We start from the raw sequence: 57,041 nt of genomic DNA on the forward strand, positions 1-57,041 counted from the left end.
GATCCAGCAGTGTTGCGAAGGATTCGTAGACGGCCTGCTTGCCACCGTTGGTCACCAACACCTGGGCCGGGTCCACGGCGTAGCCGGAATCGCGCAGGGTCTTCGCCGCAATGGCGCTGCGCAATTCAGGGAGTCCGGCGGCAGGGGAATACCGGTGGTACTTGGGCTGACGGGCGGCAGCAATGGCCGCCTCAACAATGTACTCGGGGGTGGGGAAGTCCGGCTCGCCGGCGCCAAACCCAATGACGGGGCGGCCAGCGGCCTTCAATGCCTTGGCTTTGGCATCCACTGCAAGGGTGGCGGATTCGGCAATAGCGGCGATCCGTGCGGAAACACGGCGCCCGGAGGCGTTCTCAGCTGTCAAGTCGGCAGACATCATGATTCTTTCTTCGGTGGGAGACCCAAAATACTTTCATCGTCAGTGTCTACTTTAGGGGCATCGGGCACCCAGTTCGACGAACCGGCTTAAGAATGCGTAGAATGGGTAACCGGTGTTGAACCACCATGATGGTTCACGCCTTGGAGCCGGTTTGGAAAGACCGCTTCAAAGCTGTAAGTTATTCATGGCAATTAGCAAGGAATGGATGTTTGCCCGCGGACGCCCACATGGGTCCGGCGGATGAATCTCAAAGGGTAGTGGCGCAATTGGTAGCGCAGCGGTCTCCAAAACCGCAGGTTGCAGGTTCGAGTCCTGTCTGCCCTGCGCATGGTCGTAGCGGTTTTTACACTGTTATACGTGTAGAAACCCTCGTCTGAGCGAATGTTTGCACATCACACGGTCCGGATAGCCGGATTAGCGTGTATTCCAACTAATGATGAGTGAGGCACTGGTGACCGAAACTGCGGCAAGCAGCTCCAAGGGCCCTGTGAAGAAGGCTACAAAGCCCGGCAAGCCCGGAATCTTTAGCCGGATTGCCCTCTTCCTCCGCCAGGTAATCGGCGAGCTGAAGAAGGTCGTCACCCCCACTCGTAAAGAGTTGATCAACTACACCGGTGTTGTGTTGGTATTCGTTGTCATCGTGATGGCTATTGTTACCGTCTTGGATCTGGGCTTCGGTCAAGCCGTGCTTTGGGTCTTTGGTGGAAACGTAAACATCGAGCAGTAAGAAGCTCAACTTGGCCGACCCCGCCGAATCATTTGGCACGGGGTCGGTTTGAGCCATTTAAGAAACGCACAAGGAAAGCAGGAAATTCGTGTCTGAGCTGGAGCCCGAGGCTACATACAGTGAGCAGGACCAGGACACTGTGGTTGCTGATGCTGCCATCAATGCCGACCTTGATGCCGTTGATGACGCAGCTGAAACGCAAGCAGCTGTTGTAGAAGCCGACGTCACCGAAGAGCCGGCGGCAGATGCCGAGCCCGAGGTTGATCCGGCCGAAGAATTCAAGGCCAAGCTGCGCCGCCAAGAGGGTGACTGGTACGTCATCCACTCCTACGCTGGTTACGAAAACCGCGTCAAGGTCAATCTTGAGTCCCGCAGCCTGTCGCTGAACATGGAAGATTACATCTTCGAAGTCCAGGTCCCCATGGAAGAAGTCGTGGAGATCAAGAACGCAACCCGCAAGGTTGTCAACCGCGTTCGCATCCCCGGCTACGTATTGGTCCGCATGGATCTGACGGATGCCTCCTGGGGCGTTGTTCGCCACACCCCGGGCGTCACAGGCTTCGTGGGCAACGCCCACAACCCTGTTCCGTTGCGCCTGGATGAGGTCTTCTCCATGCTTGCCCCGATCTTCCAGGAGCAGCAGGCTGAAGAGTCCGGCGTTCCGCTGCGTCACGATCCCGTTGACGCCGAGATCGACTTTGAGGTTGGCGAGGCCGTCATCGTCAAGGACGGTCCCTTCGAAGGCCTGTCGGCCTCGATCTCCGAGATCAAGCCCGAATCAGCGCACCTAGTGGTTTTGGTTTCGATCTTCGAGCGCGAAACCCCCGTCACGCTTGCATTCAACCAGGTCACCAAGATCTAGTTGCCCACAATTTTCGTTTCGCAGGTTCATAGCTTTGCTCCTGTGAAACGTTCGGCCGGACGCCATTCGGCCACCCACCTTGGACGCGCTCCGTCGTCCTAGGAAAAGATATTGAGAGAAGGACCCTACATTGGCTCCCAAGAAAAAGGTCACCGGCCTTATCAAGCTGCAGATCCAGGCAGGCGCCGCTAACCCGGCACCGCCCATCGGTCCGGCACTTGGTCAGCACGGCGTCAACATCATGGAATTCTGCAAGGCGTACAACGCTGCAACGGAATCCCAGCGCGGAAACGTTATCCCGGTTGAAATCACGGTTTACGAAGACCGTTCATTCACCTTCATCACCAAGACCCCGCCGGCTGCCGAGCTCATCAAGAAGGCTGCAGGCATTGCAAAGGGTTCAGGTACACCTCACACAGTCAAGGTTGCTCAGCTGACCAAGGCTCAGGTTACCGAGATTGCAACCCAGAAGATGGTTGACCTCAACGCCACCAGCATTGAAGGCGCCGAGAAGATCATCGCCGGTACCGCCCGTTCCATGGGTGTCACCGTCGAAGCTTAAGTCTTCCCAGACTTTCGCTTTTCGCCCATTCGGGCACATATAAACATTAAGAACGACGCCGTACAGCTCACCTCAGGCGAGTTGGCGACGTACGTAGTGGCAGGGCCCGCGCGGTCCTAACGACCACAACTGCACAAGGAGAAACGCAGCATGGCAAAGCGCAGTAAAGCATATGAGGCAGCCGTAGCCAAGATCGATGCAGACAATGTCTACGCACCGTTCGACGCTATCAAGCTCGCCAAGGACACCAACCCGTCCAAGTTCGACGCTACCGTTGAGGTTGCCTTCCGCTTGGGTGTAGACCCTCGCAAGGCTGACCAGATGATCCGTGGCACGGTTAACCTGCCCCACGGTACCGGTAAGACTGCTCGCGTCCTGGTTTTCGCAACCGGTGAGCGTGCCGAGGCTGCTATCGCAGCCGGCGCCGAATTCGTTGGCACCGACGACCTGATCGAAAAGATCCAGGGCGGCTGGACCGACTTCGACGCAGCCGTTGCTACACCTGACCTCATGGGTAAGGTTGGCCGTTTGGGTAAGGTTCTTGGTCCTCGTAACCTCATGCCGAACCCGAAGACCGGTACGGTAACGAACGATGTTGCCAAGGCTGTTAACGACATCAAGGGTGGAAAGATCGACTTCCGCGTCGACAAGCACTCCAACCTTCACTTCATCATCGGCAAGGTTTCCTTCGACGCCGTCAAGCTGGCCGAGAACTACGCAGCTGCACTGGAAGAGGTGCTTCGTTTGAAGCCGTCCGCTTCCAAGGGCCGCTACCTGCAGAAGGCCACCGTCTCCACGACGTTCGGCCCCGGCATCCCGGTAGATCCTCAGGCAACCAAGGTTGTCATCGAGGCGTAAGTCTTAGATGTTCAAAGGAAAGGGCCGGTGTAGCGTAGAGCTACACTGGCCCTTTCTTTGTAGGCTGGGATGATGAGGTTGCGCCCGCATCCACGGGACACCGGCCAAAGAGGAGCAATCGCATGGTTCTGAGCATTCGCACAGCAGTCGCCGCCGATGCGCCGGAGCTGGCAACCTTGGCCGGCATTACGTTTCCCTTGGCCTGCCCGCCAGGTAGCCCGTTGGAGGAGATAGAGACGTTCGTCGCAGAGCACCTCAGCGCCCAAGCCTTCAACCAGTATCTGGCGGATCCGCTGCGGAAGCTGTTCGTGGCACAAGAGACTTCAAGCAGCGGTGCGCAACGCCTGCTGGCGTACACCATGCTGGTGGACGCCCCGCCGCAGGACGCTGATGTTGCGGCAGTGGTGGCCGCACAGGATTCGGCTGAATTGAGCAAGTGCTACGCACACCCTGACACCCACGGGAGCGGCCTGAGCGCCAGGATCATGGTGGCCAGCCTTGACTGGGCGCGGGAGCTGGGCAGGGGACAGGTCTGGTTGGGGGTCAACCAAGAAAACCTGCGCGCGCAGGGCTTTTACACAAAACACGGGTTCACCATTGCGGGGACCAAGAGCTTCAGGCTCGGGAACAGGGTCGAGCATGACTACGTCATGGTGCGCCCAACAGGCATGACAACAACGGGGTAGAGCCAAGATGACAGAGATAACTATCGAGCAGCTGCGGGTGCCTGACACCCTCGACGGCGATGCGGCAGCGGAGTTCCTGCAAGCGGTGGAAGTATCCCGCAAGGTGCGGGTCAACACCTGGGGCAACGACGAGCTGGCCTACACCGCCGAGGAACTCTTCCAGCTGTGCCATGACCCCTACGAGTGGTACGTGGTGCTGGTGGTCCGCCTGAACGGTGAGATTGTGGGCCGCGCCGGCATTGCCCTGCCCCTGGACGACAACACCGATCTGGCCCACGTGACCTTGGATGTGCTTCCCGCCGCCGGGGGTCGTGGCCTGGGCCGGAAGCTCCTCGAGGCAGCCGAACTCTTCGTCAAGGGCGAGAACCGGCGCATTGTTGTGGTGGAAACCAACCATCCCGCAGCCGATCTTCGTGCGGAGGCGCCCGAGCACGTGGCTGCCACCCGCGACGGCAGCCTCATGCCCCTGAGCAGCCGCGAGGCCATGTTTGCGCACAACGCCGGCTACGTCCTGGAGCAGGTGGAGCAATTCGGCGCCTGCGCACTGCCGCTGCCGCCAGCACTTGGCGCTCGTTTAAAGGACGGCGCCATTGCCGCGCACAGTTCGGCCTACGCCGTGCACCAGTGGCTGGACACCTGCCCGGAGCAGTGGGCCCAGGACATTGTGCGTCTGGAACAAAGCATCAGCAACGACGACGGCGCCCCGGAGGCATGGGATGTTGCGAAACTGCGTGAGGCTGAGGAACTTTCCACCTTGACGGGGCGCCACACGCTGGTGAGCGCTGCAGAATGCCTGGAAACCGGAAAGCTGATTGCCTTCACCTCAATTTCGGTGCTGAAACACCGCGACGATGTTGCCTTCCAGGATGACACGGTGGTGGAGGTGGAGCACCGGGGAAAGGATGTTGGCCTGCTCATCAAGGTGGAGAATATGGAACAGCTCATGCGGGAGTTTCCGCAAGTCTCAACCATCTATACCTGGAACTCGCCGGACAACTCCTACATGCTCACAGTCAATGCCCAGCTTGGCTTTATTGGCGCAGGTGTTACAGGGCAATGGCGCAAGGACTTTGACGCCATCGACTAGCGCGGCTGCGCAGTGGTGGCCACCAGTTGTGTGGCAGTCCCCACGTGCCGCCGATTTGGACTCCATATGGGGTTTCCTGTAGTCTTTTGGAACCAAAGACCGTCGGTCGATGACAATCACCCCCAGCCGTCAGATGCACCATGCGTCTGTATGAGTCGGAACAAGGCAGATTGAAATCCGAAAAGTCCTTCAAGAGGACGACCAGCGCAGGTGCACAAAGCTTATTTGGAAGTGTTGAACCGCGGCGAAAGCCCCCGGATCCGCTTCAGACTAACGCCCCGTACATCTGTGCGGGGCGTTTTCTTTTCGCCGCTAACCTGCTTGCAGGCCACCGGCAAGGACACGTACAGGCCGGCATTAATTCCCGGAAGGAGTGTTATGGCAACGCCAACAAAGGTGGCCGCAGTTGCTGAAATCACACAGGATTTCAACGAATCAACTGCAGCAGTCCTAACCGAATACCGTGGGCTCACCGTTGCTCAGCTCAAGGAGCTGCGCGTTTCTCTCGGCCAGGACACCAAGTTCGCGGTCGTAAAGAACACCCTGACTGCCATTGCGGCCAAGGAAGCTGGTGTTGACGCTTTCGAGGGTCAGCTGAGCGGCCCCACCGCCATTGCATTCATCAAGGGTGACGCTGTTGCAGCAGCAAAGAGCCTGACGGATTTTGCAAAAGCCAACAAGCAGCTGATCATCAAGACCGGCGTCTTCGAAGGCAAAGCTCTCAACGCTTCCGAGGTTGCCGCACTGGCCGCCCTGGAATCCCGCGAGCTGCAGCTGGCCAAGGTTGCTGGCATCCTCAAGGCTCCGATGGCAGCCGCTGCACGCACGCTTGAAGCATTGCGCTTGAAGCTTGCCGAAGGCGCTCCCGCCGAAGAGGCTCCGGCCGCCGAAGAAGCTCCCGAGGCTGCTGAAGCGCCGGTTGCTGAAGAGGCTCCCGCCGCAGAAGCTGAGACCACCGAGGCTTAGTCCCCACGCCCTCCCAAGATGCCGCTGACGCGACATCCTGGGACCCTCGGGCGCGTGGGCCCAGCACTGGGGGTTTGTCCCCTGTAGTTTTCCCTAAATCCATGAGGACTTAGGTTTTAGATTCGGCCCTCGGGCCAAGTACACAGAAGGAGCGCCAACCATGGCTAAGCTCACCAACGACGAGCTCATTGCAGCTTTCAAGGAACTGACCATCATCGAGCTCTCCGAGTTCGTCAAGCAGTTCGAAGAGACCTTCGAAGTTACCGCTGCTGCTGTTGCAGTTGCTGGTCCGGCCGGCGGCGCAGCTGAAGAAGCTGAAGAGCAGACCGAATTCGACGTAGTCCTCGAAGCCGCTGGCGACAAGAAGATTGCTGTTATCAAGGAAGTTCGCGCGATCACTTCTTTGGGTCTGAAGGAAGCCAAGGAGGTCGTTGACTCGGCTCCCAAGGCTGTTCTCGAAGGCGTCACCAAGGAAGCTGCAGAGAAGGCCAAGGAAGCTCTCGAAGCTGCCGGCGCCACGGTTACCGTCAAGTAATCACCTCGCACTTCTTAAAGTTGCCCCACACCGTTGCGGTGTGGGGCTTCTTTGCGTCCGGTGGTCGAGCCTGTCGAGACCCGGCGCCGGCCACCTAATAGTTGGCCTATGCGCAGCGGAAGTACCTGCGCAGGCGCATAAACTCAGGTGACTTTGCGTCTGCGCAGGCGTAGGAGCCTGCATTGCGCCCCTGTCACTGCTGCGCCGGGCTGGCACCTACCCGTGCGCATACGCAAAGTTCACTTGGGCTATGCGCCCGCCAAATCGCCAGCACTGCGCATGCGTGCAAATCCAGCGCTGCTAAACGTTATTCGGGCGTTGAAATGTCTGCCACTGTGGCGTCGAAGGCGCTGATGAGGGCGTCGGCGTCCACGAACATGCTGTAGCCGTGCTCGCCCGCGCCCATGGCCACGCGGCGCCCTTGGACGCCAGCATCCACGAAGACGGGCCACGGAGTGGTGCTGCCTAGGGGAGTGATGGTGCCGCGTTCGTAACCCGTGGCGGCCAGGGCAACCTCGGCTTGTGGCATTTGGAGCTTGTTGACCCCCACGGCGGCGCGCAGTTTGGGCCAGGAGATGGCGCGGCCGCCCGGAACAAGGGCAAAGAGGAATGTGCCGTCACTGCGTTTGACCACCAATGACTTCACAATGTCAGAAGGTTCAATACCCATCAGCGCCGCCGCCTCAGCGAGCGAATTTGCCGCGGGCCGGGCAAAAATTTCCACGGCCAGCCCGCGCTCTGCGGCATCCGCGGACACCCGCGCATGGCCCCCAGGAGCAGCCGTACTCACTCGGCGTCCCGGAACAAGAGCAGGGCCTCACCCTGGCCGCCGCCACCGCAGAGGGAAACAGCCGCTTTGCCGGATCCGCGCCGGCTCAGTTCCAGTGCTGCGTGCAGGGCAAGCCGGGCACCTGATGCGCCGATGGGGTGGCCCAGGGCGATGGCGCCGCCGTGGATATTGCACTTGTCCAGGGGAATGCCAAGATCCTGCAGCGACTGGACGGCAACCGAACCGAAGGCTTCGTTGATCTCAATGAAGTCAAGGTCGGCAACGCTCCACCCGGCGGTGTTCAGGGCCTTGTGGATGGCGTTGGAGGGTTGGGAATGCAGCGAATTGTCCGGTCCCGCCACTTGGCCGGGGGAGCCCACCACCGCCAGCCACGCAAGGCCGTGTTCCTCCGCATAGGAACGCGAGCAAAGCACCAGGGCGCTGGCGCCGTCGGAAAGGGGGGAGGAGTTACCTGCCGTGATGGCGCCGTCGGCCGTGAAGGCGGGGCGCAATCCGGCCAAGGTCTCCACGGTCGTTTGCGCGCGGATACCCTCGTCCTGGGTCAGGACCAGCGGATCCCCTTTTCGCTGGGGCACTGTGACAGGGACTATCTCGGCGTCAAAAACGCCCGACGCCGACGCCGCTGCGGCACGCTGATGCGATGCCGCCGCAACCTGATCCTGGGCGGTCCGGCTGATGTTCAGGCGGATGTTGCCCCGCTCGGTGGAAAGACCCATGGAGTCGGCGTCGAAGGCGTCCGTCAGGCCATCATGGGCGGCCACATCCAAAGCCTGGATGGCGCCGTACGTCCAGCCCTGCCGCGAGCCGGGGAGAATGTGCGGGGCCCGCGTCATGGACTCCTGGCCACCGGCCACCACCACAGTGGCCTCACCGCTGCGGATCAGGCGCGCGGCGTCGATCACGGCCGTCAGCCCCGACAGGCACACCTTGTTGATGGTCACGGCCGGAACGTTCCAGCCGATCCCGGCACCCACGGCGCTTTGCCGTGCCGGGTTCTGCCCCGCACCGGCCTGCAGGACCTGGCCCATCACCACAAAATCAACAGCGCCCACGGCTACACCGGAGTTGGCCAGGGCGCCAGCCATGGCCTTTGCGCCAAGTTCGACGGCGGTGAAGGGCGCCAATTGCCCGTTGAGCCGGCCCTGCGGGGTGCGCGCTCCTGCAAGAATTACCACATCGTTTGCTTGTGCCGTCATGGCTGCCGCGCTCCTTGAACCTAGTGCCGTGCGGCTCCTCGTTGAGCCATACGTATCCTGCATAGAATCTAACAGCACAGCGTTGCCGGAAATTTCGTGAGCGGCCAACCAGCGTTCGTGAGCAGCCAGAAAGAGTGAGCAAGAATGCTCCGCAAGTGAGTGTTGCGCCACTATTTTTGGCAAAAGGTCCGCAGAAACCCGCCCATTTTGGCTGCTGGAATATCAATACTTGCGTATTTTTGTTGCGTGGGGTAGACACGCGAGCCACTTTACCTGTAATGTAGTTCTTTGCGTATCCCTCTTAACCTTCAGCCTTCATATAGCGGTGGGCTTTGCTTCGGACAAGAGACTTTGGACCACGCGAATCAGTGGCTGACTAGAGCAGCAATTGATGCGTGTTGGATCAACTCTTGACCAGCGATCGTAGTGGTTTGATGACCACTATCGGCTCGGGTGAGGGTTCGTAAGAACAAGCCTGCAGGTCTGTGGAAGGATCCCTCTTGGTCGCCTCGAGCACCTCTAATGTAAATAACGCTGCAACCGCTATCGATTCAAACAGCACCGACGGTGCAAAGAGTCGCCTCTCATTCGCAAAGATTCGTGAGCCGCTTGACGTGCCGAATCTGCTTGCACTCCAAACCGAGAGCTTTGACTGGCTCGTAGGTAACGGGCGCTGGCAGGACCGCATGCAAACGGCCGTGGACGCTGGCGATGACAGCGTGGCCGTCACCTCGGGCCTCTCCGACATCTTCGAAGAGATTTCCCCCATTGAGGACTTCCAGGGCACCATGTCCCTGTCCTTCACGGAGCCGGAATTCTCTGACCCCAAGTTCACCGTTGACGAGTGCAAGGACCGCGACGCCACGTACGCCGCGCCGTTGTACGTCAAGGCCGAGTTCATGAACAACTTGACCGGTGAAATCAAGCAGCAGACTGTCTTCATGGGCGACTTCCCGCTCATGACCAACAAGGGCACCTTTGTGATCAACGGCACCGAGCGTGTTGTTGTTTCGCAGCTGGTTCGTTCCCCGGGTGCTTACTTTGAGCGCACAGCGGATAAGACCAGTGACAAGGAAATCTTCACCGCCAAGATCATCCCCTCACGTGGTGCATGGTTCGAGCTGGAGATTGACAAGCGCGACCAGGTTGGCGTCCGTCTTGACCGCAAGCGCAAGCAGTCAGTCACAGTACTGCTGAAGGCCTTGGGTTGGACCGAAGGCCAGATCTTGGAGGAGTTCGGCGAGTTCGACTCCATCCGTGCCACCTTGGAAAAGGATGCCACCACAGGCCGCGAAGATGCCCTGCTGGACATCTACCGCAAGCTGCGTCCGGGCGAGCCGCCCACAGTTGACGCTGCCGACGCGCTGCTGCACAACCTGTACTTCAACCCCAAGCGCTACGATCTGGCCAAGGTTGGCCGTTACAAGATCAACCGCAAGCTTGGCATCGACCTGCCGTTGAGCGACGAGAAGGCATCCGTGCTGAGCGTGGACGACATCGTCGCCATGATCAAGTACCTGGTTGCCTTGCACGCCGGCAACAAGACCACCAAGGGCCAGCGCGACGGCGCCGAGGTTGACTTGCGCGTTGACGTTGACGACATCGACCACTTCGGCAACCGTCGTATCCGCGCCGTAGGCGAGCTCATCGAGAACCAGGTCCGTACGGGTCTTTCTCGCATGGAGCGCGTTGTGCGCGAGCGGATGACCACGCAGGACGTCGAAGCCATCACGCCGCAGACCCTGATCAACATCCGTCCCGTTGTGGCTGCCATCAAGGAGTTCTTCGGAACGTCCCAGCTGTCACAGTTCATGGATCAGAACAACCCGCTGGCCGGTCTGACGCACAAGCGTCGCCTGTCCGCGCTGGGCCCGGGCGGTTTGTCCCGTGACCGAGCAGGGATGGAAGTTCGAGACGTTCACCCGTCCCACTACGGCCGTATGTGCCCCATTGAAACTCCTGAAGGCCCCAACATTGGTCTGATTGGTTCATTGGCTTCCTACGGACGCATCAACCCGTTCGGTTTCATTGAGACACCGTACCGTCGTGTCAAGGACGGCTTCGTTTCTGACGAAGTTGATTACCTGACAGCCGATGACGAGATGGATGTTGTTATTGCACAGGCCAACGCGCCTTTGGATGCCAACAGCCACTTCTCCGAAGACTCCGTCCTGGTTCGCCAGCGCGGTGGTGGCGGCGAGCCTGTTCTGATCCCGGCCAACGACGTCGAGTACATGGACGTTTCCCCGCGCCAGATGGTGTCGGTGGCTACTGCCTTGATCCCGTTCCTTGAGCACGATGATGCTAACCGCGCCCTCATGGGTGCGAACATGCAGCGTCAGGCTGTGCCGTTGGTCCAGTCCGAGTCCCCGTTCGTGGGAACCGGCATGGAGCGCGCAACAGCTGTTGACGCCGGCGACGTTGTCATCGCGAAGAAGGCAGGTGTTGTCTCGGAGGTTTCCGCAGACATCGTTGTCATGCTGAACGACGACGGCACCGAGACCAACTACCCGATCGCCAAGTACCAGCGTTCCAACCAGGGAACGGCCTACAACCAGCGCGTTCTGGCCTCTGAGGGCCAGCGTCTGGAAGTTGGCGGCATCATTGCCGATGGCCCCGCAACGGACATGGGCGAGCTCGCCCTGGGTAAGAACCTCTTGGTTGCCTTCATGTCTTGGGAAGGTCACAACTACGAGGATGCCATCATCCTTTCGCAGCGCATTGTTGCTGAGGATGTGCTCTCCTCCATCCACATCGAAGAGCATGAGATCGACGCTCGCGACACCAAGCTTGGTGCCGAGGAAATCACCCGGGACATCCCGAACGTTTCCGAGGAAATCCTTGCTGGTTTGGACGAGCGCGGCATCATCCACATCGGTGCAGAAGTTGAAGCCGGCGACATCCTGGTAGGTAAGGTCACCCCTAAGGGTGAAACCGAACTGACCCCGGAGGAGCGTCTGCTCCGTGCCATCTTCGGTGAGAAGAGCCGCGAAGTTCGCGACACTTCCTTGAAGGTGCCCCACGGCGAGTCCGGTACTGTCATTGGCGTTCGCGTCTTTGACCGTGACTCCGAGGACGATCTGCCCCCCGGTGTGAACCAGCTGGTACGCGTGTACGTTGCCAACAAGCGCAAGATCACCGATGGTGACAAGCTTGCCGGCCGTCACGGTAACAAGGGTGTCATCTCCAAGATCCTCCCGATCGAAGACATGCCGTTCCTTGCTGACGGTACCCCCGTTGACATCGTCCTGAACCCCTTGGGTGTTCCGGGTCGAATGAACGTTGGCCAGGTTCTGGAAATCCACCTCGGTTGGGTTGCCAAGACCGGTTGGAAGATTGAGGGCGAGCCGGACTGGGTTAAGAACCTGCCGAACCTGCCCCGTGAAATCGGCCAGACCCGCGTTGCCACCCCGGTGTTCGACGGTGCACGGGACGAGGAAATCACCGGCCTGCTCGATTCCACCAACGTGACTCGCGACGGCGTTCGCCTGATCGACTCCTCGGGTAAGACCCAACTGTTTGACGGCCGCTCCGGCGAGCCGTTCCCGGATCCGGTCTCTGTTGGTTACATGTACATCTTGAAGCTTCACCACTTGGTGGATGACAAGATTCACGCCCGCTCCACGGGCCCCTACTCCATGATCACCCAGCAGCCCTTGGGCGGTAAGGCCCAGTTCGGTGGCCAGCGCTTTGGTGAGATGGAAGTTTGGGCACTGGAAGCATACGGCGCGGCGTACACGCTGCAGGAACTGCTGACGATCAAGTCCGATGACATCCATGGCCGCGTGAAGGTTTACGAAGCCATCGTCAAGGGCGAGAACATCCCGGAGCCGGGTATCCCGGAATCCTTCAAGGTTCTCATCAAGGAAATGCAGTCGCTGTGCCTGAACGTGGAAGTTCTTTCCACGGACGGCACCACGATTGAGATGCGTGACTCGGATGAAGAAGTCTTCCGGGCCGCGGAGGAGCTGGGCATCGACCTGTCACGGGCCGAGCCTAACTCTGTCGAAGAAGTTTAGTGAGTCGGCGGCGGTGGCCAGCCCACCGCCGTCGAACATTCACTTCTTCCCGTAACCCGCTTAGACATTCAGACTTAGAGAATTAGAGAGAACAGGACCCATATGTCCAGCGAATCCTCCTTCGGCTTCATGCAGATTGGCCTGGCCACCGCGCAAGATATCCGCGACTGGTCCCACGGCGAAGTCAAGAAGCCGGAAACCATTAATTACCGCACGCTCAAGCCGGAAAAAGACGGTCTTTTCTGTGAAAAGATCTTCGGCCCGTCGCGTGACTGGGAATGCTACTGCGGCAAGTACAAGCGCGTACGCTTCAAGGGCATCATTTGCGAGCGCTGTGGCGTTGAAGTCACCCGCGCAAAGGTACGCCGTGAGCGCATGGGCCACATTGAGCTGGCCGCTCCCGTAACCCACATTTGGTACTTCAAGGGCGTTCCCTCGCGCTTGGGCTACCTCTTGGACCTGGCACCGAAGGACCTCGAAAAGGTCATCTACTTCGCTGCCTACATGATCACGAGCGTTGACGACGAAGCACGTCACGCCGAGCTGCCGAACCTCCAGATCGAGCATGATCTGGAAAAGAAGCGCATGGTTGACACCCGTGACAGCGACATCGCCACGATCGCCCGCGATCTTGAAGGCGAATTGCAGCGCCTTGAGGGCGAAGGCGCCAAGGCAGCCGATAAGAAGAAGGCCCGCGACTCCGCGGACCGTCAGATGGCCAACGTGCGTAAGCGCGCCGACGCCGACATCGACCGCCTCGAGCAGGTTTGGGACCGTTTCAAGGCCCTGAAGGTTGCCGACCTCGAAGGTGACGAGGCCCTGTACCGCGAATTGCGTGACCGTTACGGCATGTTCTTCGAAGGTTCCATGGGTGCCGAAGCCATCAAGAGCCGTCTTGAGACCTTTGACATGGCCGGTGAAGCGGAGATCCTTCGCGACATCATCGCCAATGGCAAGGGCCAGCGCAAGACCCGTGCCCTCAAGCGCCTGAAGGTTGTCAACGCATTCTTGACCACCAACAACAGCCCGCTTGGCATGGTTCTGGACGCCGTCCCGGTGATCCCGCCGGAACTGCGCCCCATGGTTCAGCTCGACGGTGGCCGTTTCGCCACCTCCGACTTGAACGACCTCTACCGTCGCGTGATCAACCGCAACAACCGTCTCAAGCGTCTGCTTGATTTGGGTGCTCCGGAGATCATCGTCAACAACGAGAAGCGCATGCTGCAGGAAGCCGTTGACTCCCTGTTCGACAACGGTCGTCGTGGCCGTCCCGTCACCGGGCCGGGCAACCGTCCGCTGAAGTCCCTGAGCGACATGCTCAAGGGCAAGCAGGGTCGTTTCCGTCAGAACCTCCTCGGCAAGCGCGTTGACTACTCCGGCCGTTCGGTTATTGTTGTTGGCCCGCAGCTGAAGCTGCACCAGTGTGGTCTGCCCAAGCAGATGGCTTTGGAGCTCTTCAAGCCGTTCGTGATGAAGCGCCTGGTTGACCTCAACCACGCACAGAACATCAAGAGCGCCAAGCGCATGGTTGAGCGTTTCCGCCCCCAGGTCTGGGATGTTCTCGAAGAGATCATCACCGAGCACCCGGTACTGCTGAACCGTGCACCAACCTTGCACCGTTTGGGTATCCAGGCGTTCGAGCCTCAGCTTGTTGAAGGTAAGGCAATCCAGCTTCACCCGTTGGTTTGTGGTGCCTTCAACGCTGACTTCGACGGTGACCAGATGGCAGTTCACTTGCCGCTGAGCCCCGAAGCGCAGGCAGAAGCGCGCATCTTGATGTTGTCCTCGAACAACATTTTGAAGCCGTCCGATGGCCGCCCGGTTACCCTGCCCTCGCAGGATATGATCATCGGTCTGTACCACTTGACCACCAAGCGTGTTGGTTCAGCTGGCGAAGGCCGCAGCTTCTCCACCTCCGCTGAGGCTGTCATGGCGTTCGACGCCGGTGAGTTGCACTTGAACTCACAGGTCAAGATCCGCTTGAGCAACTTTGTGCCCAGCGTTGACCGTGAAGCTCCGGAAGGTTTCGAGGCTGGCGATTCCGCCATCATCGACACCTCCCTGGGCCAGGTCATCTTCAACGAAACCCTGCCTGCCGACTACCCCTGGGTAGAAAAGGTTGCAGACAAGGGCCAGCTCTCCGAGATCGTCAACGACCTCGCCGAGCGGTACCCGAAGGTTGTTGTTGCAGCAACACTGGATAACTTGAAGGATGCCGGTTTCTACTGGGCAACCCGATCAGGAGTCACGGTTGCGATCTCGGACATTAAGGTGCCCGAATCCAAGCCGGCCATCCTTGAAGGCTACGAAATCAAGGCCGCCAAGGTTCAGGCTCAGTTCGACAAGGGTCTCATTGCTGATGACGAGCGCCGCCAGGAGCTCATCGACATCTGGAACCAGGCAACCAACGAGATCGCTGATGCGATGCGTGCGTCCTTCGCCGCATCCAACACGATCAACCGTATGGTTTCCTCCGGTGCTCGTGGTAACTGGATGCAGGTTCGCCAGATTGCTGGTATCCGTGGCTTGGTAGCTAACCCTAAGGGTGAAATTATTCCTCGCCCGATCAAGTCCTCCTACCGTGAGGGCCTGTCGGTTTTGGAGTACTTCATTGCTACTCACGGTGCCCGTAAGGGTCTGGCCGATACCGCTCTGCGTACAGCTAACTCCGGTTACCTGACACGTCGTCTGGTTGACGTTTCCCAGGATGTCATTGTTCGTGAAGACGACTGTGGCACCGAGCGCGGTTTGACCCTGCCGATCGCAGTGGTTGACGCTGCCGGCGAGTTCGTATTGCATGAGGAAGTCGAGAACAGCGTGTACGCACGCACCTTGGCTGCCGAGGTAGTGGACTCCTCCGGCAAGGTGCTGGCTGTTGCCGGCGCCGACGTTGGCGACGTACTGATCGGTGAACTGTTCGCCGCTGGTATCGAAGAGATCAAGGTCCGCTCAGTACTCACCTGTGAGTCAACTGTTGGAACCTGTGCTCTTTGCTACGGCCGTTCCTTGGCTACGGGTAAGACCGTGGACATTGGTGAAGCCGTCGGTATCATCGCTGCTCAGTCCATTGGTGAGCCCGGTACCCAGCTGACCATGCGTACCTTCCACACCGGTGGTGCTGTTTCTGCCAGCCGTGGCGAGGATATTACCCAGGGTCTGCCGCGTATCCAGGAGCTCTTCGAAGCACGTACCCCCAAGGGTGTGGCTCCGATCGCAGAAGCTGCCGGACGCATCAACATTGATGAGTCCGAGAAGACCATGCGTTTGATCCTCACACCGGACGACGGCACCGAGGAGATCGCTTACCCGGTTCTGCGACGTGCACGCCTGACGGTTGCCGACGGCGAGCACGTTGAAGTTGGCCAGAAGCTCATTGTGGGTGCTGTTGACCCCAAGCAGGTTCTGCGTATCCTCGGCCCGCGTGCCGCTCAGAAGCACCTCGTTGAGGAAGTTCAGGGCGTTTACCGCAGCCAGGGTGTGGGTATCCACGACAAGCACGTCGAGGTTATCGTCCGCCAGATGCTGCGCCGCGTCACAGTCATCGAGTCCGGCGACTCGAAGCTGCTGCCCGGTGAGCTTGCCGAGCGCGGCCGCTTCGAGACGGAAAACCGTCGCGTTGTTTCCGAGGGCAAGAAGCCGGCATCAGGCCGTAACGAGCTCATGGGTATCACCAAGGCTTCCTTGGCTACCGAGTCATGGCTCTCCGCTGCTTCCTTCCAGGAAACCACCCGCGTTCTGACGCAGGCGGCCATGGAAGGCAAGTCTGACCCGCTGTTGGGTCTGAAGGAGAACGTGATCATCGGTAAGTTGATCCCGGCCGGTACGGGTCTGCCGCGCTACACCAACGTCACGGTGGAGCCCACGGAAGAAGCCAAAGCCAATCTGTTCACAGGTCCGAGCGCATTCAGCGACTTCGACTACGTGGGCGGAGTGGGAGACTTGGGCAACGAGTTCCGCGCCATCCCCTTGGATGACTACGACTTGGGCACCAACTTCTCCGGCTAGAAGAAGCTGACTGAAGTGCGACGGCGGTGAGTTGCCTCTTTGAGGCGGCCCACCGCCGTCGTGCTTTAACCAAACGCTCTCGCAGCAATGGCTGGATTTTTGGGAACGCTCTCGCAGTACGGTTCGCGAGCGAGCAGTGGGGAGCAGGCCGATTTCGGCGCTGACCTTAACCCGTGGTAATGTAATTAGTAATTGTTAGTGTGGCAGTGGATAAGAGCTTCTGTTTCCTTCGCTTAGGTGAAGAAAGTGGATGCGGGTCCGGGTTGTACGGTTCTTGTACAGCGAATGCCACATTTTTGCATGCCTAGGCGCTGTGAAGTCGCCAAGCCTGCGACTACCAGTAAACGGCTTACCCCCAGCGGCTGAATCATTCCCGCCGGCGGGGCAAGCAACACGATAAAACAACGGAGAACACGAAAGTGCCTACGATTAACCAGCTGGTCCGAAAGGGCCGGACACCCAAGGTCACAAAGACCAAGGCTCCCGCATTGAAGGGCAGCCCCATGCGTCGCGGCGTTTGCACGCGCGTTTACACAACCACACCGAAGAAGCCGAACTCGGCTCTGCGTAAGGTTGCACGTGTGCGCCTTAACGGTGGCGTGGAAGTTACCGCTTACATCCCCGGTGTAGGTCACAACCTCCAGGAGCACTCCATCGTGCTCGTTCGTGGAGGCCGTGTTAAGGACCTTCCCGGTGTACGTTACAAGATCGTCCGTGGCGCATTGGATACCCAGGGCGTTAAGAACCGCAAGCAGGCTCGTAGCCGCTACGGTGCAAAGATGGAGAAGAAGTAATATGCCTCGCAAGGGTCCGGCCCCCAAGCGGCCACTAGTTGTAGATCCCGTATACGGCTCCCCGTTGGTCACTCAGCTGATCAACAAGGTTCTCGTTGACGGCAAGAAGTCCACCGCAGAGCGCATCGTTTATGGCGCACTTGAGGGTGTACGCGAAAAGACCGGTGCTGATCCCGTTGTTGCCTTGAAGAAGGCCATGGAGAACATCAAGCCCAGCCTTGAGGTCAAGTCCCGCCGTGTTGGTGGCGCTACCTACCAGGTTCCGGTTGAAGTCAAGCCCGGTCGCCAGACTGCTTTGGCTCTGCGTTGGTTGGTTGGTTACTCGAAGGCTCGCCGCGAGAAGACCATGACCGAGCGTTTGCGCAACGAAGTTTTGGATGCCTCCAACGGTCTTGGTGCCGCTGTCAAGCGTCGCGAAGACACCCACAAGATGGCCGAGTCCAACAAGGCCTTCGCCCATTACCGCTGGTAACTAGAGCCGTACGCGTGTCCGGCGGCAACCCCGCCGGACACGCAGTAGCTCATCTCTAGAAAAGGGAGACAACGTGGCACAGGAAGTGCTTACAGACCTTAACAAGGTCCGCAACATTGGCATCATGGCCCATATTGATGCTGGCAAGACCACTACGACTGAGCGCATCCTGTTCTACACGGGTGTGAACCACAAAATCGGCGAAACCCACGACGGTGCTTCGACGACTGACTGGATGGAACAGGAAAAGGAACGCGGCATCACCATCACGTCTGCCGCCGTGACTTGCTTCTGGGACAAGAACCAGATCAATATCATTGACACCCCTGGCCACGTTGACTTCACGGTGGAAGTTGAGCGCTCCTTGCGAGTTCTCGACGGCGCTGTTGCTGTTTTTGACGGCAAGGAGGGCGTTGAGCCTCAGTCCGAGACCGTTTGGCGTCAGGCTGACAAGTACAACGTTCCGCGTATCTGCTTCGTCAACAAGATGGACAAGCTCGGTGCTGATTTCTACTTCACGGTAGACACCATCATCAACCGTCTCGGTGCAAAGCCCCTGGTTATGCAGCTGCCGATCGGTGTCGAGAGCGAATTCACCGGCGTCGTAGACCTGCTCACCATGAAGGCCTTCGTCTGGGCCGGTGACTCCAAGGGTGACGTCACCATGGGTGCCGCCTACGAAATCCAGGAGATCCCCGCTGATCTCCAGGAGAAGGCTGAAGAGTACCGCGCAGCCCTCGTCGAGGCAGCTGCCGAGTCTTCCGAAGAGCTCATGGAGAAGTACCTCGAAGGTATTGAACCCTCCATCGAGGAGCTGAAGGCTGGCATTCGCAAGCTGACGGTTAACTCCGAGATCTACCCGGTCTTCTGTGGTTCCGCATTCAAGAACCGCGGCGTGCAGCCCATGCTCGACGCTGTTATTGACTTCCTGCCGAACCCGTTGGATGTTGGCGCCATGATCGGTCACGATCCTCGCGACGAGTCCATCGAGATCAAGCGCGAGCCGAGTGAAACCGAGCCGTTCTCGGCTTTGGCTTTCAAGATCGCAACGCACCCGTTCTTCGGCCAGTTGAACTTCATCCGCGTCTACTCCGGCAGGGCAACCTCCGGTACGCAGCTGATGAACTCGACCAAGGGCAAGAAGGAACGCATTGGCAAGCTTTTCCAGATGCACGCCAATAAGGAAATGCCTGTAGATGAGATCCACGCGGGTCACATTTACGCAGTGATCGGCCTCAAGGACACCACCACCGGTGATACCTTGTGCGATCCGGCAAACCAGATTGTTCTTGAGTCGATGACCTTCCCCGCTCCCGTGATCTTCGTTGCCATCGAGCCGAAGACCAAGGGTGACCAGGAGAAGCTCTCCACGGCTATCCAGAAGCTCTCCGCTGAGGACCCGACGTTCACCGTCAACCTCAACGAAGACACCGGCCAGACCGAAATTGGCGGCATGGGCGAGCTCCACCTGGACATCCTTGTGGACCGCATGCGTCGCGAATTCAACGTTGAAGCCAACGTTGGCAAGCCGCAGGTTGCGTACCGCGAAACCATCAAGCGCGCTGTTGTCAAGCACGACTACACTCACAAGAAGCAGACCGGTGGTTCAGGTCAGTTCGCTAAGATCCAGATCGCTATTGCGCCGATGGATACTGCTGAAGGCGAGATGTACGAGTTCGAGAACAAGGTCACTGGTGGCCGTGTTCCTCGCGAATACATCCCCAGCGTTGACCAGGGCATCCAGTCCGCATTGCCTGACGGCGTGCTGGCCGGTTACCCGATGGTTGGCATCAAGGCCACGCTGCTTGACGGCGCGTCCCACGATGTTGACTCCTCCGAAATGGCCTTCAAGATCGCCGGTCGAATGGCGTTCAAGGAAGCTGCTCGGATGGCCAACCCGGTTCTGCTTGAACCGTTGATGGAAGTTGAAGTCCGCACCCCTGAGGAATACATGGGTGAAGTTATCGGTGACCTCAACTCTCGTCGTGGCCAGATGCAGTCCATGGAGGACGCAAGCGGTGTCAAGGTCATCAAGGCTCTTGTTCCCTTGTCCGGCATGTTCGGCTACATCGGTGACTTGCGGTCCAAGACCCAGGGTCGTGCCGTGTACTCGATGAAGTTTGACAGCTACTCTGAGGTTCCGAAGGCTGTAGCCGACGAAATCATCCAGAAGGCACGCGGCGAGTAGTCGTACTTTTTGTTTGGGTCTGTTCTGGCCTTAGGCTGGAACAGACCCAACCAGCAAGCAATTTCTTAAATATCAAAAGCCCCCAGTAGACTTATTTTGATTTCAGTGGCGAACAGCGCTACTGAGAGTAAGTTTTCTAAAATGTTCTAGGAGGAACCTGTGGCAAAGGCAAAGTTCGAGCGGACCAAGCCGCACGTTAACATCGGCACCATCGGTCACGTTGACCATGGTAAGACCACGTTGACGGCTGCCATTTCCAAGGTACTGTACGAAAAGTACCCGACACTCAACGAGCAGCGTGATTTCAGCTCCATCGACTCGGCTCCCGAGGAGAAGCAGCGCGGTATCACGATCAACATCTCCCACGTTGAGTACCAGACTGAGAAGCGCCACTACGCACACGTAGACGCCCCCGGTCACGCTGACTACATCAAGAACATGATCACCGGTGCTGCCCAGATGGACGGCGCTATCTTGGTAGTTGCCGCCACTGACGGCCCGATGGCTCAGACTCGCGAGCACGTTCTGTTGGCCCGCCAGGTTGGCGTTCCCTACCTGCTGGTCGCACTGAACAAGTCCGACATGGTCGACGACGAAGAACTCCTCGACCTGGTGGAGATGGAAGTTCGCGAACTTCTTTCCTCACAGGGCTTCGACGGCGACGAGGCACCTGTTGTCCGCGTTTCCGGCTTGAAGGCTCTGGAAGGCGATCCCGTATGGGTCAAGTCCGTTGAGGACTTGATGGATGCCGTGGATAACCACGTTCCGGACCCGATCCGCGACAAGGACAAGCCGTTCCTGATGCCGGTTGAAGATGTTTTCACCATCACCGGTCGTGGAACTGTTGTAACGGGCCGCGCCGAGCGTGGAACCCTGCAGATCAACTCCGAGGTCGAGATCGTCGGCATCCGTCCGGTCCAGAAGACCACGGTTACCGGTATCGAGATGTTCCACAAGCAGCTCGACGAGGCTTGGGCCGGCGAGAACTGTGGTCTGCTGCTCCGCGGTATCAAGCGCGAAGACGTAGAGCGTGGCCAGGTTATCGTGAAGCCGGGTTCCATTACCCCGCACACCGATTTCGAAGCCAACGTCTACATCTTGGCCAAGGATGAGGGCGGTCGTCACAACCCGTTCTACTCCAACTACCGCCCGCAGTTCTACTTCCGCACAACGGATGTTACCGGCGTTATCACCTTGCCTGAGGGCACGGAAATGGTTATGCCTGGCGACAACACCGAAATGACTGTCGCGCTGATCCAGCCGATCGCCATGGAAGAGGGCCTCGGCTTCGCTATCCGCGAAGGCGGCCGCACCGTTGGTTCAGGTCGTGTCACCAAGATCATCAAGTAGTCTTTAGACTATTTCGATTCTTGAAAGAGGGTCCCAGCTTCGGCTGGGGCCCTCTTTTTTGGCGGTAGGGTTTGGTCCATGATGAAAGAACGTCCATGCCCCAGGTGATAGCTGAACGAACTGTCCGTCTGGACCCCTCCACCGCGTTTGAACTCTCGCAAACAACTGGCGCGTTCCGATTGCGCTGGGATCCCTTCATCCATTCTCAACAATTCCAAGACGGTGCAACGGTGGCGGCCAAAGGTGTGCGCACCCGTACCCGTTCGCGGATGGGATTGTTGATGATCAGTGAGTACGTGTCCTTCGTGCCGGGCAAAAACGTTGGCATGAAAATGGTGGCCGGGCCGTGGTTCTTCGCCAATTTTGGTGCTGGGTGGCGCTTTGCCGAGTCCGACGGCGGCACAAGACTCGTCTGGAAGTACACCTTCACCTGCAAACCCCGTTTCCTGCAGCCATGGGCCAACCCGGTGGGCCAATGGTTGCTGGGGCGGGAAATTGAACGGCGAATCTCCTCTTTTGCTGCAGCGTGCGATGATCCGCAGCTCATCGCCGACTTGGGATTCTCGGGCTGAGGGGGTGCCCGTCGCCGCGGTACCAGTGATCACCCCGGACTGCAGAATTCTCGAACAGCCAACACTATGGGTAGTTATGCCCATTTGATGGCGTAATTGACCGTTGGGTGCCTGACTTGCCCTAAGCTGAGAGTTCGCCAGTAGTAAGGAATGACATGAGTCAGCAGCCCGCCGCGTCTCCACTTCCATCGGAGCGAAACGCCACCGCTGAAGCGTACCGGCAAGGCTATTTGCAAGGGCATCGCGCTGGCTGGAGCGATGCCCTTGCCGCGGCCGCCGCGCAGATGGTCCGGCCGGCTGCCCGGCAGGGGAGCGCCGAAGCTCCCGCGGCGATGGCGCCCCAAGCTCCCCTCCCGGCGCCGACTGAGGCTAGTAGGCCGGTACAGGTGCCTGTGCCCCAAAAACCTTTCGCGCAGCCCCGGGTCAATGCGCAGCCTGCGCCATTGGCCTACGGTCAGCCGCCGGGCATGCTCGTGTTGCCGACCTATCCGATGGCGGCGCCTGCCCCTGTGGACCCTGCAGCCGTGGCCGCCAAAAAGAGCAGGCGTGAGGCGCAGAACATCAACGTCACCTTGTATGTGGCGAGTTTGCTCATGGTTGCCGCCGCCGCACTCTTTGTGGGCAGTACGCTCCCGGTGATGGCACGGCTGGTGGGAGTGTGGCTGGTAACAGCCCTCTTCTACGCTGCAGGTCTGGTGTTGCACGGCAAAGTTTCCCGGCTCAAACCGGCGGCCGTGGCATTCACCGGAACAGCGCTGGCAATTATTCCCTTTGCCGGTCTGGCGAGCTACAACCTGGGCCTTCCCTCGGCAGCAACGGTTTGGCTGGCAACCTCCCTCATTGGCACTGTGGCGTATATCTTTGCCGCTGTGCGGCTCCAAAGCCGGCTGGTGGTGTACCTTTCCCTGGCCTTCCTGCTCTCCACAGCATGGTCGTCGGTGGCAGTGCTCGGGGCGGCATTGGCGTGGTATTTTGCTGCACTCATAGTTTTTGCGGCCTTGTTGTCACTGGCCGGTCACCAGCTAAGTAATGGCGGTGCCGCAAAAGGTGGAGAAGCCAGCATCTATGCGAAGCCTTTGAACGAGCTCGGCCCGTGGTTCGCGCCCGCCGGCCTGGTGGGATCGCTAATCTTCAGCCTTGCCCTCAATGCCGCCGGCCACGCTCTGGTGCTGGCGGCCGGAGCCATCTACTACCTTGTCATGACGGCCACAGGTGCCCCTGCGGTGAGAGGGTACAACTACCTGGGGCTCAGGTTTTCCTTGACGCTGGCTGCCCCCTTTGTCGCATGGATTATCCATCCGAACGCAGCCTGGGCGGCCGCTTCGTTCACCGTTGTGCTGGCCTTGCAGCTCATCACTGTGTCCTATGGGAAGAAACTCCTGGCCCGTTTCCTCGGCAGTGCGAGGTGGGCGCAATGGGACGTTTTCATCAGCATTCCCGTCATGAACATGGCAGCGCTGCTGTGGAGCGTTAGCCTGTATTGGCAGCACGACGGCGGCGCAGGCACCGGGATCGCCGTGGTCGGTGTTGCGTTCGGACTGATTGCGGCCATGGCTGCCGTGCCGGCCTTCCTGCCACGAGGTGAATGGCTCCCGCTTCCTGCGGTTGGTGCCATTGTCCTGTATTCACCCCTGTTGGACGCTGCCGGTTGGTCAGTGCTGCTGGCGGTGGCTCTGCTCTACACGGTGGGCCGCTGGCTCACAAGCAAACCAGGCGCCCTCCGGGACGCCATGCTGGTTGTTTCCCGGTTTTTCCTGACCGGCCTGGCAGCCTCGACCCTGGCCGCCTTTGTCCCGCCCCAGCCTGGCAAGGCCCAGTTGATCGTGGCTATTGTTGGGGTCATTGCCGCCAGCCAGTTGGTGGCCGACGCCCTCATCGGCAAGCTGGGCAGGATCAGCACAGTCACCAGCTGCTCGGCCGGGGCGTGGGCGATGGTCGGGACAATCCTGGTGGTTTCCTTGTCAGTGAGCCAGCTATGGGCCAGGGCCGCAGGCAATGCCACCGCCGACGTCCTGGCTGCAACGCGCTGGGAGTTCCTCGCGGCTGCAGTTGCGATGGCAGCAGCCGCCATGATCTATTCACTGCTGCGGATCCCTCGCCCCCACGGTTACTCCAGCGCGGAGTTGGTTGCGCCGCTGTTCCTTGGCATTGCAACCCTCAGTGCGGGGCCGGTCTTCAACGCAGCAGGGGCCAGTGTTGGCTGGGCCGTGACCACGGCATTTCTTTTCTCAGCAGGGTCCTCCCTGGCGTCCCAGAACGAGTCCCTGCACCGCTGGCTCTATTGGTGGGCGGCCAGGCTGGGCTCACTGTTGCTGGCGGTGGCATTGTTCCAGCTGTGGGCCGACGCCGACCCGGCGACGCTGATCGCCGGCAGCACAGTCAATCTGGCACTGGTCCTGATGCTTGCCTTGGTGCCGCAGGTGATCATCCTGGCAGTGGTTCACTGGCGCGGCACGGCAGTTGTGGGCCACCAGACGGATGCAGGGATCACCTTGTTCCTGCTGGTGACGTTGGCGGCCCTGGGTGGCATCGGAAACCACAGCGGCAATGGGGCCATTTCCGCCGCAGTGGGACTGGCCGCCGTGTCTCTCGCGGTCTTGTGCGGTGCCGGTGCGCTGCGGACTGCTTGGCCGGCCGTGGTCCTGTGGGCGCCACCTGCCGCCATGCTGCTGCTGGCGTTGAGCTGCGCGGGCAACAACGGTGCGCTGATGGTGGTTTTGATCATCATCGTGGCCACGTCCGGCAGCCTGGCCATCAAGGCCACCACCCGTGCGCTCCGGGGTATTCACTTCATGGTGGCCCGCTTTGCATTCACGGTGCTGGCGGGCGTTGCGGCTGCCCAGCTGCTGGATAATCCCGGCGCAACCACCCTGACGCTCACGGCCGCACTGTTGCTCCAAGTTCTGGTGCAGCGCCTTGCCCAGCGCGGCAAGGCTGCCCAGCTGGTGGGGGAGCCGGCACTCCTGCGGGTCAGCCTGTGGCTGCTGCTGGCGGGGCAGCTTCTTGTTCCGGTGAGTTATCATCAACTCACCGGCGGCTTCTCCTCCCCAGGGACGGCCGCGCGGTGGGTGGTGGCCGTGGAGCTTCTGGCCCTTGCCGTAACAGCTGTTGTTGCCCAGCTGCTCCTGTCACTGCGCGGGGCGTCTTACCTGGCTGTTGTTGCAGTGGTGGGCGGGGCGGCCGTGATTGCTCCCGTGCTGTGGCCGGGCGCCACGGCATTGCTGCTTCTGACACTGTGCGTGGGTGCCATCGCCTGGCGGTGCCTCTACACGCCGGCCGAACCAGAGATGCGCTGGTACTGGTTGGTGGCGACGTCCACCTTCCTCCTGGCGGCCTGCGTGGTGGATGCTGATGCCGCCACGGGGATCTTTGCAGCCATGTGGCTGGTGGCGGGTTTGGCGTTCATGATGGCGGCCCACCTGATGAGGCTGAAGTGGCTGACCCTCCCCGGGGCCTTGCTAGTCTTCCTGTCAGCCATGATGTTTAGCAGCCAGGTATTCGAGCTGACCCAGCTCAGGGGGGTTGCTGCCTTCACCGGATTCGTGGTTGTGGTGGGCGCCTTGTACCTGGTGCGCCTGGTGCTCCTGGATTTGTTGGACGCCCCGTATGTGCAGAGGTGGAGCGTGGTGGGTGTGGCCTTGGCCGGAGGCGCCGTTTTCGCAGTCATGGCCATGACTGACCACCGCACGGTGCTGCTTGGGGCGGGCGCCTTTACCCTGATCGCCCTGTTGGGCTGTGTGGAGGCGCCGGTCACCATCCGCCGCCGTTGTGTGGACGTCGCTGTGGTTGCGTGCGCACTGGTGTGGTTCCTGGCCTGTTCAAGCTACGTGGACCTTGGTCTCTTCTGGTTTGTGCAGTGGTGCGCCGCGGCGTTGGGCGGCTTGGCGCTGATTCGCTACCTGAGCCGGGCGGAGCAGTTTGGCAAGGCACTGCTTTTGGCGGCGGCCTGCCTGGCCAGTTTCGGGGCCTTCCTGACCATCTTCAGTGGCGACACCCTGCAACAGTTGGTCTCACTGCTGATCTTCGTAGTTTTGCTGGCCGTGGGCATGAGCCTGAACGAGCGGATCTTCACCATCTGGGGTGCCATCGGGGTAACCACGGCTGTGATTTGGTATGTGCGCGGCTACACCTTCCTCCTGCTCGCTGTGCTGGCACTTGCGCTGATAGCCTTCGCGATCTGGCGCCTGACACGCAAAAAGCCACAGGGCGAAGGGCAGGTGCCTGTGTACCTGCCCGGTCCGCCGCAGTAGTTCAGCGCACGCCCTTGACCCGGCTCACGGCAATAGCTCCGGCCAGTGCGGTGATGCCGGAGACAATGAACAGCAGGGTGAAACCGCCCACGGCGCTGACCAGCAAGGCGCCAAGCAAGGGAGCGAACGCCTGGGGCACGGTCAAGGCGATGTTCATGATGCCCAGGTCCTTCCCGCGCGAAAGTTGGTCGGGAAGGACCTCGGTGGCGAGGGCTTGGTCCACCGAGAGGAAGCAGCCGTAGCCCAGCCCCAACAAGGCTGCGCCAACGGTGGCGGCACCCATGGTGGGGACAAACGCCAGGATGAAGGCGGCGGCGGCCTGCAACACGGAGGCGCCAAACACAAACACCCTGCGCCTGCCCAGCCGGTCCGAGAGCCTACCCAGCCACAGCGATACGACGATCACGAACACCATGTAGACAAGAGTCAAAAGAATCAGCGAGTCCTCGGCGTCGGGCACCTTGAGCCCGTACATGAGGAAGTAGAGCAGCAAACTGGTGCCCAAGGCGTTCCCTAGATTCACCAGGATGCGGCTCAACAGTGTCCAGCCGAAGTCCGGGAACTTCCGCGGACTGATCCACAGGCCCGCCAGCAGCGAGCGGACCGTGAGCGGCGGGACAATGCCGGGCGGCAGCACGTCGTCGGGCACCAGCAACAAAAATGGCAGGCCCAGCACCACCAGAAGCGCGGCCATGAGGGCGTAGCCGCCAAAGGTGCTCAGCCCGAGGGCCATGACCAGGACGAGCCCGGCAATGATGCCAATGGCTTGGGGTGCGGAGATCCAGCCGGACACGTAACCGCGCTGGTTGATTGGGACCTGCTCGGAGATGGCGGCCGTCAGTGCGGCGGTGAGAACGCAGAAGAAGGTGCTGGCGGCCACCCAGCAAATCCCGATCCCCGGCAGGGACGTCTGCAGGCCAAGAACCAGCAGTGAAAGGGCAAAGCCGGCCGTGCCAAAGGCTATCCAGGGCCGGCGCCGACCAAAACGGGACGTGGTCCTGTCGGAGAGTGCCCCGGTAAGCGGGTAGGCGATCAGTGCGAAGGCTCCTGCGATCCCCGAAATGTAGCCAAATCCAAGGACGTTCGCCACCCAGTCGGTGGCATTGAGGAACTTCTCCACCTGCACCGGAAGCAACAGCTGCACGGGAGTCAGCTGCGCTATCCACACGCCCAACCAGCTCAGGGCAAACAAGGAAACCCACCGTCCGCCGACCCGGCGGGTGGGAACTGTTGTCAATGACAGCGCCTCCGGGGGAGCGGACACCCCAGCATCTTTGGTGACTTTGCCCACAAGGGAAGCATCTCACGGCCGTCAAGAGTGGCGCGGTTGCTGCGAAGCTGCGGTGTGCGCAAGCCGGGCCACGCCTGCCCCGATTGGCGTTTCGCCCCGGAATCCGGCATACTTATTGAGTTGTTCAAGTGCTTTTTCGTGTCCCGGTCGAGATAATGCTCGATGCAGGGTCCAAGCTAAAGCCCAAACATAACCTTCCTTCGTACTATTAGTGCGGGTACGTGCGTGATTTACTCACGACACGCCCGACCGCGGGGGTCGGAGCTTCGGTGGATTGAGGAACCCGGAATTATCCGGATTCAGTTCATTGGGAGCGTGGCTGTGAGTGCCACATTGAACAGGTAAAAGTAAACAGCGTTTACGTCAACAGCATTGCTCCTACAGGATGCTTCGTTACAGGAAAGAGAGTCACGACGCCATGGCGGGACAAAAAATCCGCATCCGGCTGAAGTCATATGACCACGAGGTTATTGATGTTTCAGCTCGGAAGATCGTTGAGACGGTCACGCGCGCAGGCGCAACGGTAGTCGGCCCGGTGCCGCTGCCCACAGAGAAGAACATTTACTGCGTAATTCGTTCTCCTCACAAGTACAAGGACAGCCGCGAGCACTTTGAAATGCGCACGCACAAGCGTCTTATCGACATCATTGATCCCACGCCCAAGGCAGTAGATTCGCTCATGCGTCTCGACTTGCCGGCCGACGTGAACATCGAAATCAAACTGTAGGGAGGTGCTGAGAAACTATGACCGCGACCCGAAACACTAAGGGCATCCTGGGCACGAAGCTCGGCATGACCCAGGTCTGGGACGAGAACAACTTGCTTGTTCCCGTAACCGTCGTCCAGGCCGACTCCAACGTCATCACCCAGCTGCGTAACGCAGAGGTAGATGGCTATGTAGCGATCCAGATCGGCTACGGCCAGATCGATCCTCGTAAGGTAACCAAGCCCTTGGCTGGTCACTTCGAAAAGGCAGGCGTCACGCCTCGTCGCCACGTCGTCGAGCTGCGCACTGCAGACGCTGACACTTATACCCTCGGCCAGGAGCTCTCCGTTGAGATCTTCGAAGCCGGCCAGAAGGTCGACGTCGTCGGTACTTCAAAGGGTAAGGGCTTCGCCGGTGTTATGAAGCGTCACGGCTTCCATGGCGCCCCGGCCTCTCACGGTGCTCACAAGAACCACCGTAAGCCCGGTTCCATCGGTGGCGCGTCCACCCCTGGCCGCGTTTTCAAGGGTATGAAGATGGCTGGCCGTATGGGTGCCGAGCGCGTAACCACCATGAACCTCACGGTTCACGGCGTTGACGCTGAGAAGTCGCTGCTGCTGATCAAGGGTGCCGTTCCCGGCGCCCGCGGCTCGGTCGTCCTGGTACGCACCGCCGTGAAGGGAGCATAAGTAAATGACTACTGTCAAAGTAGATCTGCCTGCTGACATCTTCGACGTTCAGACCAACGTGCCCTTGTTGCACCAGGTTGTCGTAGCTCAGCTTGCTGCTGCCCGTCAGGGTACTCACAAGACCAAGACCCGCGCCGAAGTATCCGGTGCAGGCCGTAAGCCGCACGCACAGAAGGGTACCGGCCGCGCCCGTCAGGGTTCCATCCGCGCCCCTCACATGACTGGTGGTGGCGTTGTACACGGACCCACACCTCGCGACTACAGCCAGCGCACCCCCAAGAAGATGAAGGCTGCTGCACTGCGCGGCGCTCTCTCTGACAGGGCACGCAACGGCCGTATCCACGTTATTGCTGAATTGGTTGCAGGCTCCAAGCCCTCCACCAAGGCTGCCATGGCTACCCTTGCCGGCGTTTCCTCACGTAAGAACCTCTTGGTTGTTATTGAGCGCGCCAATGACGTTGCCGCTTTGAGCGTACGTAACATCACCAACCTCCACGTTCTGTATGTTGACCAGCTCAACACCTACGACGTGCTCGTTTCTGATGACATCGTCTTCACACAGGCTGCATACGAAGTCTTCGTTTCCGGGCGCGCCGCTGCAGAAGCTTTCGCTTCCAGCATGCTCTTGGTTGAAGACGTGGTTTCCGAAGATGCCGATGATGCCGAAGGCACCATCAAGGGCAACAAGGACTCCATGAAGTACCACGTGCCTGGTTCACGCTGGTATGACGCCACTGTGGCCGAGGTTTGGTTCGCAACCGTTGAGGAAGCCAAGGCCGCAGGCTTTGTTCCCGCCGGTGGCGAAGCTGCCCAGACGATTGAGGAGGACGCCAAGTGAGCGCCGTCACCATCAAGGATCCGCGCGACGTAGTGCTTGCACCCGTCGTTTCGGAAAAGAGCTACGGCTTGATCGACGAAGGTAAGTACACCTTCTTGGTTGACCCCCGCTCGAACAAGACCGAGATCAAGCTGGCCGTGGAGAAAATCTTCTCCGTCAAGGTCGACTCGATCAACACCATCAATCGTGTTGGTAAGCGCAAGCGCACCAAGTTCGGATGGGGACAGCGCAAGGGCACCAAGCGTGCCATTGTCTCCCTTCGCGAAGGCACGATCGACATCTTCGGCGGTCCGCTTTCTTAAGCGGAGACCACTTTAACGAGGAAATATACTATGGGAATCCGTAAATACAAGCCGACAACCCCGGGCCGTCGCGGCTCGAGCGTTGCCGACTTCAGTGAAATCACGCGGTCGACGCCGGAGAAGTCTCTGGTCCGTCCCCTGCCCAAAAAGGGTGGCCGCAATAACACCGGTCGTATCACGACACGTCACAAGGGTGGTGGCCACAAGCGCCAGTACCGCTTGATCGACTTCCGTCGTCACGACAAGGATGGCGTTAACGCTCGCGTTGCTGAGATCGAATACGATCCCAACCGCACCGCACGCATTGCCCTCCTGCACTACGTTGATGGCACCAAGCGTTACATCATCGCCCCGAACAAGCTCAAGCAGGGTGACTTCGTAGAAGCCGGCCCCGCAGCTGACATCAAGCCTGGCAACAACCTCCCGTTGCGCAACATCCCCGTGGGTACTGTTATCCACGCTGTGGAGCTGCGTCCCGGTGGCGGTGCCAAGATGGCTCGTTCCGCTGGTGCGTCTGTTCAGCTCGTCGCCAAGGAAGGCCGCTTCGCACAGTTGCGTCTGCCCTCCGGCGAAATCCGCAACGTTGATGTGCGCTGCCGCGCAACCATCGGCGAGGTCGGCAACGCTGAGCAGTCCAACATCAACTGGGGTAAGGCTGGCCGTATGCGCTGGAAGGGCGTACGCCCGACAGTTCGTGGTGTCGCTATGAACCCTGTTGATCACCCGCATGGTGGTGGTGAAGGTAAGACCTCCGGTGGACGTCACCCGGTCAACCCGAACGGTAAGCGTGAAGGCCGTACTCGCCGTCCGAACAAAGAGAGCGACAAGCTGATTGTTCGTCGCCGCCGTACTGGCAAGAACAAGCGATAGGAGCCGGCAGACATGCCACGTAGCCTGAAAAAGGGTCCCTTCGTTGACCAGCACCTCTTTGTAAAGGTAGCTAGGGAAAACGAAAAGGGCACCAAGAACGTTATTAAGACCTGGTCCCGCCGATCGATGATCATCCCGGACATGCTCGGTCACACGATCGCTGTACACGATGGTCGCAAGCACATCCCTGTGTTTGTAACTGAGTCGATGGTCGGGCACAAGCTCGGCGAATTCGCCGCCACGCGGACATTCCGCGGCCATGTCAAGGACGACCGTAAGGGCAAGCGCCGCTAAGGCGCTTGACTTTACGGCAAGACGAGAGAGAGATAGCAATGGAAGCCAAGGCAAGTGCGCGTCATCTGCGCGTTACGCCTATGAAGGCCCGGCGCGTCGTCAACCTGATTCGTGGCAAGCAGGCGAATGAGGCATTGGCGATTTTGAAGTTTGCCCCCCAGGCAGCTTCGGAGCCGGTATTCAAGGTAGTCCAGTCCGCAGTGGCTAACGCCCGCGTTCTGGCTGACCGCGACAGCATCGCGTTCAACGAAAACGATCTTTACATCAGCGAAATCTTCGTTGACGAGGGCCCGACCATGAAGCGGTTCCAGCCGCGTGCTCAGGGTCGTGCGTTTGAGATCAAGAAGCGCACCAGCCACGTAACAGTGGTTGTCGCTACACCCGAGAAAGAGGAGGCTCGCTAAGTGGGACAGAAAGTAAACCCGCACGGGTTCCGTCTCGGGATCACCACGGACCACCGTTCACACTGGTTCGCGGACAGCAACAAGCCCGGTCAGCGTTACAAGGACTTCGTAAAAGAAGACATCCAGATCCGTGCACTCATGTCCACGGGCATGGACCGCGCCGGTATTTCCAAGGTTGAGATCGAGCGCACCCGTGACCGTGTACGTGTGGATATCCACACCGCACGCCCCGGTATCGTTATCGGTCGTCGTGGAGCAGAAGCAGACCGCATCCGCGGCGAGCTTGAAAAGCTCACCGGCAAGCAGGTTCAGCTGAACATCCTGGAAGTCAAGAACCCGGAAGCAGACGCTCAGCTCGTTGCCCAGGGCATCGCAGAGCAGCTGACTTCACGTGTGGCTTTCCGCCGCGCGATGAAGAAGGCAATGCAGTCCGCACAGCGCACTGGCAGCGTCAAGGGCATCCGTGTCGCTTGTGCCGGTCGCTTGGGTGGCGCTGAAATGTCTCGCACCGAGTTCTACCGCGAAGGTCGTGTGCCCCTGCACACCCTGCGTGCCAACATCGATTACGGCTTCTTCGAAGCCAAGACCGTGTTCGGCCGCATTGGTGTCAAGGTCTGGATCTACAAGGGCGATGTCACCAGCAAGGAACTGGCTGCTCAGGCAGCCGCTGCTCCTGCTCGTGGCCGTGGCCCGCGTCGTGACGGCGATGACCGCGGAGCCCGCGGTCCCCGCGCCGGTGGCGACCGTCGTCGTAACGACCGTCCGGAGCGCACCGAGGCAGCTGCCGCGGTTGAGGCTCCTGTAGCTGCAGAGGTTGCAGCTCCGGCAGTAGAAGGAGGACAGGCTTAAATGCTTATCCCACGTCGAGTAAAGCACCGTAAGCAGCACCACCCGGGTCGTTCCGGTCAGGCTACTGGCGGCACCGTGGTTTCATTTGGTGAGTGGGGCATTCAGGCTCTTTCGCCGGCATATGTCACCAACCGTCAGATCGAGTCCGCTCGTATCGCCATGACTCGTCACATCAAGCGTGGCGGTAAGGTGTGGATCAACATCTACCCCGACCGTCCCTTGACGAAGAAGCCTGCCGAAACCCGCATGGGTTCCGGTAAGGGTTCGCCCGAGTGGTGGATTGCGAATGTCAAGCCCGGACGCGTTCTCTTTGAACTCTCCGGTGTATCAGAAGAGGTAGCACGCGAGGCATTGCGCCTGGCAATCCACAAGCTGCCGTTGAAAGCGCGCATTGTGCGTCGCGAAGGTGGTGAGTAGAGATGTCAGTTGGTTCTAAGGAACTTGCCCCTGCACAGCTTGACGGATTCGATAACGCACGTCTTGTCGAAGAACTTCGCAAGGCTAAGGAAGAACTGTTCAACCTGCGTTTCCAGTCCGCCACAGGACAGCTGGAAAGCCACGGTCGTTTGCGCGTTGTAAAGCGCGACATCGCCCGTATCTACACGGTCATGCGCGAGCGCGAGCTGGGCATTCGCCCGGACGTGGTTGCTGCTGCACCCGTGGAGAAGGCCTCCAAGAAGGCTGACAAGGAAGCCAAAAAGGCCTCCAAGAAGGCTGAAACATCTGAGGAGGACGCCAAGTGAGCGATTCTGTAAACAACATTGAAGAAGGCGCGGATGCAGTTGTCCGCAACGAGCGCAAGAAGCTTCGCGGCTACGTCGTCTCCAACAAGATGGAAAAGACCATCGTTGTAGAGGTCGAAGACCGTGTGAAGCACGCCTTGTACGGCAAGGTTCTGCGTCGCAACAAGAAGATCAAGGCTCACGATGAAGAGAACAGCGCCGGCATCGGCGACCTGGTCATCATCTCCGAGACCCGCCCGCTCTCCGCAACCAAGCGTTTCCGCCTGGTTGAGATCGTAGAGAAGGCTAAGTAACCCAATTCACGCACTCGTGCGTGGTTGATTACTAAAACGTTGGGCCCGTTGCCACTTGTGGCGGCGGGCCCAACGTCGTTTAACCCGGCGGCGGCCCGGCATTTCCTCGGCGACTTTCCGGCCGGCGGCCGCGGCCGGCCTTCGGCCTCCCTGACGTCGCCTACGGAAAAACCAGGCCGCCGCCAGCGCAACGCCGAGAAGCAGCGGTGGTCTCGGTGTTCTCGTAGGCGACGTAAAGGAGACAATAAGGCCGCCCGCGGCCGTTTGTCGGATAGTCGCCGAGAGAATGCCGAAACCAGCGCGGGGAGTGTGGGGGAGGTAACGCCTTTGGTGGGCCGGCAGCGTACCGTCGGGTTCCGCCGTCGTGCTAGGATTATCTATTGCTGCGCCTTTTCTGTGCCGCCGTTTACGGTAGCCGCAAGAGGTGCGCACATACCTCGTAAATGCTCGTGCCCCTACAAACTGCCGTTCGATCCGTGGACTTGTCCGCGCATCGGTACGGAAAGTGCAGTTGGCATGAGACGTTTAGGCGTGTTTTGGCAAAATCCAGGCACGTCAAGAGACATCCCGAACAATACGTTCCGCAAGGCTTATCCATAGATGGTTTATGGCCAAGAACCGGCGCGACGAACAGGAGACACTAGTGATTCAGCAGGAGTCGCGGCTTAAGGTCGCCGACAACACGGGTGCCAAGGAAATCTTGACAATCCGCGTTCTCGGTGGATCTGGGCGCCGCTACGCAGGCATTGGCGACACCATTGTCGCAACCGTCAAGGATGCAATCCCCGGCGGTAACGTAAAGAAGGGTGACGTCGTCAAGGCTGTCATCGTTCGTACAAAGAAGGAACGCCGCCGTGCGGATGGTTCCTACATCAAGTTCGATGAGAATGCAGCTGTCATTCTCAAAGCTGACGGGGACCCCCGCGGTACCCGTATCTTCGGCCCGGTTGGCCGTGAACTTCGTGACAAGAAGTTCATGAAGATCATCTCGTTGGCTCCGGAGGTGCTGTAACTCATGGCAAAAATCAAAAAGGGTGACCTGGTTCAGGTCATCACAGGCGCCAAGGCTGAGCGTGGCGGCGACCGTGGCAAGCAGGGCAAGGTCCTGAAGGTTTACACCGAGACCAACCGCGTGTTGGTTGAGGGTATTAACCGTGTCACCAAGCACACCAAGGCCGGTCAGACCGAACGTGGCACCAACACTGGTGGCATCGAGAGCGTCGAGGCACCCATTCATATCTCCAACGTTGCCGTAGTGGACCCGTCCACGAAGAAGCCGACTCGCGTTGGCTACCGCATCGAAACCGTTGAGCGCGATGGCCGCGAACGTCAAGTACGTATCCGCGTTGCCAAGACCTCGGGGAAGGACCTGCCATGAGCTCGGTAGTTGCAGAGAACACTCCCACGATCATCCCCCGCCTGAAGACCCGCTACGCAGCGGAGATCAAGCCGGCTTTGGTCGAGGAATTCAAGTACGCGAACATCAACCAGGTTCCGCGCCTGGTCAAGGTTGTTGTCAACATGGGTGTTGGAGATGCCGCTAAGGACTCCAAGCTCATCGACCACGCCGTTCGCGACCTCACCGCCATCACCGGTCAGAAGCCTCAGGTAACTAAGGCTCGCAAGTCCATCGCACAGTTCAAGCTGCGCGAAGGCATGCCGATCGGTTGCCACGCTACCCTGCGTGGAGATCGCATGTGGGAATTCCTGGACCGTTTGGTCACACTGGCACTGCCCCGTATCCGCGACTTCCGCGGCCTCAGTGGCAAGCAGTTTGACGGCAACGGAAACTACACCTTCGGTTTGACCGAGCAGGTTATGTTCCACGAGATCGACCAGGATTCCATCGACCGCCCCCGCGGTATGGACATCACTGTCGTGACCACAGCCAAGACCGATGACGAAGGCCGCGCGCTGCTTAAGGCGCTTGGCTTCCCGTTCAAATCCGAAGATAAATAATCTACGTAACAGGTCCGTTCTGCGGGTATGAAGGGTTGGCACTCGTTGCCACCGCTTCTAATCGCCGCGAAGGAAACCGTTTCGAGGAAGGGCAAGCGCCCAAATGACAATGACAGATCCTGTCGCAGACATGCTTACGCGTCTGCGCAACGCAAACTCGGCACACCACGACACCGTGTCCATGCCGTTTAGCAAGCTCAAAGGCCACATCGCCGACATCCTCAAGGCACAGGGTTACATTGCTGCCTGGAAGGTTGAAGACGCCGAGGTTGGCAAGAAGATGACCATCGACTTGAAGTACGGCCCCGCACGTGAGCGTTCAATCGCTGGCCTGCGCCGTATCTCCAAGCCCGGACTGCGCGTTTACGCAAAGTCCACAAACCTGCCCAACGTTTTGGGTGGGTTGGGTGTCGCCATCCTGTCGACGTCTTCCGGTCTTTTGACCGACCGTCAGGCTGCCAAGAAGGGCGTGGGTGGGGAAGTCCTCGCCTACGTCTGGTAGTAGAGAGAGAAGGGAAAGAACTTATGTCACGTATTGGACGTCTCCCCATCTCCGTGCCTGCCGGCGTCGAGGTCAAGGTTGAAGATAACCTGGTTTCCGTCAAGGGCCCGAAGGGATCGCTGGCGCACACTGTTGCCAGCCCCATCACGGTTGCACTCGAAGAGAACACCGTAACCGTTAGCCGCCCGAACGATGAGCGCACCTCGCGTTCACTCCACGGCTTGACTCGCACCCTCATTGACAACCTGATCATCGGTGTCACTGCAGGTTACGAGAAGAAGCTGGAAATCGTGGGTACCGGTTACCGCGTAGTTGCCAAGGGCAATAACCTGGAGTTCGCTCTGGGCTTCAGCCACCCGGTTGTCATTGAGGCACCCGAGGGCATCACACTGACTGTTGAGAGCCCCACTAAGCTCTCCGTGTCAGGCATTGACAAGCAGCAAGTGGGCGAAGTTGCTGCCAACATCCGCAAGCTGCGCAAGCCCGACCCGTACAAGGGTAAGGGCGTACGCTACGCCGGCGAAATCATCCGCCGCAAGGTCGGAAAGGCTGGTAAGTAACCATGGCACTATCCATAAGAGGAAAGTCCAAGGCCGCAGCACGCGGCCGTCGTCACCTGCGCGTTCGCAAGCGCATCAGTGGCTCCACTGTACGTCCGCGTCTGGTGGTCAACCGCTCTGCTCGTCACATGTTCGTTCAGGTCATCGATGACACTCAGGGTCTGACCCTGGTTTCAGCTTCGACCCTTGAAGCTGACCTGCGTGCCTTCGACGGTGACAAGACCGCCAAGGCCAAGCGCATCGGTGAGCTCATTGCTGAGCGTGCCAAGGCTGCCGGTATCGAAGCTGTTGTCTTCGACCGTGGCGGTAACCGTTACCACGGTCGTGTTGCAGCAGTTGCTGACGGCGCACGTGAAGGCGGTCTGGCACTGTGACCGAAAACATTAACAAGGAGAACACTGTGTCAGAAGCAACTGCAACTGACGGTGCCGCTGCGAAGACCGAGACAGCTGCAGGCGCCGATGGCGCTCGTGGCCGCGGCGGTCGCGACGGCGCTCGTGGAGGCCGCGAAGGCGGTCGCGACGGTGGACGTGGCCGCGGCGGTCGCGACGGCGGTCGTGAAGCTGAGAAGAGCCAGTTCATCGAGCGCGTTGTCAACATCAACCGCGTTGCCAAGGTTGTCAAGGGTGGTCGTCGCTTCAGCTTCACCGCTCTGGTAATCGTCGGTGACGGCAACGGTATGGTTGGCGTCGGCTACGGCAAGGCCAAGGAAGTTCCCGCGGCCATCGCCAAGGGCGTTGAAGAAGCTAAGAAGTCCTTCTTCCGCGTTCCGATGATCGGCAAGACCATCCCGCACCGCGTACAGGGTGAGGCCGCCGCTGGCGTCGTCATGCTGCGCCCGGCTGCTGCTGGTACCGGTGTTATTGCCGGTGGTCCGGTCCGCGCCATCTTGGAATGCGTTGGCATCCACGACGTGCTGTCCAAGTCACTTGGTTCCTCAAACGCCATCAACATTGTTCACGCAACGGTTGCTGCATTGAAGGGCCTGGAAGACCCCAAGGCTGTTGCGGCTCGCCGCGGCTTGCCCTTGGACGAGGTTGCTCCGGCCATTCTCTTGCGCAACATGCAAAAGGCAGGTCTGTAATGACTACACCGAAGAACATTCAGGTTTCCGACGCAAAGCTGGAAATCACTCAGATCAGGGGCCTCGTTGGCGCCAAGCAGAACCAGAAGGACACCCTTCGCTCATTGGGTCTGAAGCGCATCGGTCACACCGTTGTTCGCTCAGCCGACGCAGTGACTGCTGGCATGGTCAACACGGTTCCGCACCTGATCAAGGTTGAGGAGACTAAGTAAAGTGGCTACTGACAAGACTGTAGAAACTGCTGAGAAGCAGAATGCGCTCAAGGTCCACCACCTGCGTCCCGCACCCGGCGCCAAGACGGCTAAAACCCGTGTTGGCCGTGGTGAAGGATCCAAGGGTAAGACCGCAGGTCGCGGTACCAAGGGTACCAAGGCTCGCTACCAGGTTAAGGCTGGCTTTGCCGGCGGCCAGTTGCCGCTGCACATGCGCTTGCCGAAGCTGCGTGGCTTCAAGAACCCGTTCCGCGTTGAGTTCCAGGTTGTAAACCTGGACAAGCTGAACGAGCTCTTCCCCGAAGGTGGCGTTGTCACCGTTGCAACATTGGTTGAGAAGGGTGCCGTTCGCAAGAACCAGCCCGTCAAGGTGCTGGGCACCGGCGAAATCACCGTCAAGGTTGATATCTCCGCCCACGCGTTCTCCTCCAGCGCTGTTTCAAAGATCGCTGCTGCAGGTGGAACCACCACCGAACTGTAAAAAGTTCACAAATGCGCACATCTAACGATTAGACTCTTGGTGAGCGGAGCTCATGTTCCGCTCACCAGGGGTCTTTCGTTTTATGGATTCCGTGACGGTGTGGCCACGCCTTATGGGTCCGCCGTACCGTCACAGTTTCAATGCGAGCCAGATCACCCACTAGAATCTTTCCTTGGGCTTCATTCGAGAAGTCAACTTCATTACTACACATCAGGAGGACGCTTGCTTACCGCATTTGGCCGCGCCTTTCGCACGCCTGATCTGCGACGCAAGTTGTTGTTCACGCTGGGAATTCTTGCCATCTTCCGCTTGGGCGCTTTTATCCCCTCGCCCGGAATTGATTACCGAAATGTCCAACAGTGCGTGAATGCTGCTGACACAAGCCAGGGTATCTACCAGCTGGTTAACTTGTTCAGTGGCGGCGCCTTGCTTCAGGTTTCCATCTTTGCTTTGGGAATCATGCCCTACATCACCGCGAGCATCATTGTTCAGCTGTTGCGTGTGGTCATTCCCCGTTTCCAGGAGCTGCACCTTGAGGGCGCCCAGGGCCAAGCGAAGCTGACTCAGTACACGCGATACCTGACTATCGCCTTGGGCCTGCTCAACGCCACCACCCTGATCACCCTTGCACGCTCGGGCCAGCTCTTTGCTGGCTGTGGCGCTGCTGGCACACCTGGCGCATTGATTCCTAATGACAACCTGGTCACCATCTTGCTGCTCATCATCACCCTGACGGCCGGTTCCGGCCTGATCATGTGGATGGGCGAGCTCGTCACCGAAAAGGGTGTCGGAAACGGCATGTCCCTGTTGATCTTCGTTGCCATCGCGGCAATGTTCCCCACCTCCTTGGGCGCCATCCTGAAGACTCAGGGCTGGGGAACCTTCCTGATCGTCATGGTTGTTGGCCTGCTGGTCATGGCCTTGGTTATCTTTGTTGAGCAGTCACAGCGCCGCATTCCCGTCCAGTACGCCAAGCGTATGGTGGGACGGCGCACCATGGGCGGAACCAGCACCTACATCCCCATCAAGGTCAACATGGCCGGTGTTATCCCGGTTATCTTCGCCTCCTCGATGTTGTACCTGCCGGCCTTGCTGGCACAGTTTGCCACACCGGCAAACAGCACTGACATCCCGGGCTGGGTTGAATGGATCAACAACTACCTCACACGTGGAGATCACCCGATCTACATGTTGATGTACTTCCTGTTGACCATTGGTTTCACCTACTTCTACGTCGCGATCACCTTCAACCCAGAAGAGGTCTCCGACAACATGAAGAAGTATGGTGGATTCATCCCCGGAATTCGTGCGGGGCGTCCTACCCAGGACTACCTGCAGTACGTTATCTCGCGCATTACATTGCCGGGTGCGCTCTACTTGGCAATCGTTGCTCTGATCCCCCTCATCGCCCTGGTCTTGATTGGGGCAAACCAGAACTTCCCGTTCGGTGGTACATCTATTCTGATCGTGGTAGGTGTTGGGTTGGAGACTGTCAAGCAGATTGACGCGCAGCTCCAGCAGCGCCACTACGAAGGGTTATTGCGATGACAAGAATGCTGATCATTGGACCTCCCGGTTCAGGCAAAGGCACACAAGCGGACCGGATCTGTGCGGAGCTGGGCATTGTTGCCATCTCCACCGGTGACATCTTCCGCGCCAACGTCAAGGGCGAAACACCCTTGGGTCTTGAAGCCAAAAAGTACATCGACAACGGTGACTTTGTTCCGGACAGCGTGACAAACCGGATGGTGCGCGATCGGCTTTCCCAGAGTGATGTGGCGCAGGGCTTCCTTTTGGATGGCTACCCCCGCACCTCCCCCCAGGTGGACGAACTGGATGACATTCTGGCAGCTGCCGATGTGAATCTAGATGTTGTGGTCCAGCTGACGGCAGACGATGAAGAACTCGTCAAGCGCCTGCTGGGACGTGCCTTGGAAACCGGACGCAGCGATGACAACGAAGCCGTCATTCGTCACCGCCTGGATCTCTACCGTGAACAGACTGAGGTTGTAGTGTCCCGCTATGCGGAGCGCGGCATTTTGGCCAAGGTTGACGGGCTGGGTCCCATGGACGAAGTTACTGAACGCATCATGGACGCCATCAAGACGTCCAAGTAAGAACAAGCATTATCAACGGCGCCTCTCTGGCGCCGGGTTGTGAAGGAGGGCTCCTTCCCGCTTTACGGGGAGGAGCCCTCAATCGTTTTAGCGAAAGGGTTCTTTCATGGTTTTTGGCCAGCAAAGAATTGAATACAAGACCATCGACCAAATGCGCATCATGCGCCGCAGCGGGCTGATCCTCGATGCTGCACTCAACACCGCCATCGCAGCCGTTGCGCCCGGCATCACCACAGGAGAACTGGATGCCATTTTCGCGGCGGAACTGAAGAAGGCTGGAGCCACCTCCAACTTCCTGGGCTACCACGGCTTCCCCGCCTCCATCTGCACCTCGGTCAACGAGGAAGTTGTTCACGGCATTCCGGGCCCCCGGGTTCTGGAAGCCGGCGACATCATCTCCATCGACGGCGGCGCCATTGTGGAGGGCTGGCACTCAGACTCGGCCCGGACCACCATTGTGGGCGGACCCAGTGCCGAGGATCCTGCTGACCGCCGCCTGAGCGACATCACCGAGGAAGCCATGTGGCGCGGCATCGCCGCCATGGCCAGTGCCAAATACGTTGGTGACATCGGTGACGCCATTGATGAGTACGTGACCTCACAGCCCGGCCAGGAGCTCGGCATCCTGGAGGACTACGTTGGCCACGGCATCGGCTCGGCCATGCACATGGCACCGGATGTGCTCAACTACTCCTCCAAGCACCGGGGCCCCAAGCTCAAGCCGGGCATGTGCCTGGCGCTTGAGCCCATGCTGGTGCGCGGGGGACTGGACACGATCACCCTCCAAGACGACTGGACAGTTGTCACCACCGACAAGGCGCGTGCGGCGCACTGGGAACACTCGGTGGCCGTGCACAACAAGGGCATTTGGGTTCTGACGGCTGCCGACGGCGGAGCGGAGCGCCTTGCGCCCTGGGGCGTCACCCCGGTCCCGCTGGACTAATCCCCACCGGCTCCCCAAGCCCCTCCCAACTGGCCCGCAGAAAACGGCGGAAATTGTTTTCAAACCGCGACTTTTCGCCTTTTTCTGCGGGCCAGTTTCGTTTGCCAAGAACTATTGGTGCTGTGTTGGCCCACAGTCCACCTAGGCTCCACCCGAATGGATATTGCACTCCGTAGCTTGGTCAGTGACGCCGAAGGGGGCCGCGCCGATCCAGCGCGTGCGCCCTCTGACCACCACCATGAGGAGTGCAAACCCATGCCCATCTATGCCCATCGCGGCGTTTCCGCGCATCTTCCGGAAAACACCCTCGCCGCCTTTTCCCGCGCCATCGAACTGGGTGTTGACGGCATTGAACTGGACGTGCACCTGTCCGCCGACGGGATCCCCGTGGTGATCCATGACGACACCGCCGACCGGACAACCAATGGCACCGGGAGCATAGCTGAGTTCACGGCGCACCAGCTTGGCCTGCTCGACGCCGGTGCCGGCCAGTTTGTGCCCACCCTCGCCCAAGTACTCAAGGTGGCGGCCGGAAAGTTGCGGGTGAACATCGAGCTCAAGGACGCACTGTCCGCCGGTCCGGTTGCCGAGGTTGTCGCCCAGGTGCCGGGGCTGGACTGGTTTGCCTCCTCGGCGGACTGGAATGCGCTGATCGAGTTGGGCCGCAAATCCCCGGGAGCCAAGGTGTATCCGCTGTGTGTGGGTAGTTTCGGCAAGATTCAGCCGCTGCTTCCAGAAGGGGTCGGCAAGGAAGAATTTACGGGCAGAGATCTGGCGGCCGCCATTGAATTCGCACTTCTCCACGGCGGTGAGGGAGTGTCCATCTGGGAAGCCGGACTGGACCGGGACGACATCGAGCTGCTCCACAGTTCCGGCCTGAAAGTTTGGGTCTGGACCATCAACGACCCTCTCCGGGCCCAGGAGTTGCTGGACATGGGTGCCGACGGTATCTGCACCGACGACCCCGAACTGATCCGCGGAGACCGGACCGCTGTTCTGGACACCCCCGCCATGGCAGGGCGTTGATCGCGTGACACAGCTGGCAACCGCGCCAGACGCCATGTCAAGGATCCCGCCGGAGCAGCAAAGCCAGGACCCGGTGGTGCAGCGCAAGCGCCGCACGCCGTGGAAATCGTGGCTGTTGTTCCTGCTTTTTGCCGGCCCCAATGTGGCCCTGCTGATCATCTTCACGTACAAGCCGCTGGTGCAGTCGTTGCAGTACTCACTGTTGCAGTGGAATATCGGCTCGGCCACCGCCCGTTTCATAGGGCTGGATAACTACGTCAATTGGTTCACGGATCCCGCAACCGCCAACGTGGTGCGGGTGACAGTCATCTTCACACTGGTCACTGTGGTGGGCGGCATGGCGCTGGGCCTTTCCCTGGCGCTCCTGCTCAACAGAAAACTCCGGGGGACGGGCATGGCCCGCACGGTAGTCGTCGCGCCGTATGTCTTGTCCGGGGTCGCCGTCGGACTTCTCTGGCTCTTTGTCTTTGACCCGAACTTTGGGGTCTTGGGCGGGATACTGAAAGCCGTCGGGCTGGGTTCGCCGGACTGGTACAACGATCCGGCGTGGGCGCTGCCCATGATCATCGTGGTGTACCTGTGGAAAAACGTCGGCTATGTGGCCCTGATTTACCTCGCCGCCCTGCAGGCCGTGCCCAAGGACCTCATTGAAGCGGCCACGCTGGACGGGGCCGGGCCCTGGGGCAATTTCCGCAACGTGGTGCTGCCGCTGCTGGGGCCCACCACATTCTTCCTCTCCGTCACCACGCTGCTCAGTTCCCTGCAGTCCTTTGACATCATCCAGGCCATGACCAGGGGCGGGCCGTTGGAAGGCACCACCACCATGATGTACCAGATCTACCAGGAAGGATTTGCCACCGGACGGGCGGGATACTCCTCGGCAATAGCCACAGTCCTGTTCTTTGTCCTGCTGATAGTCACGGCCGTGCAAATGCTGTTCATTCAAAAGAAGGTCCACTACTGATGAGCCTCGATGTGAGAAGAAAACCCGCTGTGAAACCCCAGGAGGTGCCACCACCGGCGGATGCCAGCGGTGCAGGGAAGCCGGAGCCCGGGAAGGGCTGGGCCAAACCCCGGATTGGCGGCTACCTCATGATGTTGCTTGCCGTTGCCGCCATGATCCTGCCCCTGGTCTGGATGATGCTCGCCAGCTTCAAGCAGCGCGATGAAATCTACACGGTACCCGTCCAATGGTTGCCCGAGTCCGTGAGCCTGTCCAACTACCTCGAGGCCCTGGCCGTAGTGCCGTTCGGCAACTTTTTCATCAACTCGCTGATCACCACAGCTGTTGGTGCCACCTTAAAGATCGCCCTGGGCCTGACCACCGCCTACGCCGTGGTGTTTCTGGAATTCCCGTTCAAGAAGTTCGTGTTCGGCCTAGTGGTGTTTGCGCTCCTGGTGCCCCAGCAGATAGTCATCATTCCCAACTACACGCTGGTCTCCGACCTTGGCTGGATCAACACGTACCAGGGCCTGATCCTGCCCGGGCTCGCCAGCGCGTTTGGCACCTTCTTGTTCCGCCAGCACTTTCTGACGCTGCCGGTCTCCATCCTGGAGGCTGCAGCGCTCGACGGCGCCAGCCACTGGACCCGGCTGTGGCGGTTTGTGGTGCCCATCTCCGCGCCCACCATCGCTGCCGTGGCGCTGGTGTCCATCGTGTCCGAATGGAACGAATACCTTTGGCCGCTGTTGGTGGTGGACAAGGCGGAGATGATGACACTGCCTGTGGGGCTGACCCTGTTGCAAAACAACGACGGCGTCACCAACTGGGGTGTCCTCATGGCCGGAACCGTGCTCATCACCGTTCCGGTGCTTGTTGTCTTCTTCCTGCTGCAGCGCCGGATCGTCACAGGCCTCACCTCTGGAGCCGTGACCGGCTGACCGGCCGCCCCTGTTTCCCTCTACGCCAGATCACATTTCACCTCGCCATGCACAGCCCTGCCCGGACCGGGCGGGAAACCTTACAAGGAGATACGAATGACCGCTTCACCGTTTGCGAACCTGAACCGCCGTCAGCTGCTTCAACTTGCCGCCCTCCTGGGCGGTTCGGCGGCCCTGGCAGCCTGTGGGGGACCCGCCGTCGGACAGGCAGGGGGTGCAGCCACCGAGAAAGCCACCGACTGGACGTCCGTCACCCCGGCCCAGGAGATCACGTGGTGGTCCAACCACCCCGGAACGTCCAAGGACATTGAGTCCGAGATCATGGATCGTTTCACGGCTGAGAGCGGCGTCAAGGTCAACCTTGTCACCGCTGGCGCCAACTATGACGAGGTGGCGCAGAAGTTCCAGGCAGCGTCGGGCTCCAGCAACGTCCCGGACCTGGTCATCGCCAGCGACGTCTGGTGGTTCCGCTACATGATCAACGGCCAGATCCTGCCGCTGGACCAGCTGGCCAAGCACCTTGAATTCGACACAGCGGACTTCAACAGCACGCTGTACGGCGACTACGAATTCTCCCAATCACACTGGGCCGTGCCCTACGCCCGTTCCACGCCGCTGTTTTACTACAACAAGGCCGTCTGGGAGAAGGCAGGCTTGCCCGACCGTGCGCCGAAGACGTGGACCGAATTCGATGCATGGGCGCCGAAGATCCAGGCAGCCGCCGGGATCACGCCATTGGGCCTGGGCAAGGGCACCTCCTGGACTGCCTGGTGGTTCTGCAACATGCTGTGGGGTGCCGGTGGCGCTTACTCCAAGGACTGGGCCATGACCCTGGACACCCCTGAGGCACTCGAGGCCGCCAAGTACCTGCAAACTCTCATCTACGACAACAAGAGCGCGGCAGTCACCGCCAAGGACCAGGTGGCCGACTTTGGTGCAGGCCTCACCGGTTGCACCATCGCCTCCACGGGGTCGCTGAGCGGTATCCTCGCCTCCGCCAAGTTCGACGTCGGAACGGGCTTCCTGCCCGAGGGCGCCAAGGGCCCCGCATGCCCCACCGGCGGCACCGGACTGGCCATCCCCGCCGGCAAGACCCCGGAGCAGCAGCTGGCGGCAGGCATGTTCCTGAAGTTCCTGACCAATGCGGAGAACACCGCCTACTTCTCCTCCAACACCGGATACATGCCCGTGCGCACCTCGGCCCTGGAGGGCGCCACCATGAAGGCCGTGTATGCCAAGACCCCGCAGTTCCGCACGGCCGTGGATCAGCTGGCTGGCACCCGCGTCCAGGACTGGGGGCGCGTGTTTGTGCCCAACGGCGACAAGGACCTGACCACTGCACTGGAGAAGATCATGTTGCAAAAGGGTGACCCTGCCGAAGCCTTCGCCACGGCGGCCACATCCATCACCAAGTCATACGAAGAGAACGTCTTGCCCTACCTCTAAGCACGTCCTCGTCTTTGCAACTAGCCCGCAGAAAACGGCGAAAATATGCGTTTTTGACGCGATTTTCGTCGATTTCTGCGGGCTAGTTGTTTTTTTGGCGCCGAAGGCCGGACATAATCGTCTAAGGGAGCCGGCGCCATGCAGTGCGCGGACCAATCAGGCAAGGGGCGGCACATGAGCGCAGCAGCAGGGACGTCGCAGGGGGCCATCACTGACGTACCCGGGATTCGTGTGGGGCACGCCCAGCGCATCGGCAACGGCTGGCTGAGCGGCGTCAGCGTGGTTCTGCCGCCACCTGGCACCATTGGTTCGGTCGATGTCCGTGGAGGGGGCCCGGGGACCCACGAAACGGATGCCCTGGATCCCACCACCATGGTCTCCGCGGTGGATGCCGTGGTTCTGACAGGAGGCAGCGCCTACGGCCTGGCCGCTGCGGGCGGTGTGCAGCGCTGGTGCGAAGAAAATGGCAGGGGTTTCCCGGTGCCCGGAGGCGTGGTTCCCATAGTCCCGGCGGCGGCGATCTTTGACCTGGGCCGCGGCGGCGACTTCACAGCACGTCCTGACGCCAGCATGGGCTACGAGGCGGCACTGGACGCCGCCAGCACCGCTGAGGGGTCCGACGTCGAACGCGGGAACGTGGGCGCCGGGACGGGAGCCGCCATCGGCGCCGGCACCTTCAAGGGCGGGTTGGGCACCGCCGCACTTCAGCTGACGGGACCGAACGCCCACATTGTGGTTGGTGCCCTGGCCGTGGTCAACGCCGCGGGCATTCCTTGGCGCCCCGGGACCGCGCCGCCGCCCGCGGGGGAGGGGCTGAACACCACGCTGGTGGTGGTTGCCACGAATGCGACACTGAGTGTTGCCGAGGCCAAGCGAACAGCCACGGCCGCCCACGCCGGCATGGCCCGCGCATTAAACCCTGTGCACACGCTGGCCGACGGAGACACCATCTTCACGCTGGCCACCTGCGCGGCAACCCTGGTCACCAACCCGGCCATCCCGGTGGCGGCCCTCATTGAGCTGCAAAGTGCCGCCGCGGAGGCAGTGCGTCTTGCCATTGACGACGGCGTGTGCAGCGCCAGCGCCGTGGAAACGCCAGCGGGACTGCTCCGCCCGTACCCGCCAGAGCAGGCGCTCAATAGCTCAATTTAACTTATTTGCCAATTTGCACTAGAGTAGGTTGTTGGTTGTCTGTGCCTGCCCATTTGCGGTATGCAATCGGACGAACAGTAATCAGTAGTAAATCGAATGCCGATGACATTCTTCCCCAACAGGAGAAGACTGTGTCGGCGCAACAAAGTTAGCGGAGGATATGGCCAAGAAAGATGGGGTCATTGAGATCGAGGGCGTTGTGACTGAAGCGCTTCCCAATGCGATGTTTCGCGTTGAGTTGACGAACAAGCACATCGTTCTTGCCCATATCTCAGGAAAAATGCGCCAGCACTACATTCGTATCCTTCCTGAGGACCGAGTTGTGGTGGAGCTGAGCCCTTACGATCTGACACGTGGTCGTATCGTCTACCGCTACAAATAACCACAACTGCAATCACGCAAAGGAATGCCATGAAGGTTAAGCCGAGCGTCAAGCAGATCTGCGATAAGTGCAAGGTGATTCGCCGTAACGGTCGAGTCATGGTGATCTGCGAGAACCCGCGCCACAAGCAGCGCCAGGGCTAATTTCCTCTCTTTCGAGGAAAACCCTGAGCAGTTGCTCATGCAAGTACATATATAAGGCAGCACAAGGTTGGACGAAGGCGGAGCAATCCGCAACCGGACAACGGACCCCTGGTCGGAGGCCAGGGCCGCATTAAGAAAATATGCGGGTGTACTGTCTACGACCTCCGGTTTACACAAGGAGCAGCCAAATATGGCACGTCTCGCTGGCGTAGACCTTCCCCGCGAAAAGCGGTTGGAAGTAGCGCTTACATACATTTACGGCGTCGGTAAGACCCGTGCAAAAAAAGTCTTGGCAGAGACCGGGATTTCCCCCGATGTCCGCGTCAAGGACTTGTCCGATGCTGAGCTCGTTCAGTTGCGCGACAACATCGAGGGTAACTACAAGGTTGAGGGTGACCTTCGCCGCGAGGTTGCAGCTGATATCCGCCGCAAGGTCGAAATCGGTAGCTACCAGGGTATCCGTCACCGTCGCGGCATGCCCGTGCATGGCCAGCGCACGAAGACCAACGCACGTACCCGCAAGGGTCCGAAGCGCACCGTCGCAGGCAAGAAGAAGGCCGGCAGGTAGATCCCGCTAGCCGGCTTGGACGAACTGCTGAAGCGGTTTTTCACGATGCTGGCAAGCGTGGGCCTAAGCCTATGCCGACCCCTCAATAAACTTTCGTAGGAGAATATAATGCCCCCAAAGACTCGTGGAGCGGTTCGTAAGCCGCGTCGCAAGGATAAAAAGAATATTGCGCTGGGCCAGGCGCACATCAAGAGCACCTTTAACAACACCATCGTATCCATCACGGATCCGAACGGTGCAGTCATCTCATGGGCTTCCGCCGGTGAAGTTGGCTTCAAGGGCTCGCGTAAGTCAACTCCGTACGCTGCACAGATGGCTGCTGAAGCAGCTGCCAAGCGCGCACAGGAGCATGGCCTTCGCAAGGTTGACGTTTTCGTAAAGGGTCCGGGCTCGGGCCGCGAAACGGCTATCCGTTCGCTGCAGGCTGCTGGACTTGAGGTTGGCTCCATCTCGGATGTCACCCCCAGCGCCCACAACGGCTGCCGTCCGCCCAAGCGCCGTCGCGTCTAACGAGATTTAAGCAGCAGAGTTGGCCTCCACCAAAAGTGGAGGCCAACTCCGCCGCCGGTAAGTTTCGTCAGCCGTCATTTCCACTACCTGTGTTGCGTCATATAGCGGATGCTCGCTGAAAGGAAAACCCAGTGCTCATTGCACAGCGCCCCACCCTATCTGAAGAAGTAGTTTCCGAAAACCGTTCACGGTTCGTTATCGAACCGTTGGAGCCTGGCTTCGGTTACACCCTGGGAAATTCCCTGCGTCGGACCTTGCTGTCCTCCATTCCTGGCGCTGCTGTCACCAGCATCCGCCTCGATGGTGTTCTGCATGAGTTCACCACGGTTCCCGGTGTTAAGGAAGATGTCACTGAGATCATCCTGAACATCAAGGGATTGTCCGTGTCTTCGGAGCATGACGAGCCCGTCGTCGCCTACCTGCGCAAGCAGGGCCCTGGCGTTGTTACGGCTGCAGACATTGCCCCGCCGGCCGGTGTGGAATTCCACAACCCTGACATGCACATTGCCACGCTGAACTCGAAGGGCAAGTTCGAACTCGAACTGACCATCGAGCGCGGTCGCGGCTACGTTTCGGCAGCCCAGAACAAGAACGTCGATGCAGAGATTGGCCGTATCCCGGTTGACTCCATCTACTCACCCGTTCTGAAGGTGACCTTCCGTGTGGAAGCAACCCGTGTTGAACAGCGCACTGACTTTGACAAGCTGATTGTTGATGTAGAGACCAAGCAGGCCATCTCCCCGCGGGATGCCATTGCCTCTGCCGGCACCACGCTGGTTGAACTGTTCGGATTGGCCCGCGAGCTGAACACCGCGGCTGAGGGTATTGAGATTGGTCCGTCCCCGACGGATGCTGCTCTTGCCGCAGACATGGCCCTGCCGATCGAGGACCTGGACCTGACGGTTCGTTCCTACAACTGCCTCAAGCGTGAGGGCATCCATTCTGTGGGTGAACTCGTTGCTCGCTCCGAGGCTGACCTGATGGATATTCGCAACTTTGGTGCGAAGTCCATCGACGAGGTAAAGGCAAAGTTGGTTGAGCTCGGTCTCTCCCTGAAGGATTCCCCTCCAGGATTTGATCTGGCCGCCCGTGCCGCAGCCCTTGACGAGAACGACGACGCTTACAGCGACGACGAACTCTAAAGACGAACAACAATATTTTTTTAGTCGGACGGGCGGGTGCTAATAAAGCACACGCTGGCGGTCCGGCTGATACTTGAGGAGAAACACCATGCCTACACCCGCTAAGGGTCCCCGCCTCGGAGGCGGAGCGGCTCACGAGCGCTTGATGCTCGCGAACCTGTCCGCCGCTCTGTTCGAGCACAAGCGGATCACCACCACCTTGACCAAGGCAAAGCGCCTGAGCCCCTACGCAGAGCGACTGGTAACTTTCGCAAAGCGTGGCGACTTGGCTTCACGCCGCCGCGTTCTCGGCTTGATCAGCAACAAGGGCATTGTCCACGAGCTGTTCACCGACATCGCTACGGCTGTGGAGAACCGCGACGGCGGCTACACCCGCATCACCAAGATCGGCAACCGTAAGGGCGACAACGCTCCCATGGCTGTCATCGAGCTCGTTCTGGAGCCGGTCAGCGCTAAGCAGGCCGTTGTGAAGGAAGCTACAGCTGCTGCAGTCAAGGCTGCTCCGGTTGAAGAAGCTCAGGTCGAAGAAGTTGTGGAAACCGAAGTTGTAGCTGACGAAGCTGCCGCTGAAGAGACCAAGTAAGGCCTAAGCGAAAGCTTTAGTTTTACAGCAAAGAACCCGCCACCCGTCAGGGGTGGCGGGTTCTTTGCGTTCCGGGCCATCCGGGGCCGACGGTAGAATTGGGCCCATGCACAACCCCAAACTTTCCCCCGAAGAACGAGGCCTGATGAGGGCCCGCTTGGACATTGCGTATGATGGCAGCCCGTTCAACGGCTGGGGCATCCAGCCCGGTGTGCGAACCGTCCAGGGTGTCATTGAGGAAGCCCTGTTCATGATTCTTCGCCGGCCCATACGGCTCACCGTGGCCGGGCGCACCGATGCAGGCGTGCACTCCCGCGGCCAGGTGGCCCACCTGGACTTCACCCCGGAAGAATGGGACGGCCTCCGGCGCGGACACGACGAAGTATCCGAGCTTTCGCTCCAGCGCCGCCTCAACGGCGCACTGGGGAGGGTGCTGGGCGAGCTGCACGGCTCGGTGGAGATCGTGCGCGCCTCCGTAGCGCCGACAGGCTTTGACGCCCGCTTCTCGGCCCTGTGGCGGCGCTACAGCTACCGGATCGCCGACGGCGTTACCCGCCGGGACCCGTTGCAGCGAGCCCTGACACTGTGGCATCCCCGGGAATTGGATGTAGCACTCATGAACCAAGCAGTGTCTGCGCTGCTGGGATTGCATGATTTCGCGGCCTTCGCTAAGCCGCGTGAGGGTTCAACCACTGTGCGTACCCTGCAGCGCATTGATTTCACGCAGGACGACGATGGTGTTATTAATCTCAACGTCCAAGCGGACGCATTTTGCCACAATATGGTCCGTGCGCTGACGGGGGCTGCACTGATGGTGGGGGAGGGGCGGGAAGCTCCGGACTGGATGCACCAGCGCCTACAAGCGGGAATCCGGGACGCAAAGTCGGTTTTGGCCGCCCCGCACCCGCTAATTCTCGAGGAAGTTCACTACCCCGATGACATCGATATGCATGAGCGCGCTGTCCTGACGCGGACGCGGCGGGCGGCAACGAACACCATAAAGGCGCCGATCCAGGCCGGAATTTAGGCGGGCATCTACCTCACTTTGACCGGAGGCTAGTATTAACGCTATCGTAGGTAGTCGTTGTGCGTGTCCTATCTCGATATCACGCGCCCGTTGCAGGTCCGGTTGCAGGACTACCACTGAACGGGTGCCATCGGGAAGTGTAAGGATGACTGGTGTAAGAGCCCTCACCTCTGTTCCGGTAAGCGCATAGATAGCAGGTGTCAACCATCTGTGACACCACCTAAGAACAAGAAACGAAGGCAAAAACCGTGCGTACGTACACCCCGAAGCCCGGCGATATCAACCGTCAGTGGCACATCATTGATGCCAACGACGTTGTCTTGGGCCGTCTTGCCAGCCAGGCTGCACCTCTGCTGCGTGGAAAGCACAAGCCGACCTTCGCTCCCCATATGGATATGGGCGATTTCGTCATCATCATCAACGCCGAGAAGGTTGCCTTGACAGGCGCCAAGCTCGAACAGAAGCGCGCATACCGCCACTCCGGTCACCCGGGTGGTCTGTCCAGCGTGAACTATGCAGAACTGCTGGAGAAAAACCCGGTTCGTGCAGTGGAGAAGGCCATCGCTGGCATGCTCCCGAAGACCAAGCTGGGCGCAGCCCAGATGGGCAAGTTGAAGGTTTACCGCGGTGCTGAGCACCCGCACGCCGCTCAGCAGCCCAAGACGTTTGAAATCACCCAGGTCGCCCAGTAGTCCTGGCCACCAACCCAATATTTATCAAGGAGAATCGTGGCTCAGAATACTGAAGAGCTGAACACCGAGGCCGTTGTGGCCGAGGAAGAAGTTTTGACTAGCTACACGAGCGAAAGCTCAGCTGCAGCTGATGCAGCACCCAAGAAGGAACGCCCGGCTTTGACCGTCTCAGGCGCTGCTGTTGGTCGTCGCAAGCAGGCAATTGCCCGCGTTCGCGTTGTACCCGGCACCGGCAAGTGGATCGTTAACGGCCGCGAGCTGTCCAACTACTTCCCGAACAAGCTGCACCAGCAGGAAGTAAACGACCCGTTCCGCCTCCTCGACCTGGACGGCGCATACGACGTTTGGGCTCGCATCCACGGTGGTGGCCCCTCAGGCCAGGCCGGTGCTTTGCGTCTGGGTGTTGCTCGTTCCTTGAACGAGATCGACGCTGAGAACAACCGCGCCATCTTGAAGAAGGCAGGCTTCCTGACTCGTGACGCCCGCGTCATCGAGCGCAAGAAGGCTGGTCTCAAGAAGGCACGTAAGGCTTCGCAGTACTCCAAGCGCTAATCCAAGCCTTCCCGAGCCTCGTGCCTTGGCACAGGGCCCGCGGCTTGTCTTAGCCCTTGGCTCCACAAGCGCTAAATATCGCTTACAAAAATCCCCGGTTCGCTTCTGCGGCCGGGTTTTTTTGTGCCCGGGGGCCGTTGTGGACATTCGCCCTAGGTGGACCCTCCGCGAATGTCCACAACGGCCCCCGCGCCCTCAGATGGTGTCGAAACAGGGGAAACCACCCGGTCCAGGCTGCCGTGTGGTCCATTGCATGATGTGAGGAAAGCTGATTTTGCGGCTCCATGATTTAGACTGAACGGGATGTCAAGATTATTTGGAACAGACGGTGTCCGCGGTTTGGCGAATGGCCTACTGACGGCTGAACTAGCCTTATCACTCGCTCAAGCCGCTGCTGTGGTGCTGGGCCACGAGCAGATGAGCGAGGGAAAGCGCCCCAGGGCTGTCATTGCCCGCGACCCGCGCGCCAGTGGCGAGTTCATCGGTGCCGCAGTGGAAGCAGGCCTGGCCAGTGCCGGTGTCGACGTTTATGACGCCGGAGTGCTCCCCACACCCGCAGCAGCCTTCCTGATTGCGGACCTAGGGGCTGATTTTGGCGTGATGATCTCCGCCTCCCACAATCCGGCCGCAGACAACGGCATCAAGTTCTTTGCCCGCGGCGGCAACAAGCTGCCTGACGATGTTGAAGAAGCCATTGAGGCCCAACTCAAGCTTGACGCGTACCGTCCGGTGGGCATTGACGTTGGGCGGATCCAGCGTTTCTCGGACGCCGAGGATAGGTATGTTGTGCACCTTTTGGGCACCCTGCCGCACCGCCTGGACGGGCTGAAGATTGTCCTGGACTGTGCGCACGGTGCAGCCAGCGGCTGTTCACCCCAGGTGTTTACGGACGCCGGCGCCAAGGTTATTGTGATCGGGGCCGAGCCGGACGGGCTGAACATCAATGACGGTGTTGGTTCCACCCACCTTGGACTGCTCCAGAAGACTGTGCTGGAAACGGGTGCAGATCTGGGCATTGCCCACGACGGTGACGCCGACCGCTGCCTGGCCGTGGACCATGAGGGCAATGTGATTGACGGTGACCAGATCATGGCCGTGCTGGCGCTGGCGTTGAAGGAGTCCGGTGAACTCAAGGATGACGTTCTTGTGGCCACCGTGATGAGCAATCTCGGCTTGAAGATTGCCCTGCGCAATGCCGGGATCACCATCCGTGAAACAGGCGTCGGTGACAGGTATGTGCTGGAGGAAATGCGCCGCGGAGATTACACACTCGGTGGGGAACAGTCCGGGCACGTTATCTTCTCCAAGTACGCCACAACGGGTGACGGTGTTTTGACAGGCCTGCAGTTGGCCGCCCAAGTTGCGTTGACGGGCAAGTCGCTGAAGGAGCTGGCCAGTGCCATGACCAAGCTGCCGCAGGTCATGATCAACGTCAAGAACGTGGACAAATCCCGCGCGTCGTCCGTGCCGGCCATCAACGCGGCAATCGCCGAGGCCGAGGCCGAGCTGGGGGACACCGGACGGGTGCTGCTGCGCCCCTCGGGCACTGAGGCCCTGGTCCGCGTCATGGTGGAAGCCGCCGACACCCAAACCGCCGAGCGCATTTGCAACGAGCTGGTCAGCGTGGTCAAGGCCGAGTTGTCCCTCTAAGACACGTGTAATGCAAGGAAGGCGGCAACCCCACCGGGGTTGCCGCCTTCCTTGCATTACACGGGGGCTGCTAGTGGGCCCCGCCGGAGGGGCGGGCGGTGAGTGCGTCACGGATTTCGGTGAGGAGCTCAAGCTGCGGGTCGACGGGAGGTGCTTCTTCCTTGATGCCCAACTTCGCGTTGCGCCGGGCAATCATGTGGTTCATGGGCATGACCACCACGAAGTAGATGGCGGCCGCAACCAAGACGAAGTTGACCAGTACTGTCAGGAACACGCCAAACTTGAGGTCCACGCCGTTGATGGTGACCAGACCGAAGGCGTCGAAGTTGGGGGAGTTCGTCAGTGCGGCAATAAGCGGCATCAGGATGTTCTCGACCAGGGAAGTGATGACTGCCCCGAACGCGGCACCGATGACGACAGCGACGGCAAGGTCTACGACGTTGCCCTTCAAGATGAAATCTCTGAATCCCTTTAACATGACACTAAAGTACCCCATTTGTGGCTGGTGGGACCGCTTTGTGTTCCCACATGTATTCGAACGGCTACTTGTAGTTGGGCGCGCCGGGCAGCCCCAGATAGTCCTCGTAGCTTTGAATGCCCCGCACCCTCATGTCCAGGGCCACGGCAACTCCCAGATAGCGCAGATGCCAGGGTTCAGCAAGATAGCCCGTGGTGGACTCCTGGCCCATGGAATACCGCACCACGAAGCCGTAGTCGGCCCCGTGCGCCGCCACCCACTTCCCCGCGGCGGTGTCCGCCACGCAGAAGGTGAAATCGCAGTCGGTGCCGGAGTTTGCGTCACCAATGTCCAAGGCAAATCCGCTTTGGTGTTCGGAGAAACCCGGCCGGGCGGAGGAGGCATCCGCTGCTGCGACGCCCTTGGCCGCCACATGGCCGTTGTAGACGCTGACCTGGGTCGCAAAGGAGCGGTAGCTGCTCTTAATGCTGATGCTGACCCCCTGGGCCGCTGCGGCGGCGAACATGCGCTCAACAGCCGCTGCCGCCTCGGCGCGCAGTTGGGCAGGTTCCGTGGAACCGGTGGTCTGCACGGCCGGGGTCACCAAATCGGCTGGAATGTAGTCCACGGGCTTGAGCGGGTGTGTCTTGTTGACCAACACCAAAGGGCTGGCCGGGTTGGCTATGTTGCGCAGGGATTCCTCGGCAGGTGCCGCCGTGCCCGTGGCGAAGAGCTTGTGAATGGGTGCGCCGGCACTCGCGCCCATGACCGGGACGGCGCTCGGTGCCGGGCTGGCTGGCTTGCTGGGGATGGTCGACGCCGGAGCCTGGGTTGCGGGGGCTGAACTCACCGGCGCTGACGGTTGCCCAGCGGCTGGGGAGGGCGGCAGGAGGGTGGAGTTCGCCGTCGTACTCCCAACGGAGGTGGCGGCCAGGGATGCTGGTTCCAGTGCCAGCGCTCCACAGATGACCAAAGCCGCGCCGATGACTGAAACGGCCACGCCGCCCGGGCGCGGCCAGTTCAGGCCGGCCCGCAGGCGGACCAGCAAGCTGGTCGAGGCTGGGAAGGGCCTGTCCACTGGCGCTAAACCTTCCGCAGCAACATGCGCCGAATGGAATGGTCGGAGTCCTTGGTCAGCACCAGTTGGGCCCGCCCGCGGGTGGGGAGGACGTTCTGCAGCAGATTGGGCTCGTTGATGCTCTTCCAGATTCGGGACGCCGTGGCCGTGGCCTCACTGTCCGACAGGCCCGCATAGCGGCGGAAGTAGGACTCCGGATCGGCGAAGGAGCTGGTGCGCAGGGAACGGAAGCGTTCCACATACCACTGCTCGATGTAGCTGGTTTTCGCGTCGACATAGATGGAGAAGTCAAAGAAGTCACTGACCGCCAGGCCCGAGCGGCCGTCGGCGCGGGGACGGGCAGCAGCCAAGACGTTCAAGCCCTCCACAATGAGCACGTCGGGGCGCCGGACCACCACTTCCTTGTCCGGCAGGATGTCGTAGCTAAGGTGGGAGTACATGGGGGCGCGGACTTCCTCGGCGCCACTCTTGACGGCACTGACAAAACGCAGCAGCGCGCGGCGATCATAAGACTCCGGGAAGCCCTTGCGGCCCATGAGTCCGCGGCGTTCCAGTTCGGCGTTGGGGTAGAGGAAGCCGTCGGTGGTGACGAGTTCAACGTTGGGGGTGTCGGGCCAGCGGCACAGCATTTCGCGCAACACGCGGGCAGTGGTGGACTTGCCCACAGCAACCGAGCCGGCAACACCAATCACAAAGGGCGTGCGAGAACCCCTCTCGCCCAGGAAAGTGGTGGTGGCGCTGTGCAGCTTGCCGGCGGCACCCACGTAGAGATTCAGCAGGCGCGACAGCGGCAAATAGACGTCACGGATTTCGCGCATGTCCAGCTGATCGCCCAGGCCGCGGAGGCGTTGGATGTCTTCCTCATCCAGCGGCTGCTCAATTTTGTTGGCAAGGCGGGACCACGTTTGCCGGTCCAGCTCCACAAAAGGGGAGGCACTGACGCTGTTGGCGGACTCAGTTCTTTGCGCTGTCACACTTTCAATTCTGCCTTGTTTGGGGTGGGGTGGGAAACGGGAGGTTCCTGCGGGAGAAACATCGCTGACTGTTTTTCACGTCACTCCCCCAGGGAAGAGGTAGAACGTCCTGCCTTCGGAGTGGGGATTATGATTGATTTTCATGTGTGGAATTGTGGGATACGCCGGTACCGCCCCGGCTCAAGGATCAACGTCGTCAGCAGCTCATGGTGCTTTGGAAGTCCTCGTGGAGGGGCTGCGTCGCCTGGAATACAGGGGCTACGACTCGGCTGGCGTCGCCTTGGTCACCAGCAATGGGATTGAAATGCGCAAGAAGAGCGGCAAACTTGCCATGCTCCTGCAG

At 60.0% G+C, this 57,041-nt stretch carries 62 protein-coding genes and 1 tRNA gene (2 of these 63 cut by a window edge); 56 read left to right on the forward strand and 7 right to left on the reverse strand.

From position 1 onward, the window contains the following. On the reverse strand, positions 1-376 hold the 5' portion of the coding sequence (locus ACX80Q_RS00515; protein WP_459328713.1) for a pyridoxal phosphate-dependent aminotransferase. It extends 857 nt beyond the left edge of the window; 376 of the gene's 1,233 nt are visible here — the first part of the coding sequence; its start codon is at positions 374-376; its stop codon lies off the left edge, out of view. Positions 377-630: 254 nt separating this feature from the next. Here ACX80Q_RS00515 and ACX80Q_RS00520 point away from each other — a divergent pair. The 9 genes from ACX80Q_RS00520 (at position 631) to rplL (ending at position 6,662) form a co-directional block, all read left to right on the forward strand. Continuing rightward, a tRNA-Trp gene (locus ACX80Q_RS00520) sits at positions 631-703 on the forward strand. Positions 704-815: 112 nt separating this feature from the next. Then, positions 816-1,106 carry a preprotein translocase subunit SecE gene (gene secE / locus ACX80Q_RS00525; RefSeq protein ID WP_459328580.1) on the forward strand — a complete coding sequence of 97 codons (291 nt, stop codon included), beginning with the start codon at positions 816-818 and terminating at the stop codon, positions 1,104-1,106. 88 nt (positions 1,107-1,194) lie between these two features. Next, positions 1,195-1,968, forward strand: coding sequence for a transcription termination/antitermination protein NusG (gene nusG, locus ACX80Q_RS00530; RefSeq protein ID WP_459328581.1), 774 nt, complete (start codon positions 1,195-1,197; stop codon positions 1,966-1,968). Positions 1,969-2,098: 130 nt separating this feature from the next. Next, positions 2,099-2,530, forward strand: coding sequence for a 50S ribosomal protein L11 (gene rplK / locus ACX80Q_RS00535; RefSeq protein WP_062286616.1), 432 nt, complete (start codon positions 2,099-2,101; stop codon positions 2,528-2,530). A 150-nt stretch (positions 2,531-2,680) separates the two neighbouring features. Next, positions 2,681-3,388, forward strand: coding sequence for a 50S ribosomal protein L1 (gene rplA / locus ACX80Q_RS00540; protein ID WP_459328582.1), 708 nt, complete (start codon positions 2,681-2,683; stop codon positions 3,386-3,388). Positions 3,389-3,510: 122 nt separating this feature from the next. Beyond that, complete coding sequence (locus ACX80Q_RS00545; protein ID WP_459328583.1) at positions 3,511-4,074, forward strand: GNAT family N-acetyltransferase; 564 nt, start codon at positions 3,511-3,513, stop codon at positions 4,072-4,074. Positions 4,075-4,081: 7 nt separating this feature from the next. Beyond that, the gene (locus ACX80Q_RS00550) at positions 4,082-5,161 is read left to right on the forward strand and encodes a GNAT family N-acetyltransferase (protein WP_459328584.1); all 1,080 of its coding nucleotides are present in this window, start codon (positions 4,082-4,084) and stop codon (positions 5,159-5,161) included. A 378-nt stretch (positions 5,162-5,539) separates the two neighbouring features. Next, positions 5,540-6,127 (forward strand): 50S ribosomal protein L10, encoded by a 588-nt coding sequence (rplJ, locus tag ACX80Q_RS00555; RefSeq protein ID WP_459328585.1) that lies wholly within the window; start codon positions 5,540-5,542, stop codon positions 6,125-6,127. 160 nt (positions 6,128-6,287) lie between these two features. Then, entirely contained in the window at positions 6,288-6,662 is a 375-nt protein-coding gene (gene rplL, locus ACX80Q_RS00560) for a 50S ribosomal protein L7/L12 (RefSeq protein WP_459328586.1), read from the forward strand. Between the two features lie 307 nt (positions 6,663-6,969). On the opposite strand, the gene ACX80Q_RS00565 is transcribed toward rplL, so the two are convergent. Further along, the gene (locus ACX80Q_RS00565) at positions 6,970-7,452 is read right to left on the reverse strand and encodes an aminoacyl-tRNA deacylase (protein WP_459328587.1); all 483 of its coding nucleotides are present in this window, start codon (positions 7,450-7,452) and stop codon (positions 6,970-6,972) included. Then, positions 7,449-8,648: an acetyl-CoA C-acetyltransferase gene (locus ACX80Q_RS00570; protein ID WP_459328588.1), complete on the reverse strand. Its 1,200-nt coding sequence runs from the start codon at positions 8,646-8,648 to the stop codon at positions 7,449-7,451. The genes ACX80Q_RS00565 and ACX80Q_RS00570 overlap by 4 nt, the downstream gene beginning before the upstream one ends. A 500-nt stretch (positions 8,649-9,148) precedes the next feature. Here ACX80Q_RS00570 and rpoB point away from each other — a divergent pair, with 500 nt between their 5' ends. From rpoB to ACX80Q_RS00610, 8 genes are all read left to right on the forward strand, one after another. Further along, on the forward strand, positions 9,149-12,667 hold the full coding sequence (gene rpoB, locus ACX80Q_RS00575; RefSeq protein ID WP_459328589.1) for a DNA-directed RNA polymerase subunit beta: 3,519 nt from the start codon (positions 9,149-9,151) through the stop codon (positions 12,665-12,667). Between the two features lie 102 nt (positions 12,668-12,769). Then, positions 12,770-16,672: a DNA-directed RNA polymerase subunit beta' gene (locus tag ACX80Q_RS00580; protein ID WP_459328590.1), complete on the forward strand. Its 3,903-nt coding sequence runs from the start codon at positions 12,770-12,772 to the stop codon at positions 16,670-16,672. A 419-nt stretch (positions 16,673-17,091) separates the two neighbouring features. After that, complete coding sequence (rpsL, locus tag ACX80Q_RS00585) at positions 17,092-17,466, forward strand: 30S ribosomal protein S12 (RefSeq protein ID WP_038464715.1); 375 nt, start codon at positions 17,092-17,094, stop codon at positions 17,464-17,466. 1 nt (position 17,467) lies between these two features. Next, positions 17,468-17,938 (forward strand): 30S ribosomal protein S7, encoded by a 471-nt coding sequence (rpsG, locus tag ACX80Q_RS00590; protein WP_038464713.1) that lies wholly within the window; start codon positions 17,468-17,470, stop codon positions 17,936-17,938. A gap of 73 nt (positions 17,939-18,011) precedes the next feature. After that, positions 18,012-20,126: an elongation factor G gene (fusA, locus tag ACX80Q_RS00595; RefSeq protein WP_459328591.1), complete on the forward strand. Its 2,115-nt coding sequence runs from the start codon at positions 18,012-18,014 to the stop codon at positions 20,124-20,126. Between the two features lie 159 nt (positions 20,127-20,285). After that, the gene (tuf, locus tag ACX80Q_RS00600; protein WP_459328592.1) at positions 20,286-21,476 is read left to right on the forward strand and encodes an elongation factor Tu; all 1,191 of its coding nucleotides are present in this window, start codon (positions 20,286-20,288) and stop codon (positions 21,474-21,476) included. 95 nt (positions 21,477-21,571) lie between these two features. Beyond that, positions 21,572-22,048, forward strand: a complete 477-nt coding sequence (locus tag ACX80Q_RS00605) for an SRPBCC family protein (protein ID WP_459328593.1) — start codon at positions 21,572-21,574, stop codon at positions 22,046-22,048. Between the two features lie 467 nt (positions 22,049-22,515). Beyond that, positions 22,516-26,298, forward strand: a complete 3,783-nt coding sequence (locus tag ACX80Q_RS00610; RefSeq protein WP_459328594.1) for a hypothetical protein — start codon at positions 22,516-22,518, stop codon at positions 26,296-26,298. 1 nt (position 26,299) lies between these two features. Here ACX80Q_RS00610 and ACX80Q_RS00615 read toward each other — a convergent pair whose 3' ends face one another. Beyond that, positions 26,300-27,562: an MFS transporter gene (locus ACX80Q_RS00615; protein ID WP_459328595.1), complete on the reverse strand. Its 1,263-nt coding sequence runs from the start codon at positions 27,560-27,562 to the stop codon at positions 26,300-26,302. Between the two features lie 445 nt (positions 27,563-28,007). Here ACX80Q_RS00615 and rpsJ point away from each other — a divergent pair, with 445 nt between their 5' ends. From rpsJ to glmM, 38 genes are all read left to right on the forward strand, one after another. Continuing rightward, positions 28,008-28,316, forward strand: coding sequence for a 30S ribosomal protein S10 (gene rpsJ, locus ACX80Q_RS00620; RefSeq protein ID WP_038464699.1), 309 nt, complete (start codon positions 28,008-28,010; stop codon positions 28,314-28,316). Between the two features lie 17 nt (positions 28,317-28,333). Continuing rightward, positions 28,334-28,984 (forward strand): 50S ribosomal protein L3, encoded by a 651-nt coding sequence (gene rplC / locus ACX80Q_RS00625; protein ID WP_103464867.1) that lies wholly within the window; start codon positions 28,334-28,336, stop codon positions 28,982-28,984. 4 nt (positions 28,985-28,988) lie between these two features. Further along, positions 28,989-29,822: a 50S ribosomal protein L4, sunset domain variant gene (rplD, locus tag ACX80Q_RS00630; RefSeq protein WP_459328596.1), complete on the forward strand. Its 834-nt coding sequence runs from the start codon at positions 28,989-28,991 to the stop codon at positions 29,820-29,822. Then, positions 29,819-30,124 (forward strand): 50S ribosomal protein L23, encoded by a 306-nt coding sequence (rplW, locus tag ACX80Q_RS00635; RefSeq protein WP_459301531.1) that lies wholly within the window; start codon positions 29,819-29,821, stop codon positions 30,122-30,124. Before rplD ends, rplW begins: the two co-directional genes overlap by 4 nt. Positions 30,125-30,154: 30 nt before the next feature. Further along, positions 30,155-30,994, forward strand: coding sequence for a 50S ribosomal protein L2 (gene rplB, locus ACX80Q_RS00640; RefSeq protein WP_459328597.1), 840 nt, complete (start codon positions 30,155-30,157; stop codon positions 30,992-30,994). A gap of 12 nt (positions 30,995-31,006) precedes the next feature. Continuing rightward, positions 31,007-31,288, forward strand: a complete 282-nt coding sequence (gene rpsS / locus ACX80Q_RS00645) for a 30S ribosomal protein S19 (RefSeq protein WP_062007556.1) — start codon at positions 31,007-31,009, stop codon at positions 31,286-31,288. A gap of 38 nt (positions 31,289-31,326) precedes the next feature. Continuing rightward, complete coding sequence (gene rplV, locus ACX80Q_RS00650; RefSeq protein WP_459301533.1) at positions 31,327-31,692, forward strand: 50S ribosomal protein L22; 366 nt, start codon at positions 31,327-31,329, stop codon at positions 31,690-31,692. Next, positions 31,693-32,541 carry a 30S ribosomal protein S3 gene (rpsC, locus tag ACX80Q_RS00655; RefSeq protein WP_038464685.1) on the forward strand — a complete coding sequence of 283 codons (849 nt, stop codon included), beginning with the start codon at positions 31,693-31,695 and terminating at the stop codon, positions 32,539-32,541. Then, positions 32,542-32,958, forward strand: coding sequence for a 50S ribosomal protein L16 (rplP, locus tag ACX80Q_RS00660; protein ID WP_444529732.1), 417 nt, complete (start codon positions 32,542-32,544; stop codon positions 32,956-32,958). A gap of 2 nt (positions 32,959-32,960) precedes the next feature. Next, a complete protein-coding gene (rpmC, locus tag ACX80Q_RS00665) occupies positions 32,961-33,284 on the forward strand; it encodes a 50S ribosomal protein L29 (RefSeq protein WP_103464862.1) in 324 nt (107 codons plus the stop codon). Further along, the gene (rpsQ, locus tag ACX80Q_RS00670; RefSeq protein WP_103464861.1) at positions 33,281-33,577 is read left to right on the forward strand and encodes a 30S ribosomal protein S17; all 297 of its coding nucleotides are present in this window, start codon (positions 33,281-33,283) and stop codon (positions 33,575-33,577) included. The genes rpmC and rpsQ overlap by 4 nt, the downstream gene beginning before the upstream one ends. A 643-nt stretch (positions 33,578-34,220) precedes the next feature. Further along, positions 34,221-34,589 (forward strand): 50S ribosomal protein L14, encoded by a 369-nt coding sequence (gene rplN, locus ACX80Q_RS00675; RefSeq protein WP_062286641.1) that lies wholly within the window; start codon positions 34,221-34,223, stop codon positions 34,587-34,589. A gap of 3 nt (positions 34,590-34,592) precedes the next feature. Further along, complete coding sequence (gene rplX, locus ACX80Q_RS00680; RefSeq protein WP_103464860.1) at positions 34,593-34,955, forward strand: 50S ribosomal protein L24; 363 nt, start codon at positions 34,593-34,595, stop codon at positions 34,953-34,955. Continuing rightward, positions 34,952-35,536 (forward strand): 50S ribosomal protein L5, encoded by a 585-nt coding sequence (gene rplE, locus ACX80Q_RS00685; protein ID WP_103464859.1) that lies wholly within the window; start codon positions 34,952-34,954, stop codon positions 35,534-35,536. The genes rplX and rplE overlap by 4 nt, the downstream gene beginning before the upstream one ends. A gap of 103 nt (positions 35,537-35,639) precedes the next feature. After that, positions 35,640-36,038 carry a 30S ribosomal protein S8 gene (gene rpsH, locus ACX80Q_RS00690; RefSeq protein WP_103464858.1) on the forward strand — a complete coding sequence of 133 codons (399 nt, stop codon included), beginning with the start codon at positions 35,640-35,642 and terminating at the stop codon, positions 36,036-36,038. A gap of 23 nt (positions 36,039-36,061) precedes the next feature. Then, positions 36,062-36,598, forward strand: a complete 537-nt coding sequence (gene rplF, locus ACX80Q_RS00695; RefSeq protein ID WP_459328598.1) for a 50S ribosomal protein L6 — start codon at positions 36,062-36,064, stop codon at positions 36,596-36,598. A 2-nt stretch (positions 36,599-36,600) separates the two neighbouring features. Further along, entirely contained in the window at positions 36,601-36,972 is a 372-nt protein-coding gene (gene rplR, locus ACX80Q_RS00700) for a 50S ribosomal protein L18 (RefSeq protein ID WP_459328599.1), read from the forward strand. Then, positions 36,969-37,682 (forward strand): 30S ribosomal protein S5, encoded by a 714-nt coding sequence (rpsE, locus tag ACX80Q_RS00705; protein WP_459328600.1) that lies wholly within the window; start codon positions 36,969-36,971, stop codon positions 37,680-37,682. The genes rplR and rpsE overlap by 4 nt, the downstream gene beginning before the upstream one ends. Continuing rightward, entirely contained in the window at positions 37,682-37,894 is a 213-nt protein-coding gene (rpmD, locus tag ACX80Q_RS00710; RefSeq protein WP_103464854.1) for a 50S ribosomal protein L30, read from the forward strand. The genes rpsE and rpmD overlap by 1 nt, the downstream gene beginning before the upstream one ends. Before the next feature lies 1 nt (position 37,895). Next, entirely contained in the window at positions 37,896-38,375 is a 480-nt protein-coding gene (gene rplO, locus ACX80Q_RS00715; RefSeq protein WP_459301543.1) for a 50S ribosomal protein L15, read from the forward strand. Positions 38,376-38,597: 222 nt separating this feature from the next. Further along, positions 38,598-39,923: a preprotein translocase subunit SecY gene (gene secY, locus ACX80Q_RS00720; protein WP_459328601.1), complete on the forward strand. Its 1,326-nt coding sequence runs from the start codon at positions 38,598-38,600 to the stop codon at positions 39,921-39,923. Beyond that, positions 39,920-40,492: an adenylate kinase gene (locus ACX80Q_RS00725; RefSeq protein ID WP_459328602.1), complete on the forward strand. Its 573-nt coding sequence runs from the start codon at positions 39,920-39,922 to the stop codon at positions 40,490-40,492. The genes secY and ACX80Q_RS00725 overlap by 4 nt, the downstream gene beginning before the upstream one ends. 106 nt (positions 40,493-40,598) lie before the next feature. Continuing rightward, positions 40,599-41,435 carry a type I methionyl aminopeptidase gene (gene map / locus ACX80Q_RS00730; protein ID WP_459328603.1) on the forward strand — a complete coding sequence of 279 codons (837 nt, stop codon included), beginning with the start codon at positions 40,599-40,601 and terminating at the stop codon, positions 41,433-41,435. A 255-nt stretch (positions 41,436-41,690) separates the two neighbouring features. Then, positions 41,691-42,461, forward strand: a complete 771-nt coding sequence (locus ACX80Q_RS00735) for a glycerophosphodiester phosphodiesterase (protein WP_459328604.1) — start codon at positions 41,691-41,693, stop codon at positions 42,459-42,461. Between the two features lie 34 nt (positions 42,462-42,495). Further along, positions 42,496-43,425, forward strand: a complete 930-nt coding sequence (locus ACX80Q_RS00740; RefSeq protein WP_459328714.1) for a carbohydrate ABC transporter permease — start codon at positions 42,496-42,498, stop codon at positions 43,423-43,425. Next, positions 43,425-44,342, forward strand: coding sequence for a carbohydrate ABC transporter permease (locus ACX80Q_RS00745; RefSeq protein WP_459328605.1), 918 nt, complete (start codon positions 43,425-43,427; stop codon positions 44,340-44,342). Before ACX80Q_RS00740 ends, ACX80Q_RS00745 begins: the two co-directional genes overlap by 1 nt. 96 nt (positions 44,343-44,438) lie before the next feature. Then, positions 44,439-45,788: an ABC transporter substrate-binding protein gene (locus ACX80Q_RS00750; RefSeq protein ID WP_459328606.1), complete on the forward strand. Its 1,350-nt coding sequence runs from the start codon at positions 44,439-44,441 to the stop codon at positions 45,786-45,788. Positions 45,789-45,962: 174 nt separating this feature from the next. Beyond that, positions 45,963-46,940 (forward strand): P1 family peptidase, encoded by a 978-nt coding sequence (locus tag ACX80Q_RS00755; RefSeq protein ID WP_459328607.1) that lies wholly within the window; start codon positions 45,963-45,965, stop codon positions 46,938-46,940. Between the two features lie 160 nt (positions 46,941-47,100). Further along, entirely contained in the window at positions 47,101-47,322 is a 222-nt protein-coding gene (gene infA / locus ACX80Q_RS00760; RefSeq protein WP_009358723.1) for a translation initiation factor IF-1, read from the forward strand. 29 nt (positions 47,323-47,351) lie between these two features. Next, a complete protein-coding gene (gene rpmJ / locus ACX80Q_RS00765) occupies positions 47,352-47,465 on the forward strand; it encodes a 50S ribosomal protein L36 (RefSeq protein ID WP_011775570.1) in 114 nt (37 codons plus the stop codon). Positions 47,466-47,655: 190 nt separating this feature from the next. Continuing rightward, positions 47,656-48,033 (forward strand): 30S ribosomal protein S13, encoded by a 378-nt coding sequence (rpsM, locus tag ACX80Q_RS00770; protein ID WP_103464846.1) that lies wholly within the window; start codon positions 47,656-47,658, stop codon positions 48,031-48,033. A gap of 108 nt (positions 48,034-48,141) precedes the next feature. Next, on the forward strand, positions 48,142-48,543 hold the full coding sequence (rpsK, locus tag ACX80Q_RS00775) for a 30S ribosomal protein S11 (protein ID WP_038464649.1): 402 nt from the start codon (positions 48,142-48,144) through the stop codon (positions 48,541-48,543). A 131-nt stretch (positions 48,544-48,674) separates the two neighbouring features. After that, positions 48,675-49,685 carry a DNA-directed RNA polymerase subunit alpha gene (locus ACX80Q_RS00780; RefSeq protein WP_103464845.1) on the forward strand — a complete coding sequence of 337 codons (1,011 nt, stop codon included), beginning with the start codon at positions 48,675-48,677 and terminating at the stop codon, positions 49,683-49,685. Positions 49,686-49,773: 88 nt separating this feature from the next. After that, the gene (gene rplQ, locus ACX80Q_RS00785) at positions 49,774-50,268 is read left to right on the forward strand and encodes a 50S ribosomal protein L17 (protein ID WP_459328608.1); all 495 of its coding nucleotides are present in this window, start codon (positions 49,774-49,776) and stop codon (positions 50,266-50,268) included. Between the two features lie 106 nt (positions 50,269-50,374). Then, a complete protein-coding gene (gene truA, locus ACX80Q_RS00790; RefSeq protein WP_459328609.1) occupies positions 50,375-51,295 on the forward strand; it encodes a tRNA pseudouridine(38-40) synthase TruA in 921 nt (306 codons plus the stop codon). Between the two features lie 248 nt (positions 51,296-51,543). Continuing rightward, on the forward strand, positions 51,544-51,987 hold the full coding sequence (rplM, locus tag ACX80Q_RS00795; RefSeq protein ID WP_459328610.1) for a 50S ribosomal protein L13: 444 nt from the start codon (positions 51,544-51,546) through the stop codon (positions 51,985-51,987). A gap of 36 nt (positions 51,988-52,023) precedes the next feature. After that, entirely contained in the window at positions 52,024-52,539 is a 516-nt protein-coding gene (rpsI, locus tag ACX80Q_RS00800) for a 30S ribosomal protein S9 (RefSeq protein ID WP_459328611.1), read from the forward strand. A gap of 303 nt (positions 52,540-52,842) precedes the next feature. Beyond that, on the forward strand, positions 52,843-54,189 hold the full coding sequence (gene glmM, locus ACX80Q_RS00805) for a phosphoglucosamine mutase (protein WP_459328612.1): 1,347 nt from the start codon (positions 52,843-52,845) through the stop codon (positions 54,187-54,189). A 70-nt stretch (positions 54,190-54,259) separates the two neighbouring features. Here the strand turns inward: glmM and mscL are convergent, their stop codons facing one another. The 3 genes from mscL to coaA all read right to left on the reverse strand — a co-directional run bounded on the left by mscL (position 54,260) and on the right by coaA (position 56,707). Beyond that, complete coding sequence (gene mscL, locus ACX80Q_RS00810; RefSeq protein WP_459328613.1) at positions 54,260-54,667, reverse strand: large conductance mechanosensitive channel protein MscL; 408 nt, start codon at positions 54,665-54,667, stop codon at positions 54,260-54,262. Between the two features lie 64 nt (positions 54,668-54,731). Further along, on the reverse strand, positions 54,732-55,724 hold the full coding sequence (locus ACX80Q_RS00815; RefSeq protein ID WP_459328614.1) for a M15 family metallopeptidase: 993 nt from the start codon (positions 55,722-55,724) through the stop codon (positions 54,732-54,734). A 5-nt stretch (positions 55,725-55,729) separates the two neighbouring features. Then, positions 55,730-56,707, reverse strand: a complete 978-nt coding sequence (gene coaA, locus ACX80Q_RS00820; RefSeq protein ID WP_459328715.1) for a type I pantothenate kinase — start codon at positions 56,705-56,707, stop codon at positions 55,730-55,732. Positions 56,708-56,840: 133 nt separating this feature from the next. On the opposite strand from coaA, the gene glmS reads away from it, so the two are divergent. Beyond that, on the forward strand, positions 56,841-57,041 hold the 5' portion of the coding sequence (gene glmS / locus ACX80Q_RS00825) for a glutamine--fructose-6-phosphate transaminase (isomerizing) (protein ID WP_459328615.1). It continues 1,704 nt past the right edge of the window; the window shows 201 of its 1,905 coding nt (coding positions 1-201); the start codon lies at positions 56,841-56,843; its stop codon lies off the right edge, out of view.

Source organism: Arthrobacter sp. HLT1-20 (assembly GCF_054510895.1).

Bases quoted from the DNA above. Each gene is read 5' to 3' on its own strand.
- secE (WP_459328580.1), top strand. From the start codon at position 816: ATGAGTGAGGCACTGGTGACCGAAACTGCGGCAAGCAGCTCCAAGGGC.
- rplA (WP_459328582.1), top strand. From the start codon at position 2,681: ATGGCAAAGCGCAGTAAAGCATATGAGGCAGCCGTAGCCAAGATCGAT.
- ACX80Q_RS00545 (WP_459328583.1), top strand. From the start codon at position 3,511: ATGGTTCTGAGCATTCGCACAGCAGTCGCCGCCGATGCGCCGGAGCTG.
- ACX80Q_RS00550 (WP_459328584.1), top strand. From the start codon at position 4,082: ATGACAGAGATAACTATCGAGCAGCTGCGGGTGCCTGACACCCTCGAC.
- rplJ (WP_459328585.1), top strand. From the start codon at position 5,540: ATGGCAACGCCAACAAAGGTGGCCGCAGTTGCTGAAATCACACAGGAT.
- rplL (WP_459328586.1), top strand. From the start codon at position 6,288: ATGGCTAAGCTCACCAACGACGAGCTCATTGCAGCTTTCAAGGAACTG.
- ACX80Q_RS00570 (WP_459328588.1), bottom strand. From the start codon at position 8,648: ATGACGGCACAAGCAAACGATGTGGTAATTCTTGCAGGAGCGCGCACC.
- ACX80Q_RS00580 (WP_459328590.1), top strand. From the start codon at position 12,770: ATGTCCAGCGAATCCTCCTTCGGCTTCATGCAGATTGGCCTGGCCACC.
- rpsG (WP_038464713.1), top strand. From the start codon at position 17,468: ATGCCTCGCAAGGGTCCGGCCCCCAAGCGGCCACTAGTTGTAGATCCC.
- ACX80Q_RS00605 (WP_459328593.1), top strand. From the start codon at position 21,572: ATGCCCCAGGTGATAGCTGAACGAACTGTCCGTCTGGACCCCTCCACC.
- ACX80Q_RS00610 (WP_459328594.1), top strand. From the start codon at position 22,516: ATGCTCGTGTTGCCGACCTATCCGATGGCGGCGCCTGCCCCTGTGGAC.
- rpsJ (WP_038464699.1), top strand. From the start codon at position 28,008: ATGGCGGGACAAAAAATCCGCATCCGGCTGAAGTCATATGACCACGAG.
- rplC (WP_103464867.1), top strand. From the start codon at position 28,334: ATGACCGCGACCCGAAACACTAAGGGCATCCTGGGCACGAAGCTCGGC.
- rplD (WP_459328596.1), top strand. From the start codon at position 28,989: ATGACTACTGTCAAAGTAGATCTGCCTGCTGACATCTTCGACGTTCAG.
- rplB (WP_459328597.1), top strand. From the start codon at position 30,155: ATGGGAATCCGTAAATACAAGCCGACAACCCCGGGCCGTCGCGGCTCG.
- rpsS (WP_062007556.1), top strand. From the start codon at position 31,007: ATGCCACGTAGCCTGAAAAAGGGTCCCTTCGTTGACCAGCACCTCTTT.
- rplV (WP_459301533.1), top strand. From the start codon at position 31,327: ATGGAAGCCAAGGCAAGTGCGCGTCATCTGCGCGTTACGCCTATGAAG.
- rplP (WP_444529732.1), top strand. From the start codon at position 32,542: ATGCTTATCCCACGTCGAGTAAAGCACCGTAAGCAGCACCACCCGGGT.
- rpmC (WP_103464862.1), top strand. From the start codon at position 32,961: ATGTCAGTTGGTTCTAAGGAACTTGCCCCTGCACAGCTTGACGGATTC.
- rplX (WP_103464860.1), top strand. From the start codon at position 34,593: ATGGCAAAAATCAAAAAGGGTGACCTGGTTCAGGTCATCACAGGCGCC.
- rplE (WP_103464859.1), top strand. From the start codon at position 34,952: ATGAGCTCGGTAGTTGCAGAGAACACTCCCACGATCATCCCCCGCCTG.
- rpsH (WP_103464858.1), top strand. From the start codon at position 35,640: ATGACAATGACAGATCCTGTCGCAGACATGCTTACGCGTCTGCGCAAC.
- rplF (WP_459328598.1), top strand. From the start codon at position 36,062: ATGTCACGTATTGGACGTCTCCCCATCTCCGTGCCTGCCGGCGTCGAG.
- rplR (WP_459328599.1), top strand. From the start codon at position 36,601: ATGGCACTATCCATAAGAGGAAAGTCCAAGGCCGCAGCACGCGGCCGT.
- rpmD (WP_103464854.1), top strand. From the start codon at position 37,682: ATGACTACACCGAAGAACATTCAGGTTTCCGACGCAAAGCTGGAAATC.
- ACX80Q_RS00725 (WP_459328602.1), top strand. From the start codon at position 39,920: ATGACAAGAATGCTGATCATTGGACCTCCCGGTTCAGGCAAAGGCACA.
- map (WP_459328603.1), top strand. From the start codon at position 40,599: ATGGTTTTTGGCCAGCAAAGAATTGAATACAAGACCATCGACCAAATG.
- ACX80Q_RS00735 (WP_459328604.1), top strand. From the start codon at position 41,691: ATGCCCATCTATGCCCATCGCGGCGTTTCCGCGCATCTTCCGGAAAAC.
- ACX80Q_RS00740 (WP_459328714.1), top strand. From the start codon at position 42,496: ATGTCAAGGATCCCGCCGGAGCAGCAAAGCCAGGACCCGGTGGTGCAG.
- ACX80Q_RS00745 (WP_459328605.1), top strand. From the start codon at position 43,425: ATGAGCCTCGATGTGAGAAGAAAACCCGCTGTGAAACCCCAGGAGGTG.
- ACX80Q_RS00750 (WP_459328606.1), top strand. From the start codon at position 44,439: ATGACCGCTTCACCGTTTGCGAACCTGAACCGCCGTCAGCTGCTTCAA.
- ACX80Q_RS00755 (WP_459328607.1), top strand. From the start codon at position 45,963: ATGAGCGCAGCAGCAGGGACGTCGCAGGGGGCCATCACTGACGTACCC.
- infA (WP_009358723.1), top strand. From the start codon at position 47,101: ATGGCCAAGAAAGATGGGGTCATTGAGATCGAGGGCGTTGTGACTGAA.
- rpmJ (WP_011775570.1), top strand. From the start codon at position 47,352: ATGAAGGTTAAGCCGAGCGTCAAGCAGATCTGCGATAAGTGCAAGGTG.
- rpsM (WP_103464846.1), top strand. From the start codon at position 47,656: ATGGCACGTCTCGCTGGCGTAGACCTTCCCCGCGAAAAGCGGTTGGAA.
- rpsK (WP_038464649.1), top strand. From the start codon at position 48,142: ATGCCCCCAAAGACTCGTGGAGCGGTTCGTAAGCCGCGTCGCAAGGAT.
- rplQ (WP_459328608.1), top strand. From the start codon at position 49,774: ATGCCTACACCCGCTAAGGGTCCCCGCCTCGGAGGCGGAGCGGCTCAC.
- truA (WP_459328609.1), top strand. From the start codon at position 50,375: ATGCACAACCCCAAACTTTCCCCCGAAGAACGAGGCCTGATGAGGGCC.
- glmM (WP_459328612.1), top strand. From the start codon at position 52,843: ATGTCAAGATTATTTGGAACAGACGGTGTCCGCGGTTTGGCGAATGGC.
- mscL (WP_459328613.1), bottom strand. From the start codon at position 54,667: ATGTTAAAGGGATTCAGAGATTTCATCTTGAAGGGCAACGTCGTAGAC.